At 60.9% G+C, this 42,872-nt stretch carries 37 protein-coding genes (1 of these 37 only partly in view); 22 read left to right on the top strand and 15 right to left on the bottom strand.

The genetic code is table 11. From position 1 onward, the window contains the following. Positions 1 to 463, top strand: the 3' end of a protein-coding gene (locus tag PQR67_RS30785) for a sigma-54-dependent Fis family transcriptional regulator (RefSeq protein WP_408466573.1). The gene continues 680 nt to the left of window position 1, outside the view; 463 of the gene's 1,143 nt are visible here — the last part of the coding sequence; its start codon lies beyond the left edge, outside the window; its stop codon occupies positions 461 to 463. Between the two features lie 81 nt (positions 464 to 544). Further along, entirely contained in the window at positions 545 to 2,347 is a 1,803-nt protein-coding gene (locus PQR67_RS30790) for an NAD(P)/FAD-dependent oxidoreductase (protein ID WP_408466574.1), read from the top strand. 136 nt (positions 2,348 to 2,483) lie between these two features. On the opposite strand, the gene PQR67_RS30795 is transcribed toward PQR67_RS30790, so the two are convergent. The 6 genes from PQR67_RS30795 to PQR67_RS30820 form a co-directional block, all read right to left on the bottom strand. After that, entirely contained in the window at positions 2,484 to 3,941 is a 1,458-nt protein-coding gene (locus tag PQR67_RS30795) for an MFS transporter (RefSeq protein WP_408466575.1), read from the bottom strand. Positions 3,942 to 3,973: 32 nt separating this feature from the next. Further along, positions 3,974 to 4,921, bottom strand: coding sequence for a D-2-hydroxyacid dehydrogenase (locus PQR67_RS30800; RefSeq protein ID WP_408466576.1), 948 nt, complete (start codon positions 4,919 to 4,921; stop codon positions 3,974 to 3,976). A 102-nt stretch (positions 4,922 to 5,023) separates the two neighbouring features. Further along, a complete protein-coding gene (locus PQR67_RS30805; protein WP_408466577.1) occupies positions 5,024 to 5,410 on the bottom strand; it encodes a VOC family protein in 387 nt (128 codons plus the stop codon). Position 5,411: 1 nt separating this feature from the next. Continuing rightward, positions 5,412 to 6,377 carry a hydroxymethylglutaryl-CoA lyase gene (locus PQR67_RS30810; protein WP_408466578.1) on the bottom strand — a complete coding sequence of 322 codons (966 nt, stop codon included), beginning with the start codon at positions 6,375 to 6,377 and terminating at the stop codon, positions 5,412 to 5,414. 13 nt (positions 6,378 to 6,390) lie between these two features. Beyond that, positions 6,391 to 7,581: a CaiB/BaiF CoA transferase family protein gene (locus PQR67_RS30815; protein ID WP_408466579.1), complete on the bottom strand. Its 1,191-nt coding sequence runs from the start codon at positions 7,579 to 7,581 to the stop codon at positions 6,391 to 6,393. 112 nt (positions 7,582 to 7,693) lie between these two features. Then, positions 7,694 to 8,599, bottom strand: a complete 906-nt coding sequence (locus tag PQR67_RS30820; RefSeq protein WP_408466580.1) for a LysR family transcriptional regulator — start codon at positions 8,597 to 8,599, stop codon at positions 7,694 to 7,696. A 307-nt stretch (positions 8,600 to 8,906) separates the two neighbouring features. Here PQR67_RS30820 and PQR67_RS30825 point away from each other — a divergent pair, with 307 nt between their 5' ends. Beyond that, on the top strand, positions 8,907 to 9,332 hold the full coding sequence (locus PQR67_RS30825; RefSeq protein WP_408466581.1) for a hypothetical protein: 426 nt from the start codon (positions 8,907 to 8,909) through the stop codon (positions 9,330 to 9,332). A 17-nt stretch (positions 9,333 to 9,349) separates the two neighbouring features. On the opposite strand, the gene PQR67_RS30830 is transcribed toward PQR67_RS30825, so the two are convergent. Next, positions 9,350 to 10,240 (bottom strand): LysR family transcriptional regulator, encoded by an 891-nt coding sequence (locus PQR67_RS30830; protein ID WP_408466582.1) that lies wholly within the window; start codon positions 10,238 to 10,240, stop codon positions 9,350 to 9,352. A gap of 98 nt (positions 10,241 to 10,338) precedes the next feature. Between PQR67_RS30830 and PQR67_RS30835 the strand changes: the two genes are divergently transcribed. From PQR67_RS30835 to PQR67_RS30865, 7 genes are all read left to right on the top strand, one after another. Further along, positions 10,339 to 11,892, top strand: coding sequence for an AMP-binding protein (locus PQR67_RS30835; RefSeq protein WP_408466583.1), 1,554 nt, complete (start codon positions 10,339 to 10,341; stop codon positions 11,890 to 11,892). 11 nt (positions 11,893 to 11,903) lie between these two features. Then, positions 11,904 to 13,091: an acyl-CoA dehydrogenase family protein gene (locus PQR67_RS30840; protein ID WP_408466584.1), complete on the top strand. Its 1,188-nt coding sequence runs from the start codon at positions 11,904 to 11,906 to the stop codon at positions 13,089 to 13,091. Positions 13,092 to 13,146: 55 nt separating this feature from the next. Beyond that, the gene (locus PQR67_RS30845) at positions 13,147 to 14,244 is read left to right on the top strand and encodes a CaiB/BaiF CoA transferase family protein (RefSeq protein ID WP_408466585.1); all 1,098 of its coding nucleotides are present in this window, start codon (positions 13,147 to 13,149) and stop codon (positions 14,242 to 14,244) included. Between the two features lie 55 nt (positions 14,245 to 14,299). Further along, complete coding sequence (locus PQR67_RS30850) at positions 14,300 to 15,604, top strand: MFS transporter (RefSeq protein WP_408466586.1); 1,305 nt, start codon at positions 14,300 to 14,302, stop codon at positions 15,602 to 15,604. A 102-nt stretch (positions 15,605 to 15,706) separates the two neighbouring features. Then, complete coding sequence (locus tag PQR67_RS30855; RefSeq protein ID WP_408466587.1) at positions 15,707 to 16,765, top strand: porin; 1,059 nt, start codon at positions 15,707 to 15,709, stop codon at positions 16,763 to 16,765. Positions 16,766 to 16,829: 64 nt separating this feature from the next. After that, entirely contained in the window at positions 16,830 to 17,198 is a 369-nt protein-coding gene (locus PQR67_RS30860; RefSeq protein WP_408466588.1) for a BON domain-containing protein, read from the top strand. A gap of 101 nt (positions 17,199 to 17,299) precedes the next feature. Then, positions 17,300 to 18,646, top strand: coding sequence for a serine hydrolase domain-containing protein (locus PQR67_RS30865; RefSeq protein ID WP_408466589.1), 1,347 nt, complete (start codon positions 17,300 to 17,302; stop codon positions 18,644 to 18,646). Between the two features lie 93 nt (positions 18,647 to 18,739). Here the strand turns inward: PQR67_RS30865 and PQR67_RS30870 are convergent, their stop codons facing one another. Next, the gene (locus tag PQR67_RS30870; protein ID WP_408466590.1) at positions 18,740 to 19,618 is read right to left on the bottom strand and encodes an NmrA/HSCARG family protein; all 879 of its coding nucleotides are present in this window, start codon (positions 19,616 to 19,618) and stop codon (positions 18,740 to 18,742) included. Between the two features lie 115 nt (positions 19,619 to 19,733). On the opposite strand from PQR67_RS30870, the gene PQR67_RS30875 reads away from it, so the two are divergent. Together PQR67_RS30875 and PQR67_RS30880 are read left to right on the top strand one after the other, a co-directional pair. Beyond that, complete coding sequence (locus PQR67_RS30875) at positions 19,734 to 20,615, top strand: LysR family transcriptional regulator (RefSeq protein ID WP_408466591.1); 882 nt, start codon at positions 19,734 to 19,736, stop codon at positions 20,613 to 20,615. Between the two features lie 196 nt (positions 20,616 to 20,811). After that, positions 20,812 to 22,746 carry an SMP-30/gluconolactonase/LRE family protein gene (locus tag PQR67_RS30880; protein WP_408466592.1) on the top strand — a complete coding sequence of 645 codons (1,935 nt, stop codon included), beginning with the start codon at positions 20,812 to 20,814 and terminating at the stop codon, positions 22,744 to 22,746. Between the two features lie 537 nt (positions 22,747 to 23,283). On the opposite strand, the gene PQR67_RS30885 is transcribed toward PQR67_RS30880, so the two are convergent. From PQR67_RS30885 to PQR67_RS30895, 3 genes are all read right to left on the bottom strand, one after another. Beyond that, the gene (locus PQR67_RS30885; RefSeq protein WP_408466593.1) at positions 23,284 to 23,568 is read right to left on the bottom strand and encodes a hypothetical protein; all 285 of its coding nucleotides are present in this window, start codon (positions 23,566 to 23,568) and stop codon (positions 23,284 to 23,286) included. Between the two features lie 94 nt (positions 23,569 to 23,662). Further along, positions 23,663 to 23,887 (bottom strand): hypothetical protein, encoded by a 225-nt coding sequence (locus PQR67_RS30890; protein WP_408466594.1) that lies wholly within the window; start codon positions 23,885 to 23,887, stop codon positions 23,663 to 23,665. A gap of 113 nt (positions 23,888 to 24,000) precedes the next feature. Then, on the bottom strand, positions 24,001 to 24,129 hold the full coding sequence (locus PQR67_RS30895; protein ID WP_408466595.1) for a hypothetical protein: 129 nt from the start codon (positions 24,127 to 24,129) through the stop codon (positions 24,001 to 24,003). A 125-nt stretch (positions 24,130 to 24,254) separates the two neighbouring features. Here PQR67_RS30895 and PQR67_RS30900 point away from each other — a divergent pair, with 125 nt between their 5' ends. Then, positions 24,255 to 25,976 (top strand): hypothetical protein, encoded by a 1,722-nt coding sequence (locus PQR67_RS30900; RefSeq protein ID WP_408466596.1) that lies wholly within the window; start codon positions 24,255 to 24,257, stop codon positions 25,974 to 25,976. 51 nt (positions 25,977 to 26,027) lie between these two features. Here PQR67_RS30900 and PQR67_RS30905 read toward each other — a convergent pair whose 3' ends face one another. Continuing rightward, positions 26,028 to 26,741, bottom strand: coding sequence for a helix-turn-helix transcriptional regulator (locus PQR67_RS30905; protein ID WP_408466597.1), 714 nt, complete (start codon positions 26,739 to 26,741; stop codon positions 26,028 to 26,030). Positions 26,742 to 26,749: 8 nt separating this feature from the next. Next, positions 26,750 to 27,730 carry an ornithine cyclodeaminase family protein gene (locus PQR67_RS30910; protein WP_408466598.1) on the bottom strand — a complete coding sequence of 327 codons (981 nt, stop codon included), beginning with the start codon at positions 27,728 to 27,730 and terminating at the stop codon, positions 26,750 to 26,752. Between the two features lie 262 nt (positions 27,731 to 27,992). Between PQR67_RS30910 and PQR67_RS30915 the strand changes: the two genes are divergently transcribed. From PQR67_RS30915 to PQR67_RS30935, 5 genes are all read left to right on the top strand, one after another. Further along, positions 27,993 to 28,781, top strand: a complete 789-nt coding sequence (locus PQR67_RS30915) for an ABC transporter substrate-binding protein (protein ID WP_408466599.1) — start codon at positions 27,993 to 27,995, stop codon at positions 28,779 to 28,781. Between the two features lie 3 nt (positions 28,782 to 28,784). After that, the gene (locus PQR67_RS30920; RefSeq protein ID WP_408466600.1) at positions 28,785 to 30,026 is read left to right on the top strand and encodes an NAD(P)/FAD-dependent oxidoreductase; all 1,242 of its coding nucleotides are present in this window, start codon (positions 28,785 to 28,787) and stop codon (positions 30,024 to 30,026) included. A 64-nt stretch (positions 30,027 to 30,090) separates the two neighbouring features. After that, complete coding sequence (locus PQR67_RS30925) at positions 30,091 to 31,215, top strand: aminotransferase (RefSeq protein WP_408466601.1); 1,125 nt, start codon at positions 30,091 to 30,093, stop codon at positions 31,213 to 31,215. A gap of 972 nt (positions 31,216 to 32,187) precedes the next feature. After that, on the top strand, positions 32,188 to 32,895 hold the full coding sequence (locus PQR67_RS30930; protein WP_408466602.1) for a dienelactone hydrolase family protein: 708 nt from the start codon (positions 32,188 to 32,190) through the stop codon (positions 32,893 to 32,895). A gap of 142 nt (positions 32,896 to 33,037) precedes the next feature. Beyond that, positions 33,038 to 34,624, top strand: a complete 1,587-nt coding sequence (locus tag PQR67_RS30935; RefSeq protein WP_408466603.1) for an alpha/beta hydrolase family protein — start codon at positions 33,038 to 33,040, stop codon at positions 34,622 to 34,624. A 96-nt stretch (positions 34,625 to 34,720) separates the two neighbouring features. On the opposite strand, the gene PQR67_RS30940 is transcribed toward PQR67_RS30935, so the two are convergent. Next, on the bottom strand, positions 34,721 to 35,026 hold the full coding sequence (locus PQR67_RS30940) for a panthothenate synthetase (protein WP_408466604.1): 306 nt from the start codon (positions 35,024 to 35,026) through the stop codon (positions 34,721 to 34,723). 187 nt (positions 35,027 to 35,213) lie between these two features. Here PQR67_RS30940 and PQR67_RS30945 point away from each other — a divergent pair, with 187 nt between their 5' ends. Beyond that, positions 35,214 to 35,741: a GNAT family N-acetyltransferase gene (locus tag PQR67_RS30945; protein WP_408466612.1), complete on the top strand. Its 528-nt coding sequence runs from the start codon at positions 35,214 to 35,216 to the stop codon at positions 35,739 to 35,741. 65 nt (positions 35,742 to 35,806) lie between these two features. Here the strand turns inward: PQR67_RS30945 and PQR67_RS30950 are convergent, their stop codons facing one another. Beyond that, positions 35,807 to 36,421 (bottom strand): methylated-DNA--[protein]-cysteine S-methyltransferase, encoded by a 615-nt coding sequence (locus PQR67_RS30950; RefSeq protein WP_408466605.1) that lies wholly within the window; start codon positions 36,419 to 36,421, stop codon positions 35,807 to 35,809. Between the two features lie 215 nt (positions 36,422 to 36,636). Between PQR67_RS30950 and PQR67_RS30955 the strand changes: the two genes are divergently transcribed. The 3 genes from PQR67_RS30955 (at position 36,637) to mgtA (ending at position 42,805) form a co-directional block, all read left to right on the top strand. Next, a complete protein-coding gene (locus tag PQR67_RS30955) occupies positions 36,637 to 38,007 on the top strand; it encodes a leucine-rich repeat-containing protein kinase family protein (protein ID WP_408466606.1) in 1,371 nt (456 codons plus the stop codon). 61 nt (positions 38,008 to 38,068) lie between these two features. Then, positions 38,069 to 39,031, top strand: coding sequence for a substrate-binding domain-containing protein (locus PQR67_RS30960; protein ID WP_408466607.1), 963 nt, complete (start codon positions 38,069 to 38,071; stop codon positions 39,029 to 39,031). A gap of 1,017 nt (positions 39,032 to 40,048) precedes the next feature. Further along, positions 40,049 to 42,805, top strand: coding sequence for a magnesium-translocating P-type ATPase (gene mgtA, locus PQR67_RS30965; RefSeq protein ID WP_408466608.1), 2,757 nt, complete (start codon positions 40,049 to 40,051; stop codon positions 42,803 to 42,805). Positions 42,806 to 42,872: the final 67 nt, after the last annotated feature.

Genomic DNA, 42,872 nt, shown 5'->3' on the forward strand with positions numbered 1-42,872 from the left:
CCACTACGTGGAGGCTCAGCCGGAGATTCTGATTGCCTTCGATGTGCATGGAAATGCGGTCGCGGCAAACCGCCGGGCGAGAGAGTGTGTGCCGGGTCTTGACCAACTGCCGCGACCGGTCTCCGAACTATTCGATGTCCGCGCCGAACGCCTGCTGGATGTCAGGCCCGGCCGCGACATGGTCTCGATGAAGCTGGTGGGCAGCGGCTCGCCGCTTTATGCGCGTGTTCGTCCACCCGTCATCCGGGCGCAACGGCAAGCGGCGCCGAAGCCCCGGTTTCCCGCCCGCGAGGCCCAACCCACACTCACCGATATCGACGCCCTTGAGCGCGAGCGCATCGTCGCCGCCCTGACGGATGCGAAATGGCACCCTGACGAGACCGCCCAAACCCTGGGCATCTCGCGCGCGACGCTTTACAGACGGATCGCGAAGTTCGGCATTGTCCCGCCACACCGCCGCTAGCGGTCCGCGCTTATCCAGCGGGCAAAGAACCCGCGCATTACTTCGACGTTTCTTTAATCCGTATCGAATGGAGGAGCAGCCATGCCTGAAAATAATGCAAGCCAGACCATTACACATGTTCTGGAGTCCCTGGAATCGGCGCTTAAACGCGGCGATACCACTGCGGCCGTCGCGTTGTTTCAACCGGAGTGCTACTGGCGCGATCTGGTTGCTTTCACGTGGAATCTTAAAACCATGGAGGGCCGGGATCAGATTGGCGCCATGCTAGACGCCCAGCTCGACGCCATTAAACCCACCCGGTTGAGGATTGCCGAAGGCGAAGCGCCGACCGAAGCCGACGGCCTGGCACAGGCGTGGATCACCTTCGAAACGGAGGTCGCGCGCGGCAGCGGTTTTATCCGCGTGAAGGACGGTCTGATCTGGACCTTGTTGACTACGATGGCTGAACTGAAAGGCCATGAGGAACCCAAGGGCCAGCGCCGTCCGATGGGCGCGGAGCATGGCGCCCGCACGGACCGGATCAGCTGGAAGGAACGCCGTGAAGCCGAAGCGCGGGCGCTGGGTCGTGCGGAACAGCCCTACTGCCTGATCGTGGGGGGAGGGCAGGGTGGGATTGGACTGGGCGCGCGTCTGCGGCAGTTGGGTGTGCCGACGATCATCGTCGATAAGAATCCACGTCCTGGCGACCAGTGGCGCAACCGCTACAAGTCGCTCTGTCTGCACGATCCGGTCTGGTACGACCATATGCCTTATTTGCCGTTCCCGGACAACTGGCCGGTTTTCACGCCCAAGGACAAGATCGGCGACTGGCTCGAGATGTACACCAAGGTCATGGAGTTGAACTACTGGGGGTCGACCACGTGCAAGTCCGCGCGCTACGACGAAGCGGCGGCCGAATGGGTGGTCGAGGTCGAGCACGACGGCGAGACGCTGACGCTGCGGCCCAGGCAGCTCGTGCTGGCCACGGGCATGTCGGGTAAGCCGAATACCCCTTCATTCAAAGGCATGGACGTGTTCAAGGGCGAACAGCATCACTCGTCGAAACATCCCGGGCCGGACGCGTACAAGGGCAAGAAAGTGGTGGTGATCGGCGCGAACAATTCGTCGCACGACATCTGCGCGGCGCTGTGGGAAGCGGGCGTCGACGTCACGATGGTTCAGCGTTCGTCCACCCATATCGTCAAGTCAGATTCGCTGATGGAACTCGCGCTCGGCGATCTTTATTCCGAACGCGCGGTGGCGTCGGGCATGACGACGTCGAAAGCCGATCTGACGTTTGCGTCGATCCCGTACAAGATCCTGCACACGTTTCAGAAGCCCGTGTTCGATGCGATCAGGGAGCGCGACGCGGCGTTCTATGACCGGCTGGAAAAGCGGGGCTTCCTGCTCGACTTCGGGGATGACGATTCGGGGCTTTTCATGAAATATCTTCGGCGCGGGTCGGGCTATTACATCGATGTGGGCGCCGCCGATCTGGTAGCGCAAGGCAAGATCAAACTGAAGAGCGGCGTGGACGTGGCCGAATTGAAGGAGCACTCGATCGTGTTGAGCGACGGCACCGAGCTGGCGGCGGATCTCGTCGTCTATGCAACCGGCTATGGATCGATGAACGGCTGGGCCGCGGATCTCATCTCGCGTGACGTGGCGGATAAGGTGGGCAAGGTGTGGGGGCTCGGTTCGAATACGACCAAAGACCCGGGACCGTGGGAAGGCGAGCAACGTAACATGTGGAAGCCCACGCAGCAGGCCGCCTTGTGGTTCCACGGCGGTAACCTGCATCAATCGCGCCACTACTCCCAATACTTGTCGCTGCAATTGAAGGCGCGCATGGAGGGGATTGCGACGCCGGTTTATGGCCTCCAGGAAGTGCATCATCTTTCCTGATTTTCCTCATGCGGGTGTGGGGTCGGTGCGCGCTTGCCGACCCCGGTCTGACGGATAGCGGGTGGGATTGCGGCGCGCATTGAATGCTCGGCGCCGCTTTCCCGAATGAAGCGATAAGCGATATACGGCGAGTCGCTCAACCCGGGTTGATTTCGTCCAGGCTTCGCCGTGTCGTGCGAGGGCCCAGGATTCGCACCGTGAACGCCACGACTAGCAGCGCGCCCGCGATGATGCCGAACATGGCGCCGGCTCCGTGCTGATTCAATACAGGAAGCAATATGAACGGCAGCATGCCGCTGACAACGCGGGACAAGGAATAAGTACTACCGATCGCGGTTGAGCGAACACTGGCCGGAAAGATTTCGGATTGATAGACATGGTACGCATTGCTGAATACATTCGAAGCGCAGGTTGTCAACACGCCGAAGAGAACGATCAGCCCTGAGTTGTTGGAGTAGGCAAACCCCAGGCCGAAAACGGCAATGGACAAGATGGCGCCGACAACCAGCGTGCGGCGTTCTATCCAGTTGAGCAGCGGAATCGACAGTAGAGATCCGACCGGATAACCGAGAAACGACAGAGCAATAAAAAGCGTTCCGTCGGTGACGTCAAAGCCGCGGCTTTTCACCACGGTGGCGGCCAGTGTGCCGAAACCATAGTAGCCAAATCCCTGAAGCAGATGGAAGATGGTCAACATCAGGTAGCGCTTGTTGTAGGGCGGACGGCGCAGCAAGGCAATGCGCTCAGCCAATGTCATCGGCTTCCGTGTGACGACCGTTTCAGGTGAAATGACCGGCACCGCAACCCCGGCACTGTCCGCAAAACGCCGAAGCATCGCGTGAGCCTCCTCGACGCGGCCCTGCGCCAATAACCAGCGCGGGCTCTCGGGTAACTTATGCTGTACCAGCAGAACCAGTACCGCACCCAGACTGCCGATCACCAGAATAACGCGCCAGCCTGCCACTGCGCCGAAGTGCAGAGGATTGAGCCAGAGCGCCAGGAATCCAACCAGTGGCACGGCGACGTACGACGCGGTGTATGCCCAGGCGGCCATTCGCCCGCGACGTTCCTTGGGCAGAATCTCGGACAAAAAACTATCGGCAACGGGATAGATCGCACCTACACCGATACCGGTGAGAAAGCGGCAGATAACCAGCATCTCGGCGTTGACCGAGAAGGCGCCGATCAGCGAAAAACCGCTGTACCAGATCAGATTGAACAGGAACGCTTTACGCCGGCCGATCCGGTCGGCCATGCTGCCCAGAAAAAATGCCCCAAAGAACATGCCGATAAACGCCGAGGCCAGCAGCAACTTGAAGTCCATGCTGTGCCTGTCGATACCGAACTCTCCCTGCAACGCCGTGCCGATCGAGCTGACAAGGAAAATTTCGAACATGTCGAAGAACAAACCGATGCCGATAACCCACACGACAAATCGATGCAACGAGCCCGCAGGCATGTTGTCCATCCAGCCGCCTAACGTGCTGGCTTGAACATGATGGGCGGGGGTATCGTCGGCGGCGGCCGGTTCAGATGAAGAATTGCGCGGAAGGGCGCTCGCATTTGCGCCCGCATCCAGCTTGCTGGTGTTCATGCTTGTCTCCGGTGCTTTATTGTCGGGTCGGCTTATGCGCCGTTCACCACGTTGATCGGTGCGCCCGCGTGGAACGCGGCGAGGTTTGCTTCGATGCCGGCATTGAGCCGGTTCGCGGCATTCGTCGCCGCCCAACTGATGTGCGGCGTAACGATGAGGTTGGGATGCGTGCACGCGAGCAGAGGCTCATGCGGATCGGGCGGTTCCTGCGCGAGTACGTCGAGCGCGGCGCCGCCAAGGTGACCGCTCATGAGCGTCTCGACCAGCGCCGCCGAATCGACAAGACCGCCGCGTGCGCTGTTCACCAGCAGCGCGCCGGGTTTCATGGCGCGAAGCGTGGGCGCGTCGATCAGGTTGCGCGTCGCGTCCGTCAGCGGGCAGTGGAGCGAGAGAACCTCGGCGGATCGCAGCACATCGTCGAATGACGTGAAGCCTTCGCGAACGGTTTGTCGTCCGCGATGCTCCGCGAACATCACATTCATGCCGACCGCACGAGCCAGCCGTGCGAGCGCATTCCCGATCGCGCCGCGCCCGATAATGCCAAGCGTCGAACCGGCGATGTCGAGAATCGGCGCACCGTGCACGCAGAAATGCGGCGAGCCCGGCCAGGCGATGCGAGCGGCCTCACGATAGGCGAACAGATTGCGCCGCAAGGCGAAGATCGACGCGAGTGCCCACTCGGATACGCTCTGTGCCGAATAGCCCGGCACGTTGGATACAATCACGCCAGACTCGCGGCAGGCGTCGATATCGATGCAATCGAAGCCTGTTGCGGCGATGCAGATAAAGCGAAGTCTCGGCAGACGTTTCAGATCAGCCGCGCGGATGGGTACTTTGTTCGTGACCGCGATGGCGGCGTCTTCGAGCGCATGAACCACGTCGGCGGCGCGCGTGGCCGGGCGAACGGACCATTGGCTCGCCCAGGCCGGCGCGGTGAGCGGCGTGGGCAACGTACCGCTGTCGAGCAGGACGATGTTCATCGACTCTCCGGCCTGGCCAGCGTTGGCCGCAAAGGCACACCGTTCAGTTCGCTGAGTGGTACGTGCGAATCGCCGGATCGTGGATAGCGAGGCGTCATCACGTCACGCCACCAGTTCGGAAATCTCGATCAGATTCAGATCGGGATCTCGCACATACACGGAGCGAATCTTTTGCGTGGCGCCGGTACGCGCAACCGGGCCTTCGACGATCGGCCATTGGCAGCGGGCGAGATGCGCAATCACGTCGTCGAGCGGCACCGTGGCGATGAAGCACAGGTCGAGCGCGCCCGGTACGGGAACATGGGCCTTCGGCTCGAATTCTGCACCGCGCACATGAACGTTGATTTTCTGATTACCGAAGCGAAATGCACTCCGTCCTTCGCCGAACGTCTCGAGTTGCATCTGCATGACTTCGGTGTAGAACCGTTTCGTTGCAGCGAAGTCGACGCAAGTGAGGACTAGATGGTCAAGGTGGTCGATGAGCGCCATGTCATGCTCCTGAAGAAAGCGCGTGTTGTTCCGGCAGGCCGTCGGCCGCGACGCAAGGCATCGCGTGCAGGTCCAGGCGCCGTCCGGCCTTGAGCAACTGGCTCGGTACGTCGTGGCCGATCAGTCCGGGAAGCAGGGCGGAGGCGGACAGCACGGCCGCCAGATCCACGCCGGTGTCGTAGCCGTCGAGTTCGAGCATGTGCACCAGTTCCTCGGTGCAGACGTTGCCTGTTGCGCCCGGCGCGTAGGGACATCCACCGAGGCCGCCGAGCGACGCGTCGAAGCGGTCGATGCCGGCTTGAAGCGCGGCGAGCGTGTTGGCGAGCGCCATGCCGCGCGTGTTGTGAAAGTGCAGTGTGAGTTCGAGCGCGGCGATACGCGCGCGCGCGGCCGCGCACAGTGCGCCGACCTGCGAGGGATAGGCCATGCCGGTGGTGTCGCACAAGGTCACGCCATGCACGCCGAGATCGGCGAAGCGCTGCATCCAGTCCAGCACTTCAGCCTGGTCGATATCGCCTTCAATCGGGCAGCCCATCGCCGTGGACAGTGACACGTTGATCGCCACGTTCGTTTGCCTGACCACGCCGATCACGTCGCGCAACTGGGCGAACGACTGCTCGCGGCCCATGCGTAAGTTCGCGCGGTTGTGATGCTCGCTGACGGACATCACGAGATTGACTTCATCGACACTGCACGACAGCGCGCGCTCGGCGCCGCGCAAGTTCGGAACGAGCACGGTGTAGACAACGCCTTCACGTCGCGCGATCCGGTGCATCACGGCTTCGGCGTCGCGCAAGGCCGGAATTGCTTTCGGCGAAGTGAAGGAGGTCACCTCGATCTTGGCGTAACCACAAGCGCTCAGACGATCGATCAGTTCGATCTTGGCGTCGGTGTCGACGAACCTGGCCTCGTTCTGGAAACCGTCGCGCGTGGCGACTTCCTGGATATACAGACGTTTGCTGCTCATGCCGTGCTCCTGTTCAGATGATGCCGCGTGCGCGCCAGGCGTCGCGGGTCGTCGTGTCGATGCCGAGGTTTTCCAGCACTTTGTCGGTGTGCTGCCCGAGCGTGGGCGCGCAGGTGTTCACCGCGCCCGGCGTCGCGCTCAGCTTCGGGACGATGCCGGGGACCTGCACCGGCGTGCCGTCGGAGAGCTGGGCGTCGAGAATCATGTCGCGTGCTTGGTAGTGCGGATCGTTCGCGATGTCGGCGACGTCGTAGATCTTGCCGGCGGGAATGCGCGCTTCGGTGAGCGCGGCGAGCACGTCGTCGAGCGTATGGTGGTGGGTCCAGTCGGCGATCGCGGCATCCAGCCGCTCGACGTTCTTTACGCGGCCGTCGTTTTGAGCGAGTGCGGGATCGTCGGCCAGGTCCTGTCGGCCGATCAGTTCCATCAGACGCCGGAAGATGCTGTCGCCATTGCCCGCGATCAGCGCATATTTGCCGTCGCTGCAGCGATACGCGTTCGACGGCGCGATCCCCGGCAGGCTGCTGCCCGCCGCCTGACGCACGGCGCCGAACGCCGAATACTCGGGCAGCAGGCTTTCCATCATGTTGAACACCGACTCGTAGAGCGCGACGTCGATCATCTGGCCCGTACCGCCGTTCTGATCGCGATGGCGTAACGCGAGCAGGATGCCGATCACGCCGTGCAAGGCGGAAAGCGAATCGCCGATGGAGATGCCCACGCGCACCGGCGTGCGGCCGGATTCCCCGCTTAGATGCCGCAAGCCGCCCATCGCTTCGCCGATGACGCCGAAGCCCGGACGGTCGCGGTAGGGACCGGTTTGCCCATAACCCGACACGCGCAGCATCACGAGGCCTGGATTTAAGGCATGCAGATCATCCCAGCCGAGGCCCCATTTCTCGAGCGTGCCGGGACGGAAGTTTTCGATCAGCACATCGCTTTGCGCGACCAGTTGACGAACCACGTCCTGACCTTCGGGTGAGCGAAGATCGAGCGTGACGGATTCCTTGTTGCGCGATTGCGCCGCCCACCAGACGGACGTGCCTTCGTGCAGCAGGCGCCATTTTCGTAGCGGGTCGCCCGTGCCGGGCGGTTCGATCTTGATGACATGCGCGCCGAATTCGGCGAGCATTTTTCCAGCGAAGGGGCCGGCGATGAGCTGGCCCATTTCGAGCACGCGAACGCCTTCGAGCGGCTTCGTCATGGTTGTCTCCTTGCAAACGTCGTCTCTTGACGCTTACTGTGCGACAACCCGCGCGTGCTGAAAATCAATGGATTCTCAACGACCCTTTCCAGAATGGAAAGGGTCGGCGAACTTAAGCTCCGGTGTGGCCGGACATGAAGTCGAACAGGCGCAACGCCTCAGGCGACAGCGTTTCGCGCGACAGCGTGCCGATCCACAACGCGCGATGCGCCCATGCGTCGGTCAGTTTCACGGCGCGCAGACCCGCTGCGAGCAGTTCCGAGCGCACGGCGCCCTCAGGCAATATGCCGATGCCGAGCCCGTGCTCGATCATCCGGCAGATGCCGTCAAAGCTGTGCACCTGGATGCGCAGCTTGAGCACCCGGTCCGCGCTGAATGCGGCGTCGAGCAGGCGCGCGAGCAGTGAACTGCCTTCGTTCAGGCCGACGTACTCGAAGTCGAGCGTATCGGCGAAGGCGACTTCTTCGAGGGACGCGAGGGGATGGCCGGCCGGCACCAGCAGCACGAGTTTGTCCTCGCGATACACGGCCTTGTGGATGCCCGGCGACAGCACGTTGTCCGCGAAGATGCCGATGTCGGCGTCGCCGCTGCGGATCGCCGCGACGATTTCGTCGCTCAAGCGCTCTTCGAGCGATATCTTCACGCCGGGGTTGCCGGAGAGAAACGCCTCTACATCGTGCGGCAGGAACTGGATGACCGACGACGTGTTGGCCCAGACCCGCACATGTCCGCGCACGCCGGCGGCGTAGTCGCTCATCTCGTTGGCCATGCGGTTCACGCGCTCGACAACCTGTCTCGCATGCGCGAGCAGGCCATGGCCGGCGGGTGTCAGTTCGATGCCGCGTGGCTGCCGAAGCATCAGCGTGCAATCGATGCTGTGCTCCAGATCGGCCATGCGTTTGCTGACTGCCGACAAGGTCAGGCAGGTACGTTCAGCCGCTTTTGTCAGGCTGCCGAGTTCCGCGACGACGATGAAAACGCGCAGTGATTGCAGGTCGTAATGTGAGGAGCGGGTCATGGGTGGGTATCGCTTAGCGGTTTAGCGCGGGGGAAGACAATGACCCCGCACGCCGGGTCCTCGCGTGGCGGACTGGCTTCGTGTGAAGCATAGCAGGGCGAGCGCAGCCGCCGTTCGCGCGCGTCGTGCCGCGGCGATACCGCCCGCCGCTCGCCGGCTTTGACCGATTTGAGCGTCACCGCACAGACTCGCCGGGCGAGCCGTACGATTCTAAAATCTCAACGATCTGCTACCTTATGTCTTCGAGCTTCTCGAGGCAATCCTGCAGAACGATCGCGCTACTACGATGAAACCGTCCGCTCTCCGCATGCTAATCGCCCTTGCGTCGCTGGGCGTGGGATTATCTTCGGCCGTCTGCAATGCCTACGCGCTCGATACCCAACTGAACTGCCAGTCGAACCCGCACGATTTCATTGCGCCGCTTCTGGACGAGCAGTCGATCGATCCAAAACCAATGCGCATTGAAACGAACTCGGTCAACGCATTTCGTCCCGCGCGCGGCAGCAACCTGACGGCATTCGGCTTTCATGTCTCGGCCGTTTTCGGGTATGCGCAGAACGATCCGATCTTCAAACAGGGCAGCGGCCAGCCGGTCAAGTCCGCAACCTATGGCGTGGTGGTGAGAGGTTCGGCCACGTCGGTCGAGGCGAGCGTACGACAGGCTGGCAGCAATGCAGCCATTCGTGAAGTCGTGCCGCTTTTTCTCACCGCCGTATTCTGCGGCGGCCATTGAGGCCGATCTTCACTCTTTCAGCTCGTCCACTCCTGCAGCAACGCCACGGTGCGCTGTGCGAGTGGAGATAGATAAGCCTCCTTTCGAAACACCACGCCGATGTGCCGGCGCAAGTCCAGTTCGCTGGTGTCGAGATTGAGCGCGCGCAGTCCCTCGAGCGCGTCAAACGATTCCGTGCCGGCTACGCAGAGCATCGCGGTGCCGCGCAGCAGATGCAGCAGCGAAGTACTGCCGAAGTCGGTTTCGACCCGTAGTTTCGGCAAGTCGAGACCTTGCCTCGCGAAGGCCGCGTCCACCTGCTGACGAAGCGGTATGGTCGGCCCCGGCAGCAGCCACTCCTGATCCGCCAGGTCGGCGAGCCGCAGATCGCGCTTGCGATGCAGCGGATGCGAGTCGTCAGCGAGCACGGACAGGCTGTCGCGGAAGAGCTCGACAAACGACAGACCCTGCGCGTCCAGCTTCGGTTCGGGAGCCACAATCAGGTCGAGCTCACCCGCCACGAGTAAATCAACAAGGTCGCGCGCGAGCCTGCGCCGCAATCGCAGGCGTGCAGCCGGCCGTTCCTTCAGCAACTGGCGGCATGCGCCCAGAACGAGCGCCGCCGGCACCGTCGGAGAGTAGCCGAGACTCAGTACGCCCTGTTCTCCGCTGCGGATCGCGTGCATTTCCTTCAGCGCGTCTTCGTATTCCAGTGCTATGCGTCGCGCACGCGCGAGGAATAGAGACCCCGCCTGAGTCGGCGCGACCCCGTTCGCCGTTCGCTGGAACAGCGCGAGGCCGGTCTGCGCCTCGACCCGCTGAATGGCTTTCGTCAGCGCCGGCTGGCTCATGCCCAGCGCCTCCGCAGCCTTGCCGATACCGCCGTGCTCCTCCACCGCAAGCAGGTAATCCAGATCTCGCGTCTCCATGGGCATTCCTGTTGGCTATGGCTTTATAGCCAATGCCGCATTGTAGTGATGACCTGCATATTACAGACTAACGTCAGCATTGATAAAGGAGACACCGATTGGGCTTTGCTTACTTTCTGCGCCGCGCCGCGCGTTATTGGGGCGACAACGTTGCGGTCATTCATCGCAACCGCGAGTTGACGTACCGTCAGCTCGACGAGCGCTCGACCTTATTGGCGAATGCACTGCTCGGCCTGGGGCTCGCGAAAGGCGATCGGGTCGCGGTTCAGGCCCGCAACTGCACGGAGCTGGTGGAAATCGAATGTGCGCTTTACAAGGCGGGGCTCGTCAAGGCCGCGCTGAATCCGCGTTTTACCGCCCACGAGGCGGCTGACGTTGTCGAGAACTGCGCGCCGCGCGTGATGATCGCAGGCGAGGGGTTCACGGCTTACGATCGTGCGTCGCCCGGATTCGGTTCGGTCGAGTCGTTCATTTCGCTCGGCGTTCCGGCGAGCGGATACACCGATTACGAAACCCTGATCTCGCGCGCCAGTTCGCATGTGCCGGAGATCGTGCTGTCGTCCGGCGATCTTGCCGTGCTGCATTTCTCCTCCGGTTCGACCGGCAAGATCAAGGCGGCCATGCAAACTTACGGCAACCGCCTTGCGTCGCTGCGCAAGATTCTGCAGGGCATGGATTGTCCGGCGAAACCCGGCGACCGGCTCGCGCTGATCGGCCCGGTTACGCACGCGTCCGGCATGTTGATGCAGCCGTACCTCTATTCGGGCGCCACGTTAGTGCTGTTCGACACGTTCGAACCCGCGCACTTTCTGCGGGAAGTCGAGCGGCTGCGAATCACGCACGTGTTCATGGTGCCCGCGATGATCAATATGCTGCTCAACGATCCCGCGCTGGACACTGCCAATCTGACGAGCCTGAAGATGCTCGGCTACGGTGCGGCGCCCATGGCGCCGGCACGTATTCAGGAAGCGTGGGCGCGCATTGGCCCGGTGCTGTCGCAAGGTTACGGCGCGAGCGAGTCGACCTCGGGCGTCACGCGTCTCTCGATCGCCGACCATGCCGATGCAATCGCACATCGCCCCGAGCGGCTCGCGTCGTGCGGCCGGCCTACGGGCGAGACTGAAGTGCTCGTGGTTGACGAACACGGCCGCGAAGTAAAGGGGGACGCGATGGGCGAGATCGTTATCCGCGGCGCGGATGTCTTTCAAGGCTACTGGGGCGCGCCGGAGCTGACGCGCGAAGTGCTCGTCGATGGTTGGCTGCGAACCGGCGATCTCGCGCGCGTCGACGAAGAGGGGTACATCTATCTGGTCGATCGTCAGAAAGACATGATCATTTCAGGCGGCTTCAACGTCTATCCGACCGAAGTCGAGGCCTCGCTCTATCAGCATCCCGACATCATGGAAGCGTGCGTGATTGGCGTTCCCGATGAGAAGTGGGGGGAAAGCGTCAAGGCAGTCGTCGTGCTGAAGAGCGGCCGCAATACGGTCGCGGACGAAATCATCGCTCATTGCCGCGCGCGGCTCGCCGACTACAAGCTCCCCCGTACCGTGAATTTCGTTGCCGATCTGCCCAAGAACGCGAGCGGAAAGATCGCCCGCAAACTGGTTCGCGAGCAGTACTGGCAGGGCGTTTCGCGTCGAGTCAATTGAAGAGGAAGGCTATGTTCGATTACCTGAATAGCGCGGCGTTCGTCGAAACCCGCGCGGGCATTCGCCGCTTCGTCGCGGAAGAATTGCGGCCAATGGAGCAGGCGCTCGGCCTTGGCAGCGAAGACGTCTGGCCGCGCGAGACGCTGCGCGACGTATGGCGCCGCTCCGCCGCACTGGGTTTCTACGCGGCATGCCTGCCGGTCAAACTGGGTGGCAAGGGGCTTTCGATTCTCGAGCAATGCGCGCTCAAGGCGGACCTCGCCGCCTCGGGTTCCGCGCTCGCGCCACATGTACTCGGCGACCTGGGTGGTCCGCCGCGTGTCGGCAACATGCTCAAGTATGCGAGCGCGGATCAGCTCGCGCGCTATTTCGACCCGGTGATTCGCGGCGAGAAATCGACCTGCTTTGCGCTGACCGAGCCGCACTCCGGTTCGGACGCGCAGAGTATCTCCACCACGGCGGTCGTGGATGGCGACGAGCTGGTGATCAACGGCGTCAAGCATTACATCAGCGGCGCACCGTTCGCCGACTTCGCGATCGTTATGTGCGTGACGGATGCTACGACCACGCCGCCGGCCATTACCGCGGTGCTCGTCGACCTCGATCTGCCTGGCGTGACGGTGGAACAGCAATACGTGCCGATGTCAGGACAGCATATCGACGCGGACATCCGTTTCGTCGACGTCCGCGTGCCGCGTGCGAATGTGTTCGGCGGCGAGGGCAACGGCTTCAAGCTCGGCATGTCGCGCATCAACGTCAACCGGCTGTTGCATTGTCCGACGATGCTGGGCCTCGCGACCTCGGCCTATGAAGCGTCGCTCGACTATGCGCGCACGCGTCGGCAGTTCGGCGGCCCGATTGCGCGGTTTCAGGCGATCCAGCACATGCTTGCCGATATGGCCGCGGCACTATGGGCATGCGAAAGCATGATCGCGCAGACGGCCGCGCTCGCCGATGCCGGTGCCGATTTGCGCATGAAGGCGGCAGCCTGCAAGCTGTTCGTGTCGGAACGCTGCTTCGAAATCGCTGACAAGGCGGTGCAGATTCACGGCAACGTCGGGGTGACGCGCCATCATCCGATCGAGCAGACGTTCCGTAAATTGCGCATGTTCCGGGTCTTCACCGGCACGAGCGAGATTCAGCGCAATACGATTGCCCGCGTGATTCTCGACCCCGCCGGCAGCGCGGCCTCGGCGTGAAAAGCCAGCACAGTACGCTGAGTCTCGCCGCACTTCTTGCAAGGAAACGATGCAGATGAAACCGGACTGGTCATGCCTGAACGGCGTCAAGATTGTCGATCTGAGTCAGTTATTGCCCGGACCGCACGCCACTTCGATGCTGATGCAACTGGGTGCGGACGTCGTCAAGGTCGAACCGCCGGGCGCGGGCGATCCGGCACGGCAACTTGGCGGCTCGGTGTTCGCGCAGCTCAATCGCGGCAAGCGCTCGGTCGCGCTCGACCTGAAGAGTGCGGAAGGCAAGGCGGCGTTTTTCGATCTGATACGGGACGCGGATGCGGTGGTGGAAGGCTTCCGGCCGGGCGTCATGGCGCGGCTCGGACTCGGCTATGCCACGCTCGCCGAGGCGAACCCGCGCATCGTCCTGTGTTCGATATCCGGATTCGGGCAGACGGGACCGTATTCGGCACGACCTGGCCACGATCTCAACTATCTGGCGCTCGGCGGCTTCTGGTCGATACCGGTTCAGGTCAACGACCGTGTCGCGCGGCCGCGAGTGCGCCTCGCGGACTATGCCGCGTCGAGTCACGCCGCGCTCGCGCTGGCCGTGGCGATCCTCAGCGCACGTCAGAATGGCCGTGGCCAGCATCTCGACGTATCGATCCACGACTGCGTGATGGCGTGGACGGCGCCAGCCGCGTGGACCTCGCGCGATTATGCGGAGGACCCCGTAGCATCGCCGACGGTCATGCCCGAGAACGATATTTTCGAAACCCGGGACGGGCGGCATCTCGCGCTGGGCATTCTGGAAAACAAGTTCTGGCTGACGCTGCGCGACGCACTCGGCGCGGAGTGTCCCACGCTGCTTGACGACCGCTTCGCATCGCGCCTCGGCAGGCAGCAGTTCAAGCGTGAGGTCAACGCGCTGCTGGCGTGCCTGTTCCTCACACGCACGCTTGCCGAGTGGCTCGACACGCTGGGGGCTCTCGACCTGCCGGTTTCGCCGCTGCTCGACGCAGAGGCGCTGTTTCTCGATCCGCACGTGCGCGCGCGCGGCATGATCCACGAGTTCGCTCACGACAGAACCATGGCGGTGCGCTTTCCCGTGAAGTTCTCCGCGGGTTTGCCCGACGCAGGCGACACTGTCCCGCTGCTCGGTCAGCACGACGGCTGAGGCAACCCAATACCAGGGACGCAAAGACGTTCCCACAGTCATGGAGACAAACCGAATGGCAACCGAACAAAGCCGGTATCGGCCCTGGCGGGCGTGGTCCATCGCGATCATGCTGGCCTTGATGATGCTCGTGAACTTTCTGGACAAGGTCGTGCTTGGCCTTGTATCCGTACCGATGATGCGCGAGCTTCATCTGTCGCCCACGCAGTTCGGGCTGATCGGCGGCAGCCTCAACTGGCTGTTTGCGATCTCAGCGGTGCTCGGCGGCCTCGCGGCGAACCGCACGTCGACAAAATGGCTGTTGCTGCTGATGGCCGGCGCGTGGACCGTGCTGCAATTGCCGATGCTCGTCGCCGGCTCGATCTGGAGCGTTATCGCGTGCCGTGTTCTGCTCGGCGCGGGCGAAGGGCCTGCGTCGCCGGTTGCCGTGCATGCGCTCTACAAGTGGTTTCCCGACGCCAGGCGCAACTTGCCCGTCGCGGTACTGCATCAGGGCAGCGCGCTCGGTCTGCTGGTGGCGGGTCTCACGATTCCGACGATCACCGCCCATTGGGGCTGGCGCGCCAATTTTCTCGTGCTGTCCGTACTCGGCAGCCTCTGGTGCGTCACGTGGCTGCTGTTCGGTGCCGAAGGGAAACTGGCGAGTCCGGCGCGATCGGGCGATGCCGTGCGGGTTCCCTATGGGCTGCTGCTGACGGACCGAACGGTGCTGGGCATTTTCGCCGGGCATTTCGCCGCAAACTGGATTCTCGCGATGACGCTCACCTGGACGCCTACCTGGCTGCAACTTGGCATGGGATACGCCCCCCAGGTGGCCGGCCGGATGTTCGCGTTGTTCGTGGCGGTGACCGCGCCGCTTAGCCTTGGCCTCGCCTGGCTGTCCCAGCGCCTGCTGGCGCGTGGCGTGCCGTCGCGGATTGGGCGGGGCGGCTTCCTGACCGTGACGCTCGTCGTGGCGGGCGCGCTGCTTGCCTCACAGGCGTGGCCGGGTCTCTCGCCGATGCTCAGGTTCGTCTTGCTGACGCTCGGCAGTGGCATGACGCTCGTGACGTACTCGATTGGGCCCGCCATGCTCGGCGAAGTGACACCTGATGCACAGCGAGGCGGCATTCTCGCGCTGAGCAACGGGTTTTCGTCACTCGCCGGACTCGCCGCGCCGATCGTGACCGGCTTGCTGATCGAAGGCGCCGGCCGATCGACGGCGCTTGGGTTCGAACAGGCGAGCGTTGCGAGTGGTGTGGTGCTGCTGGGATGCGGCGTGCTGTGCGCTTTCTGCCTCGACCCGCAGCGCTCGCAGCGCCGCCTCGCCCTCGGCACGCTACCTGTGCCGGGCAATCTCAACCTGGTTGAACGGGGCTGACCGCTCCAGCAAGCCTGTTTCGCGTCGCGTACCTCGGGATGCGCGACAGTTCGCTGACTGATTAGTTATCCATATGAACACATAAAATAATCAAGGAGACGTATGAAGAAGGTCTTGTATGCAACGCTGATGAGCGTGCTTTCCGGTGCTGCCTGTGCGCAATCGAGCGTTACGTTGTATGGCGATATCGGCGGCGGTGTCCGATGGACGAACGGCGCCAAGGGCGGCAGCGTAGTGGGTTACAACAACAATATCATCGCCGGCAATCAGTTTGGCTTTACCGGCAAGGAAGACCTGGGCAACGGTCTCAAGGCGATCTTCAAGCTCGAGGGGGCGTTCAATAGCGGTACGGGTGCGGTAAAGACCTCGGGCACGTTGTTTTCGCAAGCAGCCTTTGTTGGTTTGACCGGCGATTTCGGGCGCCTGACATTCGGCCGGCAACTGAACGCCAACGAAGACTTCGGCATTCTGATCGATCCTGCCGGCGGGAGAGGGCAGTCCATCGCGATCGAACCGGGTGTGGTCTATAGCGCGAGTTATTTCACGCTCGATTCGCGTTTCAATAACACCATCAAGTATCTCGGGCAGGTCGGCGGATTTCGCTTTGGCGCGAGCTATTCGCCAGGCGGAGTGACCGGCAATTCCCGTGCCGGTACGAACTTCTCCGGTGCCGCCATGTATCAATGGGGACCGGCGCTCGGCGGCGTGTCCTATCAGAAGACCTGGAGCGCGACCGCGGCGCAGTGGGCGCAAACGTTCCAGACTGGCGGCACGCTGCAGATCGGGCCGGCGCGCCTTTACCTGAACTATGCCGATCTCACGGTCACCGGCACGACGCCTGGCGCACCCCGGCGCCGCGACAAAATTCCGGGTGGCGGCATGGTGTGGGTCGTCACACCGTCATTCCAGGTCACGGCGGCGTTCATCGACGATATCGCCAGCGACCTCGGCAACGCGCAGTCCGCCAGTGGCCACAAAATCACGACGTTTGCGATCGCCGAGTATTTCCTTTCCAAGCAGACCGAACTCTATGCAGAGGTGGATCACAACGGTTTCTCGGGCGCTTATCGCTATGACCCTGCAAATATCACCGCTCTTGGTCTCAACCCTGGCGGCCATGCGCTGACTGGCGTTTCAGTCGGCCTGATGACCCGTTTCTAGTGATTCATGGCGACCCAATGAGCGTTCATATTCCCTACTTTTTCATATTGACCGAAGGAATGGCATGACCAATCCACACCCGAATCTGCATGCCCTATTTGCTGCGATACTTCTCGCGTTCGCCGGCAATGTCATGGCGCAGGCCATGCCCGTCCCGTCAGAAGGGGCGGCTGCCGGCGCCTCCACCGTAGTCTCCGCCAAGGCTTCGAAGGCGGCGGACAGGAAGCTTGCTCATCGCGTTGCTACTGCGCTCGAACGAACCCGCGGACTGAATGCGGCCCGCATTCTCGTCAAGGCCCGCGACGGGCATGTCACGCTGAACGGCTCGGTAACCGATAACGAGCAAATTTCGTTGGCCACTGATGCCGCAAGGCAAGTCGACGGCGTCAAAACGGTGGAGAGCTTTGTCCGCGTTTCCGGGCCGTCACTATAGTGGCATCGGGAAACTTCGTATCCTGTGACGCCGGGGCTGGACGCTGCAAAGACGATAACGGCAATGGCGCACCTGCAAGACCGCTTACCAAGAGAAAATACATGAACATCCGCCCACTTTCGGCCGCTTCGACAATCCGCTTGCGCGTTGCCCTGTCCGCCGTGCTGATCGGCACAGTATTGCCCACGGCGGCGCATTCGCAAATCGCCGCGCCCGTCACGGATCCCGTTGCACTTGGCGTCATGCAAGGTTTTCCTCCGCCGCCCGACAAGCTGGTCACGAAGGCGAACTCCATGCGCTCTCCTAACCTTGTCTGGGCGCTGAGGAACACGCGCATGCTGATGCCGACGGCCAATGTCGAGCATGCACGTGTGCCGATGCCTTTGCCGGCCGCGTCCACGCTCGATCCTGACAACGTGCAGTTCACCGTGGATGGAACGACGTTGAGCCTGAGCGATTATCTGCGACGAACCTACACCGACGGTTTCATCGTCATTCACAATGGAAAGATCGTCTATGAGGGCTATTTCAACTCGTTTACGCCGCATCAGACTCACGCGTGGGCCTCCATGACCAAATCGGTAACGGGACTGATTGCCGCGCAATTGATCGACGAAGGCAAGCTCAACCCGGAAGCGAAACTGTCCGCATATGTACCCGAACTGGCGGGCACGCCGTTCGGCGATGCCACCGTGCAACAGAACCTCGATATGGAGGTGCCGGTGAGTTATCCGGCAGATCTGCCACCGGATCTGGGTCTCTTTGGCGCCGTGGGATTCATTCCCCGCCGCAGCGATGCACCTGACAGCATCTACGATTTTCTGAAGGTGACGCACGCAACACCGAATGCGACAGCGGGTCAGATGTGGTATTACCAGAACGGCTCGCCGGAAGCGCTCGCCTGGGCGCTGCGGCGCATTACCGGTTTGTCGTGGAGCGAGATGGTATCGCGTTCGATCTGGCAAAAAATCGCCGAAGACAACGGTGACGTTGTCGTGGATCGAACAGGGACGGAGATGGCAAGTGGCGGCTTCAATACGACGCTGCGCGACGCGGCCCGCTTCGGTGAATTGATGCGCAAGGGAGCGGCCGGCACGTCTGCGTTGTTCCCTGTTTCGTCGATCCGCGCTGCTTTGAAACCCACTGACAACGCCGGCGCATTCGCGAAGGGCAATCTTGCAGCAGGGCGTCCAGGCTATTCCTATCACGACTACTGGTACCAGGTGAACGACGGTGACAGGTCGTTCACGGCAGGCGGGCGATTTGGCCAGTCGATTCTCGTGAATCCTGCAGCCGGCATCACGATCGTCAAATTTTCATCGTATCCCGATCAAGCCGCACGTCCGACGAGCGCCGCGGCGGGCAACGCCATCGCTCGCGCGCCGCTTGCAACGGCCCAGACCCTGGACGCTGCGGCGCGCGCGATCAAGGCCGCGCTTGGATCTTGAACACAGGCGTGCAAACGGGCGGGACTGTTCAGCCCCGCCCGTGGTTCACACGCCAGCTTTTCTTTCACTAGCGACTTTCACCCGCGCGATCGATCAGCCGTTCGCCCACGCGGCGGCCGTGGCAACCGCGAAGTCCCGATAGGATCTTGGCTGCCGTCCGAGCAACGCGGCGAGGCGTTCGACTTCAGCAGGCGAGGCGACTGCGCCGTCCAGTTGATACCGGCGCATCATCAAACGCATGTCGTAGGCGAGCCAGCCTGGTGCGACCGCCTTGAGACGCTGTTCGAGGGTATCGAGGTCGTCGCCACCGTAGCGCACCGGACGTCCCAGCGCCTCGGCCCAGATCGCGGCGATGGTGTCCGAAGTCAGCGCATCGGGTCCGACGAGTTCGTACGTCTCACGCGGCAACGGCCTGGCGGCGCGCTCGCGGCGCAGGAGTTCGCGTGCCGCGGCCTCGCCGATGTCGCGGACATCCACCATTGAAATCCCTTTGCTGCCAATCGGCATGCCGTAGACACCGTGCGTCAGCAGCGGATCTTTCTGCCGGACATCGTTCTGGATGAAATAGGCGGGGCGCAACACCGTCGCCGGCAGATCGGTGTGCTCGATCATGCGCTCCACCGTGTGCTTGCCGGTGAAGTGAGGCACGTCGACATACTCCGCGCCTTTGAAAACCGACAGATAAACAATGCCTTTCACACCGGCTTCCCGCGCGACGCTGAGGGTCTGCAGCGCTTGTGTCAGCTCGTCGGCGGCGTTGGGGGCGAGCAGGAACACGGTGCTGACGCCGTTCAGTGCGCGCCGTACTGCGTCGATGTCGGACAGGTCGCCCTTGACCGCGATGACGCCAGCGGGAAACTGGGCCTTTTCCGGAGAACGGGTCAGGGCCCGCACTTCGGCGCCGCTGCCGTTCAGATGGTCGAGAACCTGCTTGCCGATCACGCCTGTGCTGCCAGTTACGAGGATTGCCATGATTTTCTCCTGGGGTTGAATGGACTGGGTGAGTCCGTGAGACGAACAATAGTCGTTCCATTGCATGGCCGAAAGTGCAAGAATCAAGACATCTCGTCTCATAAATGGAACGATCATGGATTTGACCTCGCTGGCGGATTTCAACGCCGTCGCATTGCACGGCGGCTTCGGGCCGGCCAGCCGCGCGCTCGACCGGCCCAAGGCCACGCTGTCGCGGCGCGTGGCCGAGCTGGAAGAAGAGCTCGGCGTGCGGCTGCTCGAGCGTGGCGCACGCAGGCTGCGTCTGACCGAGGAAGGTCTTGCACTCCACGAGCGCACGCGCGGACTCATGACGGAGATTCAGGAGGCGGGCGAAGCGGTTGCGTCGCGCGCGCCGGTGCCACGCGGGCGTTTGCGCATCAGTGCACCGGTCGTGTTCGCGCATGTCCTGCTGTGCCGGATCGCCGCGCGTTTTGCGCTGGCCTATCCGCAGGTCGAACTCGAGATCATTGCGGAAGACCGCGTCGCGGATCCGGTGGAGGACGGCTATGACCTGGTGATCCGTATCGATCCACCGCATGACGAGCAACTCGTCGGGCGGCGCATTCTGGGTGATGAGCGTCTCGTGGTCGCTTCGCCGGGCATGTCGATACCGTCGATGACCGCAAGCGAAACAGAGCCGCTTCAGGTGCCGGCGGCCATGTTCCAGAGGACGCCACCTGGCGTTCTCTGGAACATGCGGATTGATGGCGGTGGTGTGAGAGTCATCAAGCCGATGCCGGTGCTGCGGATGTCATCGCTATTGATGGTGCGCGAGGCGGTGCTGCAGGGCGTGGGCGCAGCGCTTCTGCCGCGCTTGCTGGTCGAGCAGGATGTGCGGGAGGGGCGGCTCGTTTGCTGGGGAGCGGAAGCGGGGGCGCCTGTGGAGATCTGGGCGCTTTATAGTTCGCGCCGTCTGCTGAGCGCCAAAGTCCGGGCATTCATGGACATGCTGAAGCCGGACACCGTCAGGACCTGATTGATTGTTTTTTTCTTGAACGTCACAAGCGTGCACTGTGAGTGTGCGATACGTAGCGGCACCGACCTGAACGATCCTCGCACACCTGGCAAACCTGGCAAATAGTCGAAAAAAATGCTGACCGCATTTTTCACGCTTTACTCGATGATACGGTGATCGATGTTATCGAAGGACACTTGTCAGGAGAGCATTGCCCATGGTTAAGAAACGAATTCGCGCTGTGCTGCATAGCGCGGTCATCGCAGTGATCGCGGCGGCGACTGTATTTGCGCCAGTATGTCAGGCGCAGTACACCACCGACTGGCTGGCCAACACATTCGGAACACTCGCCGCACACGTGGGCAACACCGCGCGCTCAATGTGGGTTGCGCCCGAAGGCGTGATCTACACGGCCTCTATGTGGGATGAAAACGAGGGCGGCGTCGCGATCTACCAGAACGGCAAGAGCATCGGTTCCATCGGAATCAACGGCGAGTTTCAGGGGGGGGCCATCACGGGGAATGCCACATCGATTTTCGCGGCGTTGCAGTACAGCACCAAATACGGCAGCGGGGCGGTAGGACGATACAACCGCGCGACTCAGAAACGCGATCTCCTCATTCCTGTGAGCACCTGGAACGCTGTCAAGCGGTCCGACGTCATCACCGGGCTCGCGACAACCGGTTCGCTCCTTTATGCGAGCGACTTCTTGAGTAATCGCGTTCGGGTCTATACGACCGACGGCGTGTGGCAGCAGGACATCAACGTATCGAGTCCCGGCGCGCTCGCGGTGGATAGTGCGGGCAATCTCTGGGTAGCGCAGCAAAGCGCGGCCGCGGTCGTCGAATTCAGTTCTGGAGGCGCTTTGCTGAATACGATCCAGATGCCCGCTGCCTCGCAACCCGCCTCGCTATATTTCGATGTCTCATCAGGACAGCTGATGGTTGGCGACCAGGGTCCCGACATGAATATCAAGCGCTACAACGTCTCGGGTACGCCGACGCTGGTCGGCACGTTCGGCATTCAGGGCGGCTACCTCGATACCACCACCGGCATTAAAGGTCAGGTTGGCGACAAGCGTTTCACGCGCGTTGTCGGCATCGGTAAAGACTCTGCCGGCAATCTGTATGTGCTCAACAATCCATGGGGCGGTGGCTGGGATCTCGGTCGCAACGGCGGCACCGACATTCATGCGTATGACAGCACCGGCAATTTGCAATGGAAGCTTCAGTCCCTCAACTTCGAGGCTGTCGCCGCGCCGGACCCGGTTACGGACGGTGCCTACTTCTACGGTGGCACCAACATTTATACCGGCACTGCCGGAGGCACCTTCGTTGCGAACACCGTCGATCCGTTCACCTATCCGTCCGATCCACGCCTCAACATGAACGATACGCAGCGCGATGAGCACTTCGGTCAGCTCGTCAGCGTTGGCGGCAACCGGATTCTCGTTGCGTCCGGCCAGAACCCCGGCATCTTCTACTTCTTCCATTTCAACGCGGCGAGCGGCTATATCGCCATTCCGGACGCGTCGATTCCAGGTCCGGCCTTCAATACGACCCGATCGGTCACAGGTGGATTTTGCATCGATAGCAGGGGAGACGTGTGGGCCGGTCTGGACAGGACCAATCACATCTACCACTACCCGTTGACGAGTTTCGATGGCGAAGGCAAGCCGACATGGGGGCCCGGAATCGCCATCTCTATTCCGCAGAGCATCCGTCCATTGACGCGCATCATCTACCTGCCGGAGAGCGACACCATGATCCTCGCTCAAGGCATTGCCGGAAGCTGGGACTGGACGGCGATGCAATCGAGGATCGAGGTGTATCACGGCTGGAGCGCGGGCAACACCACGCGGCCTAATCCGGTCATCACGCTCACCAGTGTCAATCCCAAGTCGATCACGGCCGCCGGGAACTACCTTTTTGTTGGCTACGTGCATACGGTGCCCAACATCGACGCCTTCAATCTCACCACGGGTAACCTCGATACGACGCTGATCAACTCGAGCGCGGGGACGGTGGACGTGGGCAACGACGTGGATTCGATGTATGGCCTCAGGGCCTACCTTAGATCGGCCGGTGAGTACGTGATCACGAAAGACAACTACAACGGATCAAGCGTCATTGTTTATCGCTGGACACCTTGACCGGTTTACTTCGGCGGCTATGATCAGATGAAAAGAGGCGGTGCACGTTTGATACTTCGTTGAATTCGCACCGCCCGGTTCTCGCCGGCAAAGCATTTTCGCCTTGCGCGTATTGGTATTAATAATATAAAAACCGGCGACGCCATTCTCTGTTTTACCGATTTATTTTTCTTCAACAAAAGTCAAAGATTTGCGTTTTCCGCGCCCCGGTGAGGCAGAGATTTTCCGTTTCCGTTCCTTTGGAAAATCGTCGGGACGTTTTTCGAAAGATTCTTTGAACTACTACTTATCATCCAGGTTCGCGGTGATGTTACACAGATGGAACGTTTATAATTCGTCTGCAAAGAACGGGCTGTAAGTAATGCCGGACGTGCGCCGGGCACTGCGTCGATCAAGTAAAGCTTGCGTGGGCAGGCGTTTTTCGCGGCGCTGGATCAGTGCCTCTCAAACAAACGGGTTGCGAATGAGTCGAGCGACTTTGACGCTACCTGTCAGCGACTTTCACAGGTATTGCACTACCGGAATTGGGCTCGAAACCTAATTAGTTTCGTGCTCCGGATGCACCTGCCGTGTTCTGGATTTTCCTCGGCCGATATCGAGGCGACCAGGTTCGCCATCAATCATTGATAGAACTTCACTGCGCAGTTTTTTTGTGAATAGTAAGTAATACGTAATAATTATCTGTTGACGGGCGACAGATCGAAAGCGTTGAGCGCGCTGTAGCCTGGCGGCGCTCGGCATGCGTTCGAGTGCCTGGCGGTATCTGCCGGCGGATAACAGCACATCGGAAGCGTCAGCTTCATCAGCAATGAACGCCCTCATCGCGTTCGCCGCGTCAACTCTCTCTGTACACAAACAACGTCAAGGCGGGACGGCTTAGTTCGATCTTGCTCAATCCCCGGGGATAACCTGATTTTCAGCGATACACATCGACAATGACGAGAAACTTCAAACTTCTAGGGGTTGCGGCAGCAACCGTGCTGGCATGGTTTGGTGCGGAAAACGTGCAGGCGGCAACGAGCACCATCACCGTCGCCGGACTGCAATACAAGTTGTGCGCGCAAGAGAACGGCACCTGCAAGTTCCTCGGGACAGGCTCGGTGGTGTTCGGTGCAGTTCCGCCCAACGCGCCGTCGGTCATGCTGACGGCCCCGGCTACCTTCAGCAACGGCGTGGGATGCTATGTCGGCGCGGTCTCGCAAATAGATCCCGCATTCGGCTATGGCAAGTCGTGCTGGGTGAGAGCGGTCGCCGCTAACGGGACGCCGACTCCGACGCCAACTCCGGCACCGACGCCGACGCCAACTCCGACACCGACACCGACACCGACACCGACACCGACACCGACACCGGCACCGGCACCGGCACCGAGTCCGGCGCCAACTCCGACTCCGACTCCGACGCCAACTCCAACCCCAACCCCAACGCCCACCCCGACCCCAACGCCGGGCAGCTCGACGCTCTCGTGCGGCACGCCTACACACACCGCTGGCGGAACCGCCAACGGCGTGATCAGCGCCGATACGCCCAACACCGACGGCCTGCGCATTTTCCAGAACAACGCACCGTTCAAGCTCGCGATTACGACAAACGCGCCGGGCGCGGACACGGTCATCTGGTCCGTGGCCGATTCGAATGGCGCGATCAAGACGCAGGGCAGTTTTGCGGTTAGCGCCGGCGTGCAGACCAACTCGATTCCATGCACGTCGACGTGGTCAGGCTATGGCGCGCTTACCGCGACACTGCGCTCGAACGGCGGCACATTGCCAAATAGCGGCACGCGTCCGGTGGGTGTCGCGACGTTCGGCGTGTTGCCGAACCTGACGCCGGTACTGGGCACCGTGACGTATGCCCATCAGGATCAGCATCGCTTCGGCATGCAGGGCTTCAATGGGAACATCGCCGCGCTGCACGATATGGGTATCTCATGGACTATCGACGATCGTGAAGTTTCGGCTATGGAGCCCAACGGCCCCAACACATACACGCCGAGCGTGAACGACCTCGATCCGTTCTACAAGGCAAATCCTGATCAGATGCGCATTGTGCGTCTCGATGGACTGCCTGCCTGGGATTCGAAGACGGGTCAATTCAACGACAGCTACTATGCGCCGTCGAACATGCCGGAGTTCCAGAGCTTCATGGCCAAGGTCGGTACCGACACGAGCCTGATTCGCGCGGCAAACTATCCGAACCAGCAGAGCAACTACTATCAGGTGACGTGGGAGCCGAGCCTCGGCTGGGCGGACAGCAATGCGAACTTCGTCGCCATGTACAAGGCTGCGTACCAGGGCATTCATTCGACCGATCCGAACGCCGTCGTGATGGGCCCCACCAATCCGTTCCCGGCGAATTGCACCACCTGCACAACCGGCTATCTGCAGACGTTCGGTGCACTGGGCCTGTGGAATTACATCGATGCAGTGTCAACGCATGGCTACTGGAATGCGGGCACCTATCCGGCTCATCCGCCTGAACTGCAGGACTCCGACCCGAGTACGGCGAACCAGGCGAACGCGCTCGACAACCAGATGACGCAGTTGCGTTCGGTGATGCAGGCGGGCAAGCCGAACATGAAGCTCTTCGTCACCGAGCAAGGCGCGAGTTACGATCCGGGCCTTAACTACGGTCCGACGGTACCGTCGCAGAACCAGTTGTTTGCCCAGGCCGCGGTTGGCGTGCGCTCGCACATCATTGTGCTGGGTGGTGGCGCACAGTTGACGACGCTCTTCTACGGTGCGGACTATCCCGGCGAAGTAGGCTACGGCACGTTCTTCGACCTGAACGATGCACAAGGCGCGTACGGTGCTTCGAACCTTTCGCCGAAGCCCGAAGCGATGGCCTTCGCCACGATGACGCGTGTGCTGGACGGCACGAATACGTTGGGCCGGATCACGGGTGCACCGTCCGGTACCTTTGCGTACTCGTTCCAGCAACTCGGCAACGGCAAAGTGGTGACGGCTGCGTGGGCGCACAGCAATGCGCAGTGGCCTGCGAGCAGCGGTCTTTATAGCCAGACCTACTCGACGAGCTATACGCTTCAGGTCGACAGCGCCGGTACGTCGGGCAATGTGACGAAGATCGATGGTTACGGCAATACCAGCACGCTTGCCTATACCAACGGCCAGGTCACGCTGACCCTCACCGAGGTGCCGCAGTACATCGTGTCGAATAACGCGACGGTTGCCAAAGCCAACGCGACGGTTCCGGTCGGGTATATGGGCCAATAAGGCCGGCTAGTATCGGCGCGCTGCCGCTGAAATGGCGGCGCGCCGATCGACTCAGACTGCGGCGTCCCGCAGATCTCTTATGTGCTGATACACGGTCGCACGCCCCATCCCCAGCACGTTTGCCACGTAGTTCGCGGCACTTTTCCCCTTGAACGCGCCTTCTTCCCAAAGGGCCTCGACCAGTTCCCGGCGATGGTCGCGGGTTAGTGAGTTCAATGCCAACTGGCGTTCCTGAAGCCATGCGTGAAGGAACGTGTTGATACGTTCCTGCCAGTCGTCCTTGAACAATTCCTCGGGCTGCTTGACTACGCCGGCGCCGGAGATCACCCGGTCGATGACATGTTTCATGTCCTCGAAGACCGCAATGTTGTAGTTCACGCACATCACACCAACGGCGGCGCCCGCATCGTCGAAGAGAACGGTGCTGACACAGCGCATCCGCCGGCCGTCCCAGTTGATCTTTTCGTATGGCCCGACCGTGCCTGACTCCACCGAATGGTCGATTTCTTCCAGTGCCGATTCGTCACCCAGTTCGCGCTTGGACAGGTTGTTTGCAATGTAAGCAACGGTCTGGCTTTGCAAGTCATGAATCACGACTTCAACGTAGGGGAAAAAGAGCAGCGCGATACCGTCGGCGACACGGCCGTATCGATCCAGAAGAAGCTTGCGTGCGGCCGTTGTCTTTGTCTTTCGCATAGGGATGGGGGAGATTCCAGGGGGCGGGGAGTCTGCAACGTGTTGCACCACGGTGCTGCGAATCCGCATGTTGTGCGTTATTTTGCCATGTCGCTGCGCGGCCCACCCAGGTGCCTGAAGAGTTCGTTGGCAATCGCCACGTCTTCCAGTCCGAGTCCAATTGAGCGAAAGAAAACGTGCTGTCGCCCGGAGGGTTTTCTGGCGAGGCCGGACACCAGTTCAGGCAGATCGCCCAGCACGTTTTCCGGCGACCAGTCATGCAACTGCGCCGCCAGTTTCATTTCCCCCGCGCTGGCAGGCGTGGTTTGCCGGTAGTCGCAATAGACCTCCATGTTCGGGAGCCATGCGGGCGGAATTTCGTGAGCATTCGCGACGTTCGTGCTGATCGACGTAATGAGCGCGGGCTTTGTCAGCATCTCTTGCGAAAGCACCGGTGTGCCTGAGGACGTGCACAACGCCACCACGTCCGCATCGCGCAAACACTCTTCAAGACTGGCGCAAACCAGCGCACGCTCATCGAGCGCGCCGATCGCCGCGCGCTTTGCCTCGTTGGCGCCAAGCTCGGGTGAAAACACACTGATCAAGTCCCACGGCCGTAGCGCCGCGAGATGGCGCAGATGGGCCTGTCCCACCGCGCCCGCACCGACGATGGCAAGCCGGCGCGCGTCCGGTGCCGCAAGATGATCCACGGCTAGTGCGGTCGCACCGGCGGTGCGCTCGACGGTGAGCAATCCCGCATCGCACCACATCAAGGGCTGCCCTGTTTCCATCGACATCAGCGCAGTCCACGCCGTGATGACCGGTTTCGATTCAGTCACGATGTAAGGCGACAACTTGGCGCCGAATACCTTGGCTTCCCCCAAAACCCCGAGATAGGTGATGAAATCGCCGGCCCCTTGCGGAAAGGGTGTGAAGGTCTGAGGCGGTTGCACCGCGGCCTCGTTGGCAAGCGCGATAAACATGCGTGTCAGCGCGCCGCGCACATCGAGGTGAGGCAGTGTTTTACGCACTGCGTCCTGTTGGACGATCAACGGGAATACGTGGTCTGTGCTGCTCATGGGCTTGCTCTCCAGATCGTTGCCGGCTTGCGGCGTCAGCACGATTCTAAAGTCAAAAAGTCCAATCTGGACTTTTATTTTTGAAAATTGCTTGCAATTGCCAATGTCCAGAATAGACTGTTGTTCCAGAGCGAGCGTGTGAAGCCGGTCTCTTTTGCCTCTCACGCGGCTTCTCGACGTTGCGCCGTTTGCGGCCACTTGCGGCCATTTTCGACCGTTCGCACCCTGAATTCGCGACCCTTCAACCACACTGGGAACCATCATGCCTCTGAAGCTTTCACTGTCACTTTTCGTCGCGGCCGCGTTAGTCGGTTCGGTCGGCACCGTTAGCGCGGAGACGCAAAGCACCTTGCGTTTCGGCATCGAGGCAGCGTATCCGCCGTTCGAGAGCAAGTCGCCGACAGGGCAATTGCAAGGGTTCGACGTTGACGTCGGCAACGCGGTTTGTGCAAAGATGGGTGTGAAATGCGAGTGGGTGGAAAACGCGTTCGACGGTTTGATTCCCGCGTTGCAGGCGCGCAAATTCGACGTGATCAATTCCGCAATGAACATCACGGACAAGCGTAAACAGTCCATTGATTTCACGCCGCCGATCTACGTGGTGCCGATCGTGATGGTGGCAAAGCGCGGTTCGTCCTTGCTGCCGGATGTGAAGCACCTGCAGGGCAAACGCGTCGGTGTCCTGCAGGGATCGTCGCAGGAAGATTTCCTCAAGCGCCACTGGGCGAATGCCGGCGTATCGATCGTCTCGTATCAGGACCAGGATCAGGTGTATGCCGATCTCGTTGCCGGACGGCTGGATGCCGCGGTCCAGGAGGCGCAGACCGTCGAGGACGGTTTCCTGAACAAGCCATCGGGCAAGGACTATGCGATTGCCGGCCAGCCGCTCAGCGATCCGGCAACGCTTGGTGAAGGGACGGGCTTTGGTTTGCGCAAGGGTGACAAGGCGTTGGCTGGAAAGATCGATGCCGCGCTCGAGGCTTTGAAGAAAGACGGCACGCTTAGCAACCTTTCGCAGAAGTATTTCAAACGCGACATCATCGCGAAGTAACTTATGGATTTCGATGTGATCGTGCTGGGCGCCGGGATCGTCGGCGTGTCGTCGGCGTTGCATCTGCAGGATCGCGGACGCCGCGTGGCGCTCGTCGATCGGCGCGGCCCCGGTGAGGAAACCAGTTTCGGCAATGCAGGTCTGATCGAGCGGTCGTCGGTGCTCCCTTACGCCTTTCCACGCGATCTGGGGACACTGTTGCGCTACATGCGCAATCGTTCGACCGACCTGTACTGGGACTACAAGGCCTTGCCGTCATTTGCCACGTGGCTCGCGCGATTCTGGTGGGAGTCGTCCCCGGAGCGGGTTGAAGCGGCCGCGCGCGACGTGCTGCCGTTGATCCGGCAAAGCGTCGACGAACACGATGTGCTGATCGGGCGTGCAGGTCTCCAAAGCCTCGCGCACGACGGCGGCTGGATCGAGGCATTCCGCACGCGCGCGGAATATGAGCGGCAGGCATCGGCCGCCGAAGTTACGGCGAGGACACACGGATTGCGCGTGACTCAGCTCGATGCCGCGCGACTGCTGGCGCAAGAACCTGGTTTGAACGCCGGTTTTTGTGGCGCCTTGCATTGGCAGGACCCGAAGAGTATTTCCAATCCGGGTGCATTGACGAAGGGATATGCGCGCCTGTTCGAAGACGGCGGCGGCACGTTTCTGACCGGGGAGGCAAGCACGGTACGCGAGGAGGCTGACGCATGGACTGTGCAGACGTCGCAAGGCAGGATCAGCGCCAACGAGGTTGTGGTGGCACTTGGCCCGTGGTCCGATAAAGTTTTTGCGCCACTCGGCTATCGCATACCGCTGCGCGCGAAACGCGGTTATCACATGCACTACGAGGCCACGAAGCCAATACTCTCGGTGCCGCTTGTGGACACGGAAAGCGGCTACGTCGTGGCGCCAATGGAAGGCCGCTTGCGTTTGACCACAGGCGTTGAAATCGCCCGTCGCGATGCGCCGCCAACAGGGATTCAACTCACGCGCGCGGAAAGCGTCGCCCGGCCGGTATTCGGTCTGGGCCGCCGGTTGGACGACGCGCCATGGCTCGGCTTGCGTCCTTGTACGCCGGACATGCGGCCCGTGATTGGACGAGCGCCTCGCCATCGGGGACTCTGGTTCGCGTTTGGCCACAACCACCACGGATTGACGCTTGGTCCCGTGACGGGCCGTTTGCTGGCGGAGATGATGACGGGCGCCGCGCCCTGCGCCGATCCCTATCCGTTCCGTCCTGAGCGGTTCCGGTAGGCGGCCGTAGCCGAGCTGTTTCATCGCTCAATCATTGTTCAATCGAAGCACGAAGGAGAGTGACATGAAGATCAAAGACTTTGGTGTTGAGCGCTGGATGGATCTCTACGAAAACCAGTGCAAGTACAACCTGGCCGAAACCTGCGTGGAATCGTTGACCATGGATCAGTTGCTCACTCTCGCGGGCAAGCAGGACACCATCCTCGATGAGCTAAGGCCGCTCAAACTGACGTACGGCGCGATTGAAGGTTCGACGCGACTGCGTGAAGCGATTGCGGCGATGTATTCGCATCAAACGCCCGCCAACCTGATCGTCACGCATGGCGCGATCGGGGGTAATGCACTGGTCTATCAGACGTTGGTGGAACCCGGCGACACGGTGATTTCCGTGCTGCCCACCTATCAGCAGCACTATTCGATTCCCGAGAGCTACGGCGCGGACGTGCGGATTCTGAAGCTGCGTGAAGAAAACGGTTTTCTGCCGGATCTTGCCGAACTCCGGCGTCTCGTGAACGACAAAACCCGGCTCATCGCGATCAACAATCCGAATAACCCAACCGGCTCGCTGATGGACGAGCAGTTTCTGACTGAGATCGGCGAGATTGCGAGGTCGTGCGGTGCCTATGTGCTTTGCGACGAGGTCTATCGCGGTACGGATCAGGCTGGCACCGGCTACACGGCTTCGATTGCCGACCTCTATGAGCGTGGCATCAGTACCGGCAGTATGTCCAAAACGTATTCTCTTGCCGGTCTGCGGCTTGGTTGGATTGCCGGCCCGAAGGATCTGATTCGTGCCGTTGCGATTCATCGCGACTACAACACGATCAGTGTCGGCATGATCGACGATCATTTTGCTTCGATCGCACTCGAAAACCGTGCGGCGATTCTTGCCCGCAACCATGAGATCGTGCGCACCAATCTGGGGATTCTGGATGCATGGGTGGCGAAAGAACCGGCTATGTCGTACATCAAGCCGAAGTCGGGAACGACCGCGCTGCTGAAGTACGACTTGCCGGTTTCGTCGCTGGAATTTTGCACAGCGCTGATTGAGCAAACCGGCGTGATGCTCACACCGGGCAGTGCGCTCGATATGGAAGGCTACGTGCGCATCGGGTATGCGAATAATCGGCATGTGCTTGAAGCGGGGCTTGCCAGGGTATCCGGATTCCTGGCGGCATTCCAGCGCTAGACATCATCGTGCTGAGTCAGGCAAGGCGTTTGAACGGTCACAACTGAGGCTTTAGTCAGTATGGAAAACCGATCAGGCACCGCTCTAACCGGCATCGATCTATTCATAATACAAATAGATGTTCCGCGTCTTTTTACAGGAAAGATAACTCTTTCTTATCTCTTAATTCCAGTGTGTAGTTTTGTCGGGCTTTTGTCGAGTTCCGTAGCGTTCGCATGAAGCCCATATGGCTGGGCTTCTCCGGAAATAATTTAATCTCGCAAAGGTTTGCGGGAGATTTAATTTTTCTAATTAATTAATGCTTTCGAAAATCAACCGGATGGAGGTCTTATTTCTAGAGCTAATCCGCAAAAAAAAGCCGACACATCGTGTCGGCTTAAAAGACTCTGGCGTCCGAGGATTGCATGCCAGAACCTGAGAGACGGTAGTCAGTCAATTTTACGAATTCAGTGCGAGTGGCGGGCATTTTTGCCGCATACTAAAATTTAACAATTTCGTGCCGGGGCTTTGCAGAGCAGGATTCTCATTTTAGTAGGGCCGACTTCGCTGGGGAGTGATCATAAACTAAAAGCCTTCGTTGAGCATAAAGGCATCAAAAAATTTTGTTGATCGGGTGTCACCGAATTCAATGTAAGGAAAACCTGACGTTGATGTAGGGATTTCCTCGGCTGAATTTCATCCCATCCAAATGCAGCGTGTTGTGATCGCGTAGCGAGTCAATTGGGCGATATTGTTCGGTAGTGACAAGTCCTGCTGTGTTGTACTCACCGGTTAGTAACAATACTTTGCAAATTGGCGATCCGGAAAGGGCGCTGCGCTCGGGAAGAACGTCGGGTCGAATGGCGAGGTGTCGATGCAGGTTCGTGAAAACATTGCACGAGATATTGAGCGGTTTTAAGCAAAACCTGAGTTCAGCAGTGCCCACCGCACTGGCGCTATGCTAACGGCTTCGCCTACCTCGAGGAGCAACTGATGAAACAGACCACAGGATCGATGATCACGTTTAGCCGCCCGGACGGCAAGGAAGTCCAGGGTTATCTGGCCAGGCCGCATCACGCAGAAGGCGCGCCCGCCATCGTCGTGATTCAGGAATGGTGGGGGTTGAACGACCAGATCCGCGGCGTGGCGGACCGGCTCGCGCAAGCCGGCTATCTGGCGCTGGTGCCCGATCTTTACCGCGGCAAATCGACGGTGGAAGAAGAGGAGGCGCATCACCTGATGAGCGGGCTCAATTTCGGCGACGCCGCGACGCAGGACGTGCGGGGCGCCGTCCAGTATCTGAAGCAGCAGGCGGTGAGCGTCGGCGTGACCGGTTATTGCATGGGTGGCGCGCTCACCTGGCTCGCGCTATGCAATATCCCTGAGGTGGCGGCAGCCGTGGTGTGGTACGGCTTCCCGCCGCTCGAGTACATCGACGCGTCGAAAATCAAGGTTCCCGTGATCGGCCATTGGGCGACGCAAGACGCGTTCTTCCCCGCGGAGACGGTCGATGCGTTGGAGGCCAAGCTCAACGAGGCCAATGTCGACGTCGAATTTCATCGCTATCTTGCGCAGCACTCGTTCGCCAACGAAACGGCAGTCGGGCCGGGCCGTATCTCCCGGACCCAGTTTGATCCGGTCTGGTCGCAGCAGGCCTGGGACCGCACGCTGACGTTCTTCGGCCGCACGCTCTGGAAGTGACGGGCAAGCGCAAACGCGCGCGCTGGCAGCGGCGGTCCGTACGCGCAAGTCGCGACCTGATCGCCGATCTGTTTACCTATACTCAATTCACTCTGAAGGCAGCCCAACCGCCGTAATCAATACCAACAAGACGGAGCCCCACATGCCTGTAGCGATGCGAAACGCGGCCCTTGTGCTGCTGACATGTTCCACGTTGGGCGTCAGTGCCTATGTGCAAGCGGGCGCCGCTTGTGAAGAGGGGTGCAACGCCCGCGGCCAACTGCTCGATCATCGCGTCACGCTACGGCTGAGTGCCGCGGCGTTTTCGAAATTGCTTGCGTCGAACGCATCGGGTCAGCAACTCGAGCAGGTCGCCGGCGCACCCGCCTGCAACGTGGAGATCGTGACCTTCCGCTACCGGACCATTGGCGGCGCGGGCGAACCCACGACCGCCAGCGGTGCACTGATGATCCCGGGTGGGCGCTCGGCGGCATGCGGCGGGCCGCGTCCGCTGATGCTCTACGCGCACGGCACGACGGCGTACCGCAACTACAATATCGCCGATATCACGCAGGCCGATCCGGGCAATGGCGACGGCGCCGGCGAGGGCATCAGCGTTGCCGCCATGTATGCAGCCCAGGGCTATGTCGTGGTAGCGACCAACTACGCGGGCTATGCGGGCTCCGATCTCACGTATCACCCCTACCTGAATGCCGATCAGCAATCCGCCGATGTGATCGACTCGCTTCGGGCGGCACGAGTCGCACTGGGTGAAATGAAGCCGGAAAGAAGGGCGCGGGAGAACGGCAAACTCTTCGTCACCGGTTATTCGCAAGGCGGTTTCGTGGCATTGGCCACGCATCGTGCCTTGCAGGCGGCGGGTGTCAAGGTCACGGCGTCCGCGCCGGGATCGGGTCCCTATGCGCTAGCCGCCACCGCCGACGCGCTCGTCGAAGGCGAGGTGAATCTCGGGGCGACGCTATTCACGCCCTTGGTCGTGACAAGCTATCAGCATGCGTACGGGAACATCTATCGCAAGCCTGGCGATTTCTACGAAGCGGCCTATGCCGCAGGTATCGAGAATCTCCTGCCGAGCCTGCAGTCTCTCGACACACTGTTTGCCAAGGGCAAACTGCCCTCGTCGCAACTCTTCAACAGCGTTCCTCCCGCGCCGCAATATGCATCGATGACGCCGCCGACTTCGCCGCCGCTCACACCGCCGTCGCTCACGCCTTTGTTTGCGACCGGCTTCGGCAACGCCAATCTCGTGCGCAACGTCTATCGACTGAGTCTTCTGGAGGACGCAGCGGCCAATCCCGATGGCGCGTTTCCCAACACCACGGTTGCGATGACGCCGGCGGCAAATCCCATGCAGCCGCTGCGCCAGGCATTCAAGCGCAATGATTTGCGCAACTGGTTGCCGCGCGCGCCGGTTCTGTTGTGCGGCGGCGGCTCGGATCCCACGGTGTTTTTCTTCAATGCGCGCATCGAGCAAGCCTATTGGCAGAGCGCCAAGGTGCCGGCAGGCCTCACCTCCGTGCTGGATGTGGACTCTCCGATCGCCGGGCCCAATGATCCGTACGCGCCCATCAAGCAGGGCTTTGCCAGTGCGAAGGCGACGCTCGCCAATCAGGCCGTTGCGGGCGGCGCAACCGATGGCGGCGCTTCAGCGGTGCTGCAGGCCTATCACGGTGAACTGGTCGCGTCGTTCTGCATGGTCGCCGCCCGGGCCTTCTTCAGCAACTTCTGAGGAGAGCGGGATCGTCGAGAGACTGTTTATGCGGTGCCGCCGGCGGCGTATTTGATGAGCCTCGGCGGCAACCCGATCGTTTGATACGCGGGTACGCTATTTCCATTTCGCCCCGAGATTGTCCAAACCGGCTTTCATGAGATCCTCCGCCACCATGGCGACGCGCAGTTCGATATCGGCGTTGAATTTCAGAAACCACGGTTCCGCTAGCGCCGGGATTCCGGATGGATCATCGAGGTTCACCACGAGTACTGCGCCACGCGCTCCGTCCTGATTGGTGAAGTAGGCGGCTTCCGGCTTCAATTCCTCAAGTATTCTCCCTATCACTTCGCCGGCGGTGCCTTCACGCACCAGCGTGTTGAATGGTTCGTGCGGTATCCTGACGTTGAGAAGCATGCGCATGTTGTTCTCCCTGGTTGATGCCCAAAAGGGCATCTTAAGGATAGGCGTTTTGTGCGCCGATGTCGGGGTTGAGCGTCTCGTCCGGTGCGAGGTTGAATTCAATCCCGGCTATGGCAGGAAGTACACGGACGCAACGGCGCTGTTCAAAGCGCTGCGCGCAATGATCGACGACCAGACTCGCCTCAACATGAAAAAAGAATCCCGCAACCCATCACTCAACATACGAGCCGAATTGCCTGCCGATGTGCCGGCAATCGAGCAACTCACGATCGCCGCGTTTGAGCATGCCCCGCACACAAACGGCGCTGAGCATTTCATCGTGAATGCGTTACGGCGCGCACGGCAGCTGTCGATTTCGCTGGTCGCGCAAGATGAAGAGGGAATCGTCGGGCATGTTGCGCTGTCGCCGGTTTCCATCTCTGACGGTGCAACAGGCTGGTACGGTTTGGGGCCGGTCTCGGTGTTGCCCGATCATCAAGGGCAGGACATCGGATCGCAACTGATGGAGGCAGCACTGGCCGAATTGCGGAGGCTGGGCGCCGGCGGCTGCGTGGTTCTCGGCGATCCCGCCTACTACGGGCGCTTCGGCTTCACTGCCACGCCTCACCTGGTGCTGCCGGGTGTGCTGCCCGAATATTTTCAGGCGATTGTATTCGGCGGCGTCTGGCCCACGGGCAATGTAAGCTATCACGAGGCATTCAACGCCACCGCCTGAGGGCCGCGCAGTGTCCTCGGATCGGCGCGGTTGCTGATCAGGTGCTGATCAGTTTCCACTCACACTCAGTTTCCAAATAGCGAGGTCTGCACCCCGCGGGCTGGCGCCGGGCGTGCCGGTTTCGCCGGCGGTTCCCGGCCGACCGCTGCCGCCGCAGTGGTTGAAGCCGCCACGGAATTCGCCGCGGCTTCCAGCGAAGTCTGCCCGGCTTCAAGCGACAACAGAAACATCTTGTTTGCCAGTCCACCGGCGAAACCGGTCAGATCGCCGGACGCGCCGATCACGCGATGACACGGCGCCACGATCGAGATCGGATTTTTGCCGTTTGCCGCGCCCACGGCCCGCACCGCGTTGATGTTGCCGATTTGCGAGGCGATGTCCGAGTAGCTGCGTGTCTCGCCGAACGGGATCGTGAGGAGCGCCGCCCAAACCTTCTTCTGAAACTCCGTTCCCTGGAAGTCGAGTTCGAGCTCGAACCGGTCTCTCGCGCCCGCGAAATATTCGGTCAATTGCCGTTCGGTCTCGATCAGGACCGGGCGATCGTTTGCTTCGATCATGTCCGGCAGACGCACCCGGTTCGGTTTGTCGTTCTCCCACAGAATGGCGGCGAGCCGGTTGCCGTTCGCAACGAGCTTTAGCTCGCCGACGGGCGAATTCATTGACTTGTAGGCGTATGTCATGGTGCTGGGTTCCTGGCTGGCTGGAGGCGGGAATGGCATGACGCGAGATGGCGAACTCGCGGCGCCCCGACACTCCGATACCAGACAGCTTAAACATTGTTCACGCTGAGGTCACGTCGGATCTTGCTATCCAATTCCGCGCGTGGCCCGGGACTCAGTAGAATTGATACCCTCGGCGCATCGCCCACCGGCGACCGGATATTTTCTCTACGACTGTGACCACCACCCTAGAACAACTGCGAGCCGGACAACTGGCGGGTACCCGCCGACTCACCCTGGCGTGCGGCCTGAGCGAATTTCCGCGTGAGATTTTCGATCTGGCCGACACGCTGGAAATTCTCGATCTGTCGGGCAACGCGCTCACGACGCTGCCCGATGATTTACCCCGGCTGAGCAAGCTGCGCATCATCTTTGCTTCCGACAATCCGTTCACGGAATTACCTGAGGTCCTCGGTCAATGTTCGCAACTAAGCATGGTCGGTTTCAAGGCCAATCGCATCCGCGAGGTGTCGGGCAAATCGTTGCCGCCGCTGTTGCGTTGGCTGGTCCTCACCGACAACGAGATCGAAGTGCTGCCGCCTGAGATCGGCGCTTGCTCGCAACTGCAGAAGCTGATGCTTGCCGGCAACCGGTTGCGCGCACTGCCCGAGGAGTTGGCAGCCTGCACGCGGCTCGAACTGCTGCGTCTCGCGGCGAACCAACTCGGCGAATTGCCCGCCTGGTTGCTACGCCTGCCGAGGCTTTCGTGGCTGGCGTACGCCGGCAATCCATTTAGCGAAGCGCTGGAGACAGCGGCATTGATCGATACACCGATTGCGGATATTCGATGGGATGCGTTGAACCTCGAAGCGCAGTTAGGCGAGGGCGCGTCCGGCGTCATTTATCGTGCGGCGCTTGCTACTCGCCATGACGATGCGAAGAGGCCGGTGGCCGTCAAATTGTTCAAGGGCGCGGTAACGAGCGATGGCTTGCCTGACTGCGAGATGGCGGCCTGCATTCGCGCCGGAGATCATCCGAACCTGATTCCGGTGGTGGGCAAGGTGAAGGACCATCCGGCGGATACGCATGGCCTGGTGATGGAACTGATCGATCCGCAGTTCACCAACCTTGCCGGGCCGCCGAGCCTCGAGTCGTGTACGCGCGACGTCTATGGCGCCGGCACGTGCTTCGGTTTGGCCTCGGTGTTACGCATTGCAGGCGGCATCGCGTCGGCGGCGTGTCATCTGCATCGTCAGGGCATGATGCATGGGGATCTGTACGCGCACAATATTCTGCACCGCGGGTGTGGGAGCGCATTGCTCGGCGATTTTGGCGCGGCGTCTTTCCACTACGCCGACGATAGTGACTTCAGTGTTGCGTTGCAGCGTCTCGAAGTCAGGGCGTATGGTTGTCTGCTCGAGGAATTGATCGAGCGATGCGACGAGTTGGATGCGAACGCGGACATGGCGGCGAAGTTGGTGGCGTTAAAAGAGCATTGCCTGAGCGAGGATATTGGCAAGCGGCCGTTGTTCGACGAGATCGTTTCCGTGTTGCGATCGCTAACCGGCGCGGGCGATTGGGGCGCCGCGGCGTTGGCGGCGGTTTGATCTGTTCTATGTGCAAACGCAATGCAGGCAATCGTCGGTGTGGTCCAAGGAGAGAAATTCCATGACGCAGAGGATGCGCCGCCGCGTGCTGGTTGCCGCCACACTGGCCGCGGCAGGCCTGACAGGTACGGTTCGAGTCGACGCAATGCAGGGCGGCAAGCTGAAGATCGCCCTCGTGTTGAAGTCGATGGCCGATCCGTTCACGGTGGCGATGGTGAGCGCTGCGCAGAATTATCAGAAGCACTATGCATCGCAGTTCGGCTTGACCATTCGAGGAACGGCAACCGAAGGCGACACGGCCGTGCAGATCCGAATGGTGGACGAACTGATCAAAGCCAGGATGAACGCCATTGTCATCGCGCCGACTGACTCGAAGGCGCTGACCGCAGTCGTGGCGCGGGGGATCAAGGCCGGCATCATCATGGTCACTATCGACAATCCGCTCGATGACGCGTCGCAGGATGCGGCCCACATTTCCGTGCCTTTTGTCGGCCCGAATAACCGCAAGGGCGCGAAGCAGGTGGGCGATTATCTTGCTGAGCGGCTCAAGGCGGGCGATCAGGTCGGGATCATCGAAGGGAGTTCCGCCGACCGCAATGCGCAGCAGCGCACGGCCGGCAGCAAAGACGCAATGAACGCGGCCGGCATGAAGGTCGTCGCCATACAGTCAGGCGACTGGGACTATGGGAAAGGACGGGACGTCGCGTCGAAGATGTTGGGGGACTATCCGCAGATCCGTGCATTGATGTGCGGCAACGACAATATGGCCATGGGCGCGGTGGATGCCGTTCGCGATGCGGGCAGAACCGGCGGTGTTTATGTCACTGGGTATAACGACGGCGACGCGATCAAACCATTGCTCGCCGACGGCCGCGTGCTGGCGACGATGAATCAGTTTGCCGATCGGCAAGCTGTGTTCGGCGTGGACGTGGCGTTGAAGGCGGTTACCGAGCAGAGAAAGCAAAGTGAATTGTCGCGGGTCATTGAAACGCCGCTGCAACTGGTGACCGGCGTGAGTCACTGAGGGTGAGATGCTGGCGTGGGCATCCGTTCGGCCAGGCAGCAAGATAAGGATGCCGAATAATCTGCTGATTTTCGATTGAACCCCGTAGCTCCACATGACGGTTTGCACCGTCCGCGGCGGTCGTGCTAATTAGCGACGGACCGTTTGAACCCGGACCTTATCGACTCCATTTCGTCTCGACAATCGAGCATTTCAAAATGACGTTTTCCGGGTTGACATCAACTGGCACGACTATTACCATTCGTCCGTTCTCATTAAGGGGCCAATGCCTTGGACAGTAGCAGTAGTCGATCTTCGAACAGTTTGTCTGCCTGACCGACAGGACGCCCGCCTCTTTTAGCCGCCGTCCCGCCAGCAGGCAGGATGGTGCGCGCCGTAGTTTCGCAATACTTCCCCCGCACCTTTTTCGTACCGCGTCGACGCGCGTGATGTCGCTCGTCCGCTTGAAGGACGTCGTGAGCCTGACTCGCGACGGCGATCGTTCGCGCCTGCGCAATTCTCGCAGTGCGTGGTTGAAAAGACATGCTCGTGCAGATAGCGCGAGAAAGGAGAACTCATGCCCGACAGTGACTCTTGTCCCTTACACGATTCAAGCTTTCTTTCCGCCTGAAGGAAGTCCACACCGTTCCTCGCCTTTCTCTCCTTGAGCTTTGGCGTCGTGGTGCCGGCCTTCCCGCCGGTGAACCTGAACGACCTCCGGGCAGCCGCCCGGACGGAGGAACATCATGCATTTCGCCCTTCTCGTACCCGAGTTGCCTCGCATTCGTGAGGCTCGCACGCACCACGACTCACTGCTGACGCCGCGTATCCCCGAACCCAGAATGCCAACGGCGATTGCCCGCTGGTGGACTGGGTTCTGGAGCCGCGCGCACTGACGTCGCTTCGCGCCGGATAGCGATCCGGTGCGCGCCAGTGCCTGCTCCGTCATATTTCGGAGCCAGGTCACTCAGCCATAGAAAATCACCTTGAAAAAAGAAGTGTCGCAGCGGCCAGCGGTCGTCCGGCACGGGGAAAACTATGTCCAAGCATTCTTACCGCTCTCACCCGTCCCCGCGTAAGCAGAGGGGATTTTTAACAACGTCCGCCGCTAACGAGCGCAAGCACTCTGCGCGAATCGTCACCGAGGCCAACAACAGCATCAACACCACGCTACTGCATACGCAAAGCTCCCTGGATGGTCTCGTCGAGGCCGATGCCGGGGAGCGCCTGTATCAGAATGGGCTAAACGAAGTCGCACATGACAAGCCACCTCATGTCCTCGTGCAGTTGTTACTGGCCTTCAAGAATCCGTTTGTGATCGTGCTGCTGGTACTCGCGGGGATCAGCTACCTGACCGATGTCTACTTTGCCGCTCCGGACGATCGCGACTGGACCGGCATCAGCATCCTGCTCACCATGGTGACAGTCAGCAGTCTGTTGCGATTTTTTCAGGAGTACCGTTCCAGCAAGGCTGCTGAGCGACTCAAGTCGATGGTGCGCACGACGGCAACCGTTGTGCGCCGCGCGTCGAAATCGGCGCAGCCTGAGAGACGCGAAATTGCGATGTCCAATCTGGTCATCGGCGATATCGTCAGCCTGCAGGCCAGCGACATGATCCCAGCCGACATCCGGCTGATCCAGTCGCGCGACCTGTTCATCAGTCAGGCGGCGCTCACTGGCGAGGCGCTGCCGGTCGAGAAATACGACACGCTTGGCGCCGTGATGGAGAAATCGGCGGATGCCGGTTCGAATGGTCAAGCTGATCCGCTCGAATTGGCCAACATCTGCTTCATGGGCACGAATGTGGTGAGCGGTACGGCGACCGCTGTTGTGGTCGCCACGGGAGCCGACACGTACTTTGGCGCGCTCGCGCAGAACGTGACTAGCCACAAGCGGATCGAGACCAGTTTCGACCGCGGCGTGAGCAGCGTGTCCTGGCTTCTGATCCGTTTCATGCTGGTCATGGTGCCGGTCGTATTCATGATCAACGGCCTGACAAAGGGCGACTGGCTCTCCGCGTTGACGTTCGCGCTTGCCGTCGCGGTGGGTTTGACTCCCGAAATGCTGCCCATGATCGTATCGGCCAACCTTGCGAAAGGGGCGGTTGCGATGGCGCGCCGCAAGGTTGTGGTCAAGCGTCTGAATTCCGTGCAGAACTTCGGGGCAATGGATGTGCTGTGTACCGACAAGACCGGCACGCTCACGCAGGACAAGATCATCCTGGAGCATCACCTCGATATCCATGGTGACAAGGACCCGCACATCCTGGAGCTCGCCTGGCTCAACAGCTTTCACCAGAGCGGACAAAAGAATCTGATCGACATTGCGGTCGTCAACCACGCCAACGAGGCGGGCGCCGCTGCGAAACTGACTCATTACTCGAAGGTCGACGAGCTCCCCTTCGATTTTGTCCGGCGACGTTTGTCGGTGATTGTCGGGCGCGCGCGCGGCGATCAACTGATGGTGTCGAAGGGTGCGGTCGAGGAAATGCTGATGGTTTCCACGCACATTCAGGACGGTGACGTGATTCGCGAGCTGGATGCGAAGGAGCGTGAAGCCCTGATCGCACGTTCGCAGGAATACAACGAGGATGGCTACCGGGTATTGGTGGTTGCCACGCGCGAGATACCTCAAGCAGAGGCAAAACTGCAGTACAGGACGTCGGACGAGGCCCGGCTGGTGGTGCGCGGTTTCCTGACGTTCCTCGATCCGCCGAAGGATTCCGCGGCGCCGGCAATTCGCGCGCTGCACGAAAACGGTGTTGCCGTGAAGGTGCTGACGGGAGACAACCCGATCGTCGCATCGAAGGTTTGCCGGGATGTGGGCCTTGACCCCGGAACGCCGCTTCTCGGGCGCGATATCGAGCAAATGGATGACGACCGGCTCGGCGAAGTGGTCGAACGGACGACGGTGTTCGCGAAGCTCGCGCCGCTGCAGAAAGCACGTGTCGTGAAGGCGCTGCAGGCGAATGGCCACACGGTTGGCTTTCTCGGCGACGGTATCAATGATGCTCCGGCACTGCGGGACGCCGACGTCGGGATTTCGGTCGATAGCGGTGCGGACATTGCCAAGGAAACGGCCGACATCATCCTGCTCGAGAAGAGCCTGATGGTGCTGGAGGAGGGGGTGATCAAGGGCCGTGAGACCTTCGGCAACATCCTCAAGTACCTGAACATGACGGCGAGTTCGAACTTCGGCAACGTGTTCTCGGTGCTGGTGGCGAGCGCGTTCCTGCCGTGGGAACCGATGCTTGCGATGCAGTTGCTGATCCAGAACCTGATTTACGACCTGTCGCAGATGTTCCTGCCCTGGGACAAGATGGACCCCGAGTTCCTGAAGAAACCGCGTAAATGGGAAGCGGGCAACATTGGACGCTTCATGATCTGGCTTGGGCCGACCTCGTCGGTGTTCGATATTACGACCTACATCCTGATGTGGACCGTGTTCGGCGCGGGCGCGCTCTATCACGTTCACGGCGGCAACGGCGGGCAGATCGTCATGAACTCGGGCTGGTTCGTGGAAGGTCTCGTGTCCCAGACGCTCGTCGTGCACATGCTGCGTACGCAAAAAATCCCGTTCCTGCAAAGCACGGCAGCACTGCCTGTGCTGCTGTCGACCTTCACGGCGATTGCGGTCGGCTGCTGGCTGCCGTTCTCGCCACTGGCTGACACGCTCGGTTTCACCGCACTCGCGCCCAGCTACTGGGGCTGGTTCATTGCCACGATGGCGGGCTACATGATGCTCACCCAGATCGTCAAGACAGTCTATATCCGTCGCTATGGGCGGTGGTACTGAGCCGACTGCTCGTATTGGGGGGGGGGGGGGGGCGGGGGGGGGGGGGGGGGCCCCCGATCCGAACACA

This window comes from Paraburkholderia fungorum, from assembly GCF_046026025.1.
GTDB classification, from domain to species: Bacteria; Pseudomonadota; Gammaproteobacteria; order Burkholderiales; family Burkholderiaceae; genus Paraburkholderia; species Paraburkholderia fungorum_E.

Coding starts and splice junctions, on each gene's coding strand:
- PQR67_RS30790 (WP_408466574.1), top strand. CDS start 545: ATGCCTGAAAATAATGCAAGCCAGACCATTACACATGTTCTGGAGTCC.
- PQR67_RS30795 (WP_408466575.1), bottom strand. CDS start 3,941: ATGAACACCAGCAAGCTGGATGCGGGCGCAAATGCGAGCGCCCTTCCG.
- PQR67_RS30800 (WP_408466576.1), bottom strand. CDS start 4,921: ATGAACATCGTCCTGCTCGACAGCGGTACGTTGCCCACGCCGCTCACC.
- PQR67_RS30805 (WP_408466577.1), bottom strand. CDS start 5,410: ATGGCGCTCATCGACCACCTTGACCATCTAGTCCTCACTTGCGTCGAC.
- PQR67_RS30810 (WP_408466578.1), bottom strand. CDS start 6,377: ATGAGCAGCAAACGTCTGTATATCCAGGAAGTCGCCACGCGCGACGGT.
- PQR67_RS30815 (WP_408466579.1), bottom strand. CDS start 7,581: ATGACGAAGCCGCTCGAAGGCGTTCGCGTGCTCGAAATGGGCCAGCTC.
- PQR67_RS30820 (WP_408466580.1), bottom strand. CDS start 8,599: ATGACCCGCTCCTCACATTACGACCTGCAATCACTGCGCGTTTTCATC.
- PQR67_RS30825 (WP_408466581.1), top strand. CDS start 8,907: ATGCTAATCGCCCTTGCGTCGCTGGGCGTGGGATTATCTTCGGCCGTC.
- PQR67_RS30830 (WP_408466582.1), bottom strand. CDS start 10,240: ATGGAGACGCGAGATCTGGATTACCTGCTTGCGGTGGAGGAGCACGGC.
- PQR67_RS30840 (WP_408466584.1), top strand. CDS start 11,904: ATGTTCGATTACCTGAATAGCGCGGCGTTCGTCGAAACCCGCGCGGGC.
- PQR67_RS30845 (WP_408466585.1), top strand. CDS start 13,147: ATGAAACCGGACTGGTCATGCCTGAACGGCGTCAAGATTGTCGATCTG.
- PQR67_RS30850 (WP_408466586.1), top strand. CDS start 14,300: ATGGCAACCGAACAAAGCCGGTATCGGCCCTGGCGGGCGTGGTCCATC.
- PQR67_RS30855 (WP_408466587.1), top strand. CDS start 15,707: ATGAAGAAGGTCTTGTATGCAACGCTGATGAGCGTGCTTTCCGGTGCT.
- PQR67_RS30860 (WP_408466588.1), top strand. CDS start 16,830: ATGACCAATCCACACCCGAATCTGCATGCCCTATTTGCTGCGATACTT.
- PQR67_RS30865 (WP_408466589.1), top strand. CDS start 17,300: ATGAACATCCGCCCACTTTCGGCCGCTTCGACAATCCGCTTGCGCGTT.
- PQR67_RS30870 (WP_408466590.1), bottom strand. CDS start 19,618: ATGGCAATCCTCGTAACTGGCAGCACAGGCGTGATCGGCAAGCAGGTT.
- PQR67_RS30875 (WP_408466591.1), top strand. CDS start 19,734: ATGGATTTGACCTCGCTGGCGGATTTCAACGCCGTCGCATTGCACGGC.
- PQR67_RS30880 (WP_408466592.1), top strand. CDS start 20,812: ATGGTTAAGAAACGAATTCGCGCTGTGCTGCATAGCGCGGTCATCGCA.
- PQR67_RS30885 (WP_408466593.1), bottom strand. CDS start 23,568: ATGAGGGCGTTCATTGCTGATGAAGCTGACGCTTCCGATGTGCTGTTA.
- PQR67_RS30890 (WP_408466594.1), bottom strand. CDS start 23,887: ATGACCGACGGCGCGTTGGGCGGAACTGCACCGAACACCACCGAGCCT.
- PQR67_RS30905 (WP_408466597.1), bottom strand. CDS start 26,741: ATGCGGATTCGCAGCACCGTGGTGCAACACGTTGCAGACTCCCCGCCC.
- PQR67_RS30910 (WP_408466598.1), bottom strand. CDS start 27,730: ATGAGCAGCACAGACCACGTATTCCCGTTGATCGTCCAACAGGACGCA.
- PQR67_RS30915 (WP_408466599.1), top strand. CDS start 27,993: ATGCCTCTGAAGCTTTCACTGTCACTTTTCGTCGCGGCCGCGTTAGTC.
- PQR67_RS30920 (WP_408466600.1), top strand. CDS start 28,785: ATGGATTTCGATGTGATCGTGCTGGGCGCCGGGATCGTCGGCGTGTCG.
- PQR67_RS30925 (WP_408466601.1), top strand. CDS start 30,091: ATGAAGATCAAAGACTTTGGTGTTGAGCGCTGGATGGATCTCTACGAA.
- PQR67_RS30930 (WP_408466602.1), top strand. CDS start 32,188: ATGAAACAGACCACAGGATCGATGATCACGTTTAGCCGCCCGGACGGC.
- PQR67_RS30935 (WP_408466603.1), top strand. CDS start 33,038: ATGCCTGTAGCGATGCGAAACGCGGCCCTTGTGCTGCTGACATGTTCC.
- PQR67_RS30940 (WP_408466604.1), bottom strand. CDS start 35,026: ATGCGCATGCTTCTCAACGTCAGGATACCGCACGAACCATTCAACACG.
- PQR67_RS30945 (WP_408466612.1), top strand. CDS start 35,214: ATGAAAAAAGAATCCCGCAACCCATCACTCAACATACGAGCCGAATTG.
- PQR67_RS30950 (WP_408466605.1), bottom strand. CDS start 36,421: ATGACATACGCCTACAAGTCAATGAATTCGCCCGTCGGCGAGCTAAAG.
- PQR67_RS30960 (WP_408466607.1), top strand. CDS start 38,069: ATGACGCAGAGGATGCGCCGCCGCGTGCTGGTTGCCGCCACACTGGCC.
- mgtA (WP_408466608.1), top strand. CDS start 40,049: ATGTCCAAGCATTCTTACCGCTCTCACCCGTCCCCGCGTAAGCAGAGG.